Here is a 57,671-nt window from a genome sequence, read left to right as displayed (position 1 = left end):
TTGCATGTTTTGTTCAGCACAAAGTTGCAGGTAGCGCTCCAACCGCGCAGAGGAGTGCTCTGGACCTTGGCCTTCGTAGCCATGTGGCAGCAGCATGACCAGGCCACACATCCGGCCCCATTTCTGCTCACCGGAGCTGATGAACTGGTCGATAACCACCTGAGCACCGTTGGCAAAGTCACCGAACTGCGCTTCCCAGATAGTCAGGGTGCGAGGTTCTGCGGTGGCGTAGCCATATTCGAATGCCAAAACGGCTTCTTCCGACAGCACGGAGTCCCAAACCTGGAAATCACCCTGCCCGCTGTGCACATTTGACAGTGGCACATAAACTGAGCCATTTTTCTGGTTATGAATCACGGCATGGCGATGGAAGAAGGTTCCGCGCCCCGCATCTTCACCCGACAGGCGGATCGGAATCCCCTCATCAACCAGTGTGGCGTAGGCCAGTGTTTCAGCCCCACCCCAGTCGAATGGCTTTTCACCGCTTGCCATCAAAGCGCGATCGCCATAAATCTTGGCAACACGGGATTGCATTTCAATGGCTTCCGGTGCGTGGCTGATACGACGCGCCAGATCTTGCAGGCGTTTCATTTCAACTTTGCTTGGATATTCTTCATCCCAATCATGGTTCAGATACGGCGACCACGTGAAGGATTGCAGATTCATCGGACGCCACTCTTCCACCACACACTCGCCGCCGTCTAATGCGTCACGGTACAGATTAACCATTTCCGTGGCATCTTCTAAGGTCGCGATGTTTTGCTCGGTCAGCTTGTCAGCATAGATTTTGCGCGGCGTCGGGTGTTTTTTGATCTTCTGATACATCACTGGCTGGGTTGCACTTGGCTCATCAGCTTCGTTATGCCCATGGCGGCGGTAACAAACCAGATCGATCATCACGTCACGTTTAAAGGTGTTACGGAAATCCAACGCCAGACGGGTCACAAACGCCACAGCTTCAGGATCATCCGCATTCACGTGGAAAATCGGTGCCTGTACCATTTTAGCGATGTCAGTACAGTACTGGGTAGAACGTGCATCCAGCGGATTGGAGGTAGTAAACCCAATCTGGTTGTTGATAACAATGCGCACAGTCCCGCCGACTTCATAGCCGCGAGCTTGTGACATGTTCAAGGTTTCTTGCACCACACCCTGGCCGGTAATCGCCGCATCACCATGAATGGTGATTGGCAATACCATGTTGCTGCGAGCTTCATCCAGACGGTCACGACGTGCGCGCACAGAACCGATAACCACCGGACTAACAATCTCCAGATGGGATGGGTTAAAGGCCAACGCCAGGTGAACCAGACCACCTTCGGTTTCCACATCAGACGAGAAGCCCTGATGATATTTAACGTCACCCGTACCCAGATGTTCTTTATGCTTACCGGCGAACTCATCAAACAGGTCTTCCGGTTTCTTACCCAGCACGTTAATCAATACGTTCAGGCGGCCACGGTGAGCCATTCCCAGCACCACTTCGCGTGTGCCATTTTTACCGGCATGGCGGATCATCTCTTTGAGCATGGTGACCAGCGAATCGCCGCCCTCCAGCGAGAAGCGCTTAGCACCGGGGAATTTGGCACCGAGATAACGTTCCAGACCTTCAGCGGCAGTCAGTTCGCTCAGGAAACGGCGCTTCTCTTCTTCGCTGAATGTCGGTTTCCCGACCACCGATTCAATACGCTGCTGAAGCCAGCGTTTCTCTTCGGTATTGGTGATATGCATGTATTCAGCGCCGATAGGGCCGCAGTAGGTCTGCTTTAGGGCTGCATACAGGTCAGACAGCTTCATGGTCTCTTTACCGATAGCAAAAGAGCCCACATTGAAGGTGTTCTGGAAATCGGCCTCAGTCAGGTTGTGATAGGAAGGCTCGAGGTCTGGGACAGACTCCTGCTTCCACAAACCGAGTGGGTCAAGGTTGGCATGTTGATGGCCGCGGAAGCGGAAGGCGTTGATTAACTGCAACACCTTGACTTGCTTGGCATCATTTTCAGGATCGCTGATGGATGAGTTATAACGCGAGGGATCCTTCGCCAAGCGACGGAAATACTCACGCGTTTGAGAGTGGAACTGATCAGGTTTTACACCCGTCGTTGGTAGTTGTTGAAAAATTGAACGCCAACTATCATCAACGGAACCAGGATCAGTTAAAAAGTCTTCATAGAGCTGCTCTATGTAGGACTGGTTCGCGCCCGCCAGATAGGAGGAATCCAGCCAGGCCTTCATTGCGCCGTTCTGCATCATGATCCCTTAAGCTTTGAAGCTTCAGTTTTCGCCGTGGTTAACATATACACCGTAATATCAACGGTTTGCCGTAAAAACGGTTCACTCGACATGCTCAATGCACGTTCTGTTATGGACCTTGCGGTCCCGTTCAAGGAACCTCTAAAAACGGACAGCGTGCCGGCTTTTAGAGATTCCCTACCTTGAAGCTACCTGGGGAATCATTCCCCAGGTTAATAAACTCACATCACGCACTGCGTTGCAACAATCATTCGCTACGTTATAACAATCATTCGCTACACTGTAGCTGCCATTAGCAACACTTTGGCTATCATGCGCTACGCTGTAACTATCATGCGCTACGCTGTAACAACATAGATTTGATATGACCAATCGCTTGGGTCGGGTTCAGGCCCTTAGGACAAACACTGACACAATTCATGATGCTATGGCAGCGGAAAACACTAAAAGCGTCGTCCAGATCATCCAAACGTGCTGTTGTTTCGGTATCACGGCTATCTATCAGGAAGCGATAGGCGGCCAGTAACCCTGCCGGGCCGATAAACTTATCCGGATTCCACCAGAATGATGGGCAAGAGGTTGAGCAGCAAGCACACATGATGCACTCATACAGACCATCCAGCTTCTCGCGCTGTGCAGGCGACTGTAAATGCTCACGTGCTGGCGGATTTTTGCCGTCATTTAATAGGTAAGGTTTAATTTTCTCGTACTGAGTATAAAACTGCCCCATATCGACCACTAAATCCCGCACCACCGGTAACCCCGGCAATGGGCGAATCACAATCTTCTTATTGCCTTTCTGCAAAGCTGAAATTGGCGTGATGCAGGCCAAGCCGTTTTTGCCATTCATATTCAGGCCATCGGAACCGCAAACACCTTCACGGCATGAGCGACGGAACGACAGCGTCGGATCTTTCTCTTTCAGCTGGATTAGCGCATCCAGCAACATCATGTCCCGGCCTTCTTCCGCTTCCAGCGTATATTCTTGCATGTGCGGCGCGTCATCGACGTCCGGGTTGTAGCGATAAATTGAAAACTCAAGCTTCATGATCTATTCCTCCGCAACGGATTAGGGTTTAACCCTATCAACACAACACATGCATTAATAAGAACGCACTTTCGGCGGGAAGGCCGCGCGTAACTTAGGTTGCATGTTTACCTCACGGCGGGTCATGCTTTCGGTGTCAGGCAAATACAGCGAGTGACACAGCCAGTTCGCATCATCACGTTCCGGGAAGTCAAAGCGGCTATGCGCGCCACGACTTTCGGTACGGAAGTTAGCTGACACAGCGGTGGAAAACGCAGTTTCCATCAGGTTGTCCAATTCCAGACATTCAATACGCTGGGTATTGAACTCGCTAGAAGTGTCATCCAGACGGGCATTTTGCAGACGTTCGCGGATAGTTTTCAGTTCTTCCAAGCCGTTTGCCATTGCATCACCTTCACGGAAGACCGAGAAGTTATTCTGCATGCAGGCTTGTAATGCTTTGCGGATCTCAACTGGGTCTTCACCTGAGCGGGTGTTATTCCAGCGATTCATGCGATCCAACGAGGCTTCGATATCTGAATCGCTAGCATCGCGGCTTGCACCCTGCTCCATCAATGACTCTTGCAGATGCATACCGGCTGCGCGACCAAATACCACCAAGTCCAGTAATGAGTTACCGCCCAGACGGTTTGCACCATGGACAGAAACACAGGCAATTTCACCAACAGCAAACAGACCAGGGATGACAACGTCTTCGCCCTTTTCATTTACTGTAATCGCTTGACCAGTCACTTTGGTTGGGATCCCACCCATCATGTAGTGGCAGGTTGGAATCACGGGGATAGGTTCTTTGATCGGGTCAACGTGAGCAAAGGTTCGTGATAGCTCAAGAATACCCGGCAGACGGGACTCCAGCACATCTTTACCCAAGTGATCCAGTTTCAGTTTGGCATGTGGTCCCCACGGACCCTCACAGCCACGGCCTTCACGGATTTCGATCATAATGGAACGCGCCACTACGTCACGACCCGCCAAATCTTTGGCATTCGGCGCATAGCGCTCCATGAAGCGCTCACCGTGCTTGTTCAGCAGATAACCGCCTTCACCACGACACCCTTCCGTCACCAACACCCCCGCCCCGGCGATACCCGTCGGGTGGAACTGCCACATTTCCATGTCCTGCACCGGAACTCCGGCGCGCAGAGCCATGCCGACACCGTCACCAGTATTAATGTGCGCATTGGTGGTGGATTGATAAATACGGCCAGCACCGCCGGTGGCCAATATTGTTGCCCGTGCTTTGAAATAGACGACTTCACCGGTTTCAATGCAGATAGCAGTACAGCCGACAAAAGCACCGTCCTGATTCTTCACCAAATCCAGTGCATACCACTCGGAGAAAATCGTGGTGTGGTTTTTCAGGTTCTGCTGATAAAGGGTGTGCAACAGCGCATGCCCAGTACGGTCAGCCGCTGCCGCTGTACGCGCCGCTTGCCCACCGCCAAAGTTCAGTGACTGCCCACCGAATGGCCGCTGATAAATGCTGCCATCGTCTAAACGGGAGAAAGGTAACCCCATATGTTCCAGTTCCAGAACCGCTTCTGGTCCGGTTTTGCACATATATTCAATGGCATCTTGGTCACCGATATAATCGGAGCCTTTTACCGTGTCATACATATGCCATTCCCAGTTGTCTTCGTGGGTATTACCCAGTGCGACGGTGATACCGCCCTGCGCAGACACGGTATGGGAACGCGTTGGGAAAACTTTTGATATCAGGGCGCAAGAGAGCCCCATTTGTGAAATTTGCAGCGCGGCGCGCATACCTGCACCACCCGCACCGACAACAACAGCATCAAACTCTCTGACCGGCAGTTTCATTTAAGCACCCCACACCACAATTGTTCCATACAAGAGGTAGACCAGCAGCGTAATCACGACGGCCAGTTGTAACACCAGTCGTATCGCCAGCGGCTTTATATAGTCCGTTAATACCTGCCACAGACCAATCCAGGCGTGAACCAGAATCGACAGCAATGTCAGCAGGGTAAATACTTTTGTGATGTGCGAGGCGAAGAAGCCACGCCAGATTTCATAGGTGATATCTGGGACGATAACCACGAAGCCCAGAATATAAAGAATATATAGAGTGATGACGATTGCAGAAGCACGCAGTAACAGCCAGTCGTGTACTCCATTACGCCCTAACGCAGAAGCATTGCTTACCATACCAGGACTCCAGCTAAAACTGACAGCACCAGGGTTAACACCATTGCGACTTGGGCGGAGCGGGTCCCCGCAGCCAAGCTCTCTTCGATATAGCCAAAATCCATTAGCAAGTGGCGAATACCACCGCAAACGTGATAGGCCAGCGCAGTGAGTATTCCCCAGAAGATGAATTTAACAATAAAGCTATTCATGATCGCCGCAGCTTGCATGAATCCATCTTGCGAGGAAACAGACAAACCTAACAGCCAAAGGAGGATACCAACGGCAACGAAAGTCATTACGCCAGAGACGCGGTGTAAAATGGACGCTATCGCAGTAACAGGAAATCGGATCGTTTGCAGATCCAAATTGACAGGTCTTTGTTTTTTCACGTTTTTGCCCACACAGCTCTTATTAATTTCCATCCTCCGGGCCTGGGTGGGGATCAGACAGCGTTAAGGGTTTAAACCCCTCACATCGCACATTTAGACATGACATCCTGAATGCTTAAATGGCGTGCTCTTTATAACGCTGGGTGCTCCTACTTCAGGGTAATCCGGAGACCTGGCGGCAGTATAGGGGGTTCACATTCTTATTACAATTCCCACACAATCTGATTGGGAACATTTCCCCTGAACAGTGATTACGATCACGGTTTACATAATTTACATAAAATTAATTATCTGATTTGACAAAGAATAAACATTTAAATTACAACTAAAGTAGAAATATGCCATATCATTCACCAAAGGTCTGCGTATACACTTCCCCATAAGCGCGAGTTATGTAACAGTGTAATGAGTGAATATCCCCATAGAAATCGTAGGCAATGAATTATAAAAGATAAGAACCTGACAAATCGTTAACAACTTTGTAACATCACCTGTCGATCCAGCGTCTCGGATCATGGGCCGCATTGGCAAGATACTCTGTACCCTAAATCACGTTCTAGACCTAAAGAACTTGATGTAGCAGCGAGACAGCAAACGAACGAATCACGAAGCACTTACAGTGATAAGTCATTCGAGTGAAAGAGCGGCTATTTACGCAGCAACGTCAAGTCAGATGGATAAGCGATGAACAAAACAGAGCAGTGCTGCCTTACAGACATGTAAGCTATTTTAGTTGTTAGAGGTTTTAAAATAAGCGCTAAGGAGACTGTAAATGGCTAACAAAAAGGCGACGCTGAATCTGGAAGGCGAAGCTGCGATCGAACTGGGCGTGTTATCCCCAACCATCGGCACTGACGTTATTGACGTCCGCACCTTAGGTTCGAAAGGTTATTTCACCTTTGACCCCGGTTTTACCTCTACCGCATCCTGCGAATCAAAAATCACTTACATTGATGGTGATGAAGGTATTCTGCTGCACCGTGGCTTCCCGATTGCCCAACTGGCAAAAGATTCGACCTATTTGGAAGTTTGCTACATTCTGCTGTACGGCGAAACGCCAACCGCAGAGGAGTATGAAACTTTCAAAACCACAGTAACTCGCCATACCATGATTCATGAGCAGATTACTCGTCTGTTCCACGGTTTCCGCCGCGACTCGCACCCAATGGCCGTATTGTGTGGGGTCACGGGCGCACTGGCAGCTTTCTACCATGATGCGCTGGATGTGAACAACGAACGCCACCGTGAAATCACCGCCTTCCGTCTGCTGTCTAAAATGCCGACCGTGGCCGCGATGTGCTACAAATACTCACTTGGCCAGCCATTTGTTTATCCGCGCAATGACCTCTCTTACGCGGGCAACTTCCTGCACATGATGTTCTCCACACCCTGTGAGAAATATGAAGTTAACCCAGTGCTCGAGCGCGCTATGGATCGTATTTTCATCCTGCACGCTGACCATGAACAAAACGCTTCTACCTCTACTGTCCGTACCGCTGGCTCTTCTGGCGCTAACCCGTTTGCCTGTATCGCCGCAGGTATCGCCTCCCTGTGGGGACCTGCTCACGGTGGCGCGAACGAAGCTTGCCTGAAGATGCTGGAAGAGATTAAAACCGTAGAGCACATTCCTGAGTTTATCCGTCGTGCGAAAGATAAAAATGACTCGTTCCGCCTAATGGGCTTCGGCCATCGTGTGTATAAAAACCACGACCCGCGCGCCACCGTTATGCGTGAAACCTGTCATGAAGTGCTGAAAGAGCTAAATCTGAACGACAACCTGCTGGAAGTCGCGATGGAGCTGGAACGTATCGCGCTGAACGACCCGTACTTCATTGAGAAGAAACTCTATCCGAACGTGGACTTCTATTCAGGTATCATCCTGAAAGCCATGGGGATCCCCTCTTCAATGTTTACGGTGATGTTCGCCATCGCCCGTACCATCGGCTGGATTGCTCACTGGAATGAAATGCATGATGACGGCATCAAAATTGCCCGTCCGCGTCAGCTTTATACCGGTTATGCCGAGCGTGATTTTAAAAGCCAGCTGAATAAATAAGCTGACGCCTATTTCTGCTCAGTAAAAACGCCACCTTCAGGTGGCGTTTTTTATCCCCAAAGAGTGGGAGTGACGAGCAACATCAATGAATAGCACCACCGGAGATATGCAAATCGTGTTCTATCTGCAACGCGATTGAAATCGCCAACTCCAATGCGATCAACACTGATTGTGTCGACATACTCGGCGCACCAGGGTGATCGACCGCCTGCTCAGGCAGATAGGGGATATGGATAAACCCACCCTTTACCTCACTATTAAGCTGGTTTAACCGATGCAATAAGCCATACATCACATGATTGCAGACGTAGGTTCCTGCTGTCTGGGAAACTGAAGCTGGAATACCCGCATCACGTATCCCCTGTACCATCGCCTTAATCGGCAAACGAGTGAAATAAGCTGCTGGGCCATTCTCGACGATGGGCTGATCGACCGGTTGATTACCCAAATTATCGGGAATTCGTGCATCATCGACGTTAATCGCCACCCGTTCGATGGTGATATCCGCACGACCACCGGCCTGCCCAACCGCTAACACCAATACCGGCTGAATATCATCTATCGCAGCATTCAGCGCAGTGAGTGCTTCACCAAAGGCACAAGGTAACTGACGGGCCACCACTCTGACCCCACCCAGCATTAAATCATTCAGTTGTTTAACCACTTCCCACGAGGGATTGACTCGCTCCCCGCCAAAGGGTTCAAACCCGGTAATTAATACGCTTTTCATCGCCTCTCCTAGAGGAACATCAGGAAATAGAGTAAAAATACGTTAACTATCAAAAGAGTCACGCCGGTTGGAATCTGTGCTTTGATCACCGCATTTTTGTCTGGCAGCTCCAATAATGCTGCGGGAACAATATTAAAGTTAGCTGCCATTGGTGTCATCAATGTACCGCAGTAACCGGAGAACATCCCGATAGCCGCCATCACCGCCGGATTACCGCCATGTTGCAACACCAGAATCGGAATACCGATACCCGCCGTCACGATGGGGAAAGCGGCAAAGGCATTGCCCATAATCATCGTTAACACTGCCATGCCAATAGCATAGACTGCTACGGCGACAAAGCGATGATCAACCGCCAGATACTCTTGAGTCAGATGGGCAATGGCCGTGCCAACCCCTGCGGTAGTAAACAGCAAGCCCAGTGTGGCCAAAATTTGCGGCAAGATAAATGCCCAGCCAATGGAATCCAGTAAACGCCGCGCTTCCTGCACCGGTTGTGCTGCGGTTTCATGGGTCATCACCACCGCAATAATCAAACCGATGACACAGCCGACGGTCATCGAGAACAGGGTGACCAAAGTGGCGTGATTACCGGTGCCAAACAGCCATTGATCCAGTGCCGGAATATTATTGAACAGCAACACGCCAACCACCGTCACCACCGGGATCGCCAGTGCAGGAATAAACAGTCGGTTACCCAGTCGCTTAGCGCTCACTTCACGCTCTTGCGGTGTACGTTGATGATAACTGCCCAATTTTACGCCGCCGAAACCGGCAATCAGCGCCATCACTACCACCACCACGCCGACGGTAATATTCAGAATGCGCTTCTCATCCGGCCCCTCACCGCCCAGCGTATTGGCCAGTCGATAGGTCCAATCGCCCACCAGAAAAATCAGCCCGTACAGCCCCCAGAATAGGCCCGTGGTGATACGGCGCGGGTTGGCTTTATCGCGAAACGACATGATGGCGACGATCAGTAACACGACACCCGCCAGCCAGTACAAATATTGTTGTTGGAAAATCATTTGCCGTCTCCCTTGGTTGCCAGGGCAGACTGGTTCAGCGCAGTTAACTCAGCGGCGAGCTGTTTATCCAAACGTTGCAGACGGAAAGCATGGATCAAGAAAGCACAAATCGCGGTCGGAATTCCCCACAGCGCGATGTGTAGCGGCTCGGTCTGAATGCCCCCCGACTCCAGCATAAAGTTGTGCATAAAGATAATGGCACCGAAGGCGACAAAAATATCTTCACCGAAGAACAAACCGACGTTATCCGTGGCAGCAGACATCGCGCGCAGACGATAGCGCACTTTTTCTGGCAACTCACCATAACGGGTTTCCGCCGCCCCTTCCGCCATCGGTGCCAGCAATGGCCGTACCATTTGTGGGTGACCGCCAAGGCTGGTTAACCCCAAAGCTGCCGTGGCTTCGCGCACAAACAGGTAAACAATCAGTAAGCGACCCGAGGTCGCACTTTTAATTTGCGAAATCCATGCCTGCGCACGCTCTTTCAAGCCGTGACGCTCAAGCAAGCCGATAACCGCCAGTGGCAATAGTAGGATTAGCGGCAGGTTACGGGTGTTGAGAAAGCCCTCCCCCAATTTTTCCAAAATAGTGGCGATGGGCATGAATGCCGCCACACCGGTGATGATCCCTGCGGTAATCACCACTAGCACTGCGTTGATACGCAGTAAAAAACCAATTACGATCGCCGCGATACCAATCAGCGGCCAAAGATTTACCGTTTGTTCCAAGGTGACTCTCCTGTCATAAAATGCATTTAATGGGTGAATCTATTCCGCCTGGGCCAGACGGTTATGATTGTAATAGCCCAACAATGACACAGCTACGGCCCGACTACTGTGCAGTGACTGCGATATTTTCCTGCTGAAAACTGCGGCGTAAACGACGGGTAAACGCCAAGGCATGAGCGCCATCACCGTGTACGCAAACCGTGTCAGCCTGTACCGCGACCCAACTACCATCACGGGCCTGAACCTGATGACGCTGCACCATGGCTAAGGTTTGTGACAGCGCTAGCTCGTCACTTTCGATGAGAGCATCGGGTTGGCTGCGCGGCACTAAGGTGCCATCGGGTTGATAGCGGCGATCGGCGAACACCTCCTGCCGTGTGACAAGACCTACTCGCTGACCTGCACGGATCAAGTCGCTGCCCGCCAGCCCGACCAGCCGCAATGAGGGATCGACGGCCTTAACTGCCTGAGCAATAGCCTCCGCCAGTGTAGGATCAACCGCCGCTTGGTTGTACAACATGCCGTGGGGCTTCACATGCTGCATCACGCCCCCTTCCGCCTTGACGATAGCCGCCAGCGCACCCAACTGATAAACCACTTGGGCATAGACAATTTCCGGCGGGAGTTGCATTGCGGTGCGACCAAAATTCTCGCGATCAGGGAAGCTGGGATGCGCGCCGATAGCCACACCATACTCGATGGCCCAACGTACTGATTGACGCATGGTCTGCGCATCACCCGCATGAAAACCACAAGCGATATTGGCCGAACTGACCAACTGCAACAGCGCCTGATCATTGGCGCAGCCTTCACCTAAATCGGCGTTTAAATCAATGTTCATTTGGCCTCCATAGCATCGAAACCTTTCTGCAAACCCCACTCAATTTGTTGCAGGAAATGCTGCTGTTCTGATTTGGCCCGTAGCGCCTCTTCAACAGTACATTGCACAAAGTGCACTGGCTCGCCGAGTCTAATTTGCGCTAAATGGTAGAGATCGGCTTCGATCACGCAAGCAATCCGCGGGTAACCGCCGGTGGTTTGTGCATCGGCCATCAGCACAATCGGCTGGCCGTTATGCGGCACCTGTACCACTCCGGGCAATAAGCCGTGGGATAACATTTCGCGGGAGGTGGTGCGGGCTAATTCGCGGCCGGTCAGGCGATAGCCCATCCGGTTACTTTGTGGGCTGAGCTGCCAAGCTTCACGCCAAAAAGCGCCCTGTGCGATATCGTCAAATTCATGATATTCCGGTCCCGGCACCGCACGAACACGGTTACCGAACAGCAGCTGTTTGATACCCACCGATTCACGGGGTAAACGAGTGGGTTTACCCAATGGCAGAGCATCGCCCTCTTTAACTAACCGCCCTTGATAGCCGCCAAAACCTGCTTTCAGATCGGTGCTGCGCGACCCCAACATTTCCGGCACATCAATGCCGCCGGAGATCGCCAAATAACTGCGCATTCCACGGTGTGGCACACTGAGCTTAAGCTGTTGCCCCGGCTTGACCGGATAACGCCAACCGGTCCACAGCAGCTGGTCATCAAGCCGCGCATCACAACCCGCCCCAGTCACTGCAATCCAACCCGACTGAGTAAATTCAGCGGTAAATTGGCCCAGCGTGATCTCCAGTCCGGCGGCATCAGCCTCATTGCCCACCAGCATATTGGCCATTTTCAGTGCCGGTAAATCGAGCGCCCCGCCCTGACTGATGCCTAAACGGCGAAAGCCGCCACGGCCACTGTCTTGTACTGTGGTGTAGATACCTGCGCGAATAATCTTCAGCATACGCCCTCCGTTAAAGGCAGAAAGCGCACATTATCCCCTGGGCGTAGCAAGGTTGGCGGCATCTCCAGCGGGTTAAACAGCGCCAGTGAAGTGCGGCCAATCAGTTGCCAGCCGCCGGGGGTTGCCAGTGGATAGATACCAGTTTGGCTGCCACCAATCCCGACAGAACCGGGGGCGACCACCAGACGCGGTTCTGCACGCCGTGGGGTGGCAAGCTGTTCCGGCATGCCACCTAAATAGGAGAAGCCCGGCTGAAAACCGAGGAAGTAGACGATATAGCTCGCCCCCGCATGGCACTCGACCACCTGACGCTCAGTCATGCCAGTATGACGCGCCACTTCCGCCAGATCAGGGCCAGCCTCGCCACCATAAATCACCGGAATGGTGATGTCGCGGGACTCAGGGACTAATGATTCGCTCTCTTCCCACCAGCGTTGGAGCTTTTCGATGGCGTCCAGCGCCGTATTTTGCGGATCGGTTAGCAATAAGGTGAGATTATTCATGCCGGGGATCGCCTCAAGGACGTCGGGATGATGAATCAGTCGATCAGCCAAACCCCAAATTCGTTGCTGACTTGCTAATGTTACCGGCGGTTCCAGCTCCAGAACTACCGCACTTTCTCCGAGTAAATAGCATCGTGCTCGTTGCACTCACGTTCCCCTGTCAAATTTATAGTTTTCGTTTTCATTTTCGTTGGATAACTAACAGTTATAAGTACATATTTATGCGTTAGCACCTAGCCGCTGTCAATAGAGCCGAATTAACCGCTAGTGATAAATAATCACTAAACTCGTCGTAAAGAGTGAAATTAGCCGCGGAAAACGGCAAGTTTTCTGGTTATTGATCCAGTGCCAGTAGTGGAGAGAACAGGCGGACCGTAAAGACGCCGTAAATCCTTCCCTGGAGGCTCGAACCGCACCTTCCCTGGCGTGGACGCTTTACTCTTCCGTCTGTCCTCACCGTTTCCGATCGAGTCATCAAGGTTTGTCAGCGGTTGGTTTTTTTGGATACGAAGAGATCACGGAAATTTATTTTTTCTTATTTAGAATCAGCGTAAAACGAGGGAATATTATTAAAAACTGGAGACTTATTACTCAGTCTTGATGAGATGACTATTTTAAGCACACTTAAGCAGGATAAAACCTTATTTTATGAAGGGTTAAATACGCGACTAAGTGAGATAAAGGCATTAATAACAGCAATGCACCAATGAAAATCATCAGTGCATACTGCATAAGAGGGCAAAACGGGATCAGGCGGGGTTCGGGATATCGATAAAGATAACCTCAAGTTGATGCTCTGAGGCCAACCATTCACCTAGCGCCTTGATGCCATAACGCTCAGTGGCATGATGCCCTGCCGCATAGAAATTCACCCCCATCTCTCGGGCAATATGGATGGTTTGCTCAGAAACTTCGCCCGTTATAAATGCATCTACCCCAAACTCAGCGGCTTGCTGAATATATCCCTGCCCACCGCCGCTACACCAGGCGATACGGCGGATGTCTGCTGGTGCCTGATCGCCACAATGCAGCACCTCACGGCCCAATATTTTTTCCAGACGCTCACGTAAAATCACTGCATTTAGCGGTTTATCAAACTCGCCATAAGGCAACAGAGATTCAATTTCACCCAACACCCGAATACCGAACAACTTCGCCAGTTGGGCGTTATTGCCCAGTTCAGGGTGGGCATCCAGCGGTAAATGGTAGCCATACAGGTTGATGTCATGAGTGAGCAAGGTTTTCAGGCGATGACGTTTCATTCCGCGCACCACCACTGGCTCGTTCTTCCAGAAGTAACCATGGTGCACCAAAATGGCATCAGCCTGTTGTTCCACTGCCGCATCTAATAGTGCCTGACTGGCAGTAACGCCGGTCACGATGCGCTTTACCTCTGCTCTCCCTTCAACCTGCAAACCATTGGGCGCATAGTCTTGAAAAGCCGCGGTATTGAGTTGATTATTAAGTAAAGTTTCTAATTCTGTATTGCGCATTGTGTCTGTCCCATCAATCAGTGTTGTTATCAAAATCAAATACCAGAGTTTATTGGCAAAGCTGAGTGAGTGAAAGGGTGGCCGCACCTAGGGGCATTCCAACGGCTTACGCCGTGACGACCCCAGCGGCACGTTTCCCTTCATTTGACTTTGTCAGCAGCCTGATATCATCAGAATTTCTGGCTATCGCCTTGCTCCATCAGGATAAAATTCACCCCCATATCATTGCCTTGCTGCAACTCAGTGGCGATGGATTGACGTACATCCTGCCCTTGCTGGAATGAGGGCTTGATATGGCTAATCACCACCGGCAGACCTTTTAATGGCTGGCCTTCACCGCTGTATTTTTCCAGATTTTTCAACTCTTTCAGCAGCCACTTCGGGGTCATATGACCGTACAGCTTGCCGTCGCTAACCGCGTTCGGGTAGGAGACTTCAATAATCATCCCTTTCAGTTGCTGCTGCTTAACCTTTTCAGCCAGCTTGCGCCACACCGTATCCAGATTTTTTGACTTCTCTATCTCATCCGGGCCGGTATCGCCAAAATAGGCGAAGGCGGCGTTATTACTGCTAATCAGCAGCATCGACGAAGGCGACTTATCGTGGCTGAGCGGGTACATTTCGCCCGTTAAGCGCGTAAGTCCGAGGCTCAATGGCTGGGCTGGCCGCACCATCTGCATCCGGTAAGTGCCTAGACGAGTGCCACTGCCGCTGTCGGTAAAATTGGGCCAGACGCGCCAGTTAAAATAGTAGTTCCTCAGCACATCAATGGTATCAGCCGAGGCATAAATGGTTTTTTTGCTGTCTTCCGGTGAACCAATAATTAGGCCGGATACATGGTCAAGATGGGCATGGCTGATGAAATAGCTGTTAATGCGCTGACGGAAGATATAGCCCTGCCGTGTCAATGGCGCGGCCATTTCATCGGTAATCTCAGGGAAACTGCCTTTCTCCAGCGCCTTGGCAATGCCCGGTAACACTGAACCAGCATCCAGCGCCAAATAGAGGGGCTGGCTATCCTCACGAATCAGGTAGGAGGTCAGATTGCCATCGGTGACACCGCCATCGACGCCAAGTGCCACCACCTCAAAACCCGCCGCGGCCAGTGAGCTGTATAGGCTAAAGGATAAAACCAGCCCCGCGTTAAGGGCTATTTTCGTCATATTATTGGTATATTGCATAGATTTAGCCGAAGAATTTAACAAAAACATGCAGGCTCCTTGTGATTAGGGATCCTTGCTGCCATCCCGCTTAGCGGCGTCAAATGCCGCGAGTGTCGCCAATCTGGCCAGCTTATGATCCACCAGCGGTGGTGGGTAATTCAGATGTTGCTGTTGCCGTTGCGCCCAGCGCCAAGGCTGATGAATATCACTGTCTGGCACCGCCGCCAGTTCCGGCAACCAACGACGAATAAAGATGCCCTCTTTATCAAAGCGCTCTCCCTGCGTGGTGGGATTGAAAATACGAAAGTAGGGTGCTGCATCGGTACCCGTTGAGGCCGCCCACTGCCAGCCACCATTATTGGCCGCTAAATCACCATCCAACAGTTGGGACATAAAATAGCGCTCGCCGTGCCGCCAATCGATCAGCAGATCTTTGACCAAAAAACTGGCGCTGATCATACGCAGTCGGTTATGCATCCAACCGGTTTCATTCAGTTGCCGCATAGCGGCATCGACAATAGGATAGCCCGTCAGCCCCTGCTGCCAGGCGATTAATTGCTGTTCCGAGTGATTCCATCTTACTGCATCGGTCCAGCCAATAAAGGGGTGATGCTGGCATAAACGGGGATAGGCCACGAGTAAATGACGATAAAACTCACGCCAGATCAACTCATTAAGCCAAGTAAAAGCCCCGCCGTCACTGTTTTCCAACAGATCCGGACACTCGGCCCGCAGGCGGTTAAAGCATTGACGGGGTGAAAGTATTCCTAGCGCCAAATAAGGCGATAGACAGCTCGTCCCCGCAATGGCGGGCAGATCACGCTGTTGCTGGTAGTCCTCAACCTGCTCACGGCAGAAACGGCGCAGACGCTGCAATGCCGCCTCCTCACCTGCCGGGAATAACGCGTTGTCGACCGCCTGCTGCGGATAATCAAAAGGTTCGAGTGGTGATAATTCGACCACAGCTGAGTTTTTCCGCGCTTTCGGCGCGGGGACACAACGGCAATCACTCATCAGCAAGCGCTGAATAAAGGCGCGGCGAAACGGGGTAAATATTTTGTACATTTCATGGTTGCCGGTCCGAACACTTCCTGGCGGCAACAGCACACTGTCATGAAAACTATGGCAGGCAATCGACTGGCAATTAAGTTGCGCTATGAATGCTTCATCCCGTCGCTGCTCGTTCAACTCATACTGTTGATGATAAAACAGCGCATCAACCTGCTGTTGTTGGCAAAAATCATCCAGCCAGATAATGGAATCCTGAAAATCATCACACTGATGATAGTGCAGCGGGATTCCCCGAGCCGCGAGTGCGGCCTGTAACAGTTGCAAATTTTGCCGTAAAAAGGCCGCCTGTCGCGGGGCCATATCATGTGCCGCCCACTGCTTAGGCGTGGCGATAAATACCGCCATCACCGTAGCTTGTTCATCCTGACAGGCCGCATGCAGGGCCAAATTATCAGTTACCCGCAGATCATGGCGGAACCAGACCAAATGAGTCGCCATGCCTTATCCTTGCGCTGAGTAAAAGGTAAAGTAGCGCTGCCCGGACAAGTAATCATTCGGGAACTCAATCAGATAAGCCATTATCTGGGCGATAGGTGTGCTCAGGGGCAATTCACCCAGCCGATATTGGTCGATAAGTTGTGCCAGCGCCTGACGTTGGGGCGAATTGAGGTGAGGCCGAAAATAGCCCTGCACATGCATTAACACATTGGTGTGATTAGCCGTTGTGGGCTGATGAGAGAGTAAATGCAGCAATCGTTGGCGATACTCCACGCTGAAATCAATCAGTGATGGCCATTTATCCATCGCGGCAATAAAAGGGCCGATTTCTCGGTATTCAGGCTGCGAATGCGCCAATAACACCAGCTTGTAGCCGCTATGAAATGCCATCAATCCACCACGAGTGATCCCCGCCGCACACAAGGCATCGAGCTCATCACGCGCATGGCAATATTCGCTACTGTGCATCACCTGATTGCTTTCCGGCATCTTGTTCTCCTTCAGCTTTTGCTGTTTTGAGCATCACATCATGACTTTCATCATAACAGTTGTCGCCAAAGAATCTGGGGAATGGTTGATCTTGTGACTTATCAACGCCGTCATGCGGGTAATAAAAAGCCCGCAAGCGTTAACTCACGGGCTATCTGTTTTACAGTAGGTTTATGGTCACGAAGCCTGCTGGCTCAGCAATCAATAAAAATCTTGTGCCGCCATTTCGGACTGTGCCAACCAAACCGGTTTATCGCTGGTTTTCGCCCAGACACGGTGTAGGTAGCTGTAGAAACGGGCGCGATCTTTGCGGAAAAGCATCACTGGCAGCGCCAGTAAACCAGCCAGAATCACTGCGCTACGGCGCAAGAGAACCTGATGCAATGGGTATGCGTTGTACATGGACATAACGATCCTCCTTTAAAAACGCCTTCGTGCAGTGGGTGGCCCGAGTGTTCGGTGGGCCAATTTACCGCGTGGCGCTGAAAGTTAAATAAGATAATTGGTAGCTGGACAAAATTTTACCGCATTGGTTGAAACTTTACCACTCATCCGACCACTTATAATGCGTAAAAATCGATAGAAATTGTCAGTTCTGTAATTTTGTTACAACAAAGTTAACTGAAAGCCACTAACACGTTGCATTGTCGTTATGCGCTATCTGGTTATTAGTCAGTGAAATGCATTCTCCCAGTAAATACCCACTCAATGAGTCAAATTGACTACCACCTATTTCAATCTGCATAAATTACCACCGTCTTATGTACTTTTTTTGACCGTTTTTATACTTTTTTTACACCCCACCCCATTATTTTATCAAGAACTTTTCGCCCAACTTCCTAAGCTGCTGTTATCAAAAACATGCGCTGTGGAGGTGTATTGTGAGTTTCAGCATCATGGGTGGTGCACTGCTGGTTCTGCTGCTTCTGGGCTACCTGGTTTATGCCCTGTTTAACGCGGAGGACTTTTAAATGGCAGCGTCAGGATTTCTGCTTATCGCCAGTTTCATGCTGGTGTTGTTGGTGCTGTCCCGTCCGTTGGGAAGTGTTTTGGCTCGCCTGATCGAAGGCGAACCTTTTGCCCCATTACAAAAAATCGAGGCCGGTTTATGGCGCTGTAGTGGCGTAAAAAATGAGGAGATGAACGGCTGGCAATATGCGCTGGCGATCCTTAGCTTTAACGTGCTGGGCATTGTGCTGCTCTTTTCACTGCTCATGGCACAAGGCTCACTGCCGCTGAACCCGGAAAATATGCCGGGCATGTCGTGGCATCTGGCGCTGAATACCGCGGTCAGTTTCGTCACCAACACCAACTGGCAAGCCTATAGCGGCGAAAATACACTCAGTTATCTGAGCCAAATGGCGGGGCTGACGGTACAAAACTTCCTCTCTGCCGCCACCGGTATTGCTGTCGCTTTTGCGCTGATCCGGGCTTTTGCCCGCCACTCTGCGGCCACCCTCGGCAATGCCTGGGTCGATCTGGTGCGCATCACTCTATATGTCTTACTGCCGATTGCACTGATCATCGCCCTAATTTTTGTCAGTCAGGGCGTGCTGCAAAATCTGGATAGCTACCTGCACATCACCACGTTGGAGGGGGTAAAACAGACCTTGCCGATGGGACCCGTAGCCTCGCAGGAGGCGATCAAAATGCTAGGCACCAATGGCGGCGGCTTCTTTGGCGCTAACTCGGCGCATCCGTTTGAAAACCCAACCGCATTCAGCAATTTTGTGCAGATGCTGGCGATTTTCCTGATCCCTTGCGCCCTGTGCTTCGCCTTCGGCCAGGTCGTCGGTGATAGCCGTCAGGGTCATGCGCTGATCTGGGCGATGTCGCTGATCTTTGTCGTCGCCGTGGTGGTAGTGATGTACGCCGAGCTGGCCGGTAACCCGCACTTAACTCAGCTGGGTGCCGACAGCAATGTCAATATGGAAGGCAAGGAGTCCCGCTTCGGTATTCTCGCCACCAGCATGTATGCCGTGGTGACCACTGCAGCCTCATGCGGTGCGGTTAACGCCATGCACGACTCCTTTACCGCCCTCGGTGGCATGGTGCCGATGTGGCTGATGCAGATTGGCGAAGTGGTGTTCGGTGGTGTTGGCTCAGGATTGTACGGCATGCTGTTATTCGTGCTGCTGACGGTGTTTATTGCCGGCTTGATGATTGGTCGCACCCCGGAATATCTCGGCAAGAAAATTGACGTTTTTGATATGAAAATGACCGCGCTGGCGATTCTGGTCACCCCCGCAGTGGTGCTGCTGGGTACTGCACTGGCGCTCTGCACTGATGCGGGTCGCGCCGGGATCCTCAACCCCGGTGCACACGGTTTTAGCGAGGTGCTCTACGCCCTCTCCTCTGCGGCCAACAACAACGGCAGCGCCTTTGCGGGCCTGAGTGTTAACACGCCGTTTTATAACTTGCTGCTCGCAGCAGCCATGTTCTTGGGCCGATTTGGGGTGATTCTGCCAGTGTTGGCAATTGCCAGTTCGCTGGTGGCGAAGAAACGTCAGCCTGCGGGTAACGGCACATTGCCGACTGCTGGGCCACTGTTTATCGGTTTGCTGGTGGGTACGGTGCTGTTGGTCGGCGCATTGACCTTTATCCCGGCGCTGGCCTTAGGCCCAGTCGCTGAGCACCTGCAAATCTGGTTACCACATTGATTGCGTGACTCAAGCCAGTGATGGGGGTTCGCGAGCATCGCTAACCCCCAGCGGCTTCAAGTACCCAGAGTATTGCTAAGAGAGAATAATGATGACTCACAAACAACGCGCGATTTTTGAGCCAGCACTGGTTCGTACAGCGCTGCTTGACGCAATGAAGAAACTGGACCCGCGCGTCCAGTGGCGTAATCCGGTGATGTTCGTGGTGTATCTCGGCAGTTGGCTGACTACCCTGATCTGGCTGGCGATGTTGAGCGGGCAAGCCACCGGTAGCGCCAGCTTTACCGGCAGTGTCGCCCTGTGGCTGTGGTTTACCGTGCTATTTGCCAACTTTGCTGAAGCACTGGCCGAGGGACGCAGCAAAGCACAGGCTGAGAGTCTGCGCGGGGTGAAAAAAACCAGTTGGGCCAAAAAGCTCTCTGCAGCTCGCGTTGATGCCCCCCATGAGAGAGTCTCTGCCGACAGTCTGCGCAAAGGTGACTTAGTGCTGATCGAGGCGGGTGACACTGTACCTTGCGATGGCGAAGTGCTGGAGGGGGGCGCATCGGTGGATGAGAGCGCCATTACCGGCGAATCCGCGCCAGTTATCCGCGAATCCGGCGGCGACTTCTCCTCCGTCACTGGCGGTACTCGCGTGCTGTCCGACTGGCTGGTGGTCGAGTGCAGTGCCAATCCGGGGGAGACCTTCCTCGACCGCATGATCGCCATGGTCGAAGGGGCAAAACGGCGCAAGACACCAAACGAAGTGGCGCTGACCATCTTGCTGATCGCGCTGACCATCGTCTTCTTACTGGCGACGGCGACACTCTATCCGTTCTCGGTGTTCAGTGTTGAGGCGAACCATGCCGGTAATCCCGTGACCATCACGGTGCTGGTGGCACTGCTGGTTTGCCTGATCCCCACCACCATCGGCGGCTTGTTATCCGCCATTGGCGTCGCGGGGATGAGCCGCATGTTGGGGGCAAACGTGATAGCCACCAGTGGGCGCGCGGTGGAAGCGGCCGGTGACGTTGATGTGCTGCTGCTAGATAAAACCGGCACTATCACACTGGGGAATCGTCAGGCGTCAGAGTTCTTGCCCGCGCCGGGGGTCACCGAGCAACAGTTGGCGGATGCCGCGCAACTCTCTTCGCTGGCCGACGAAACGCCGGAAGGTCGCAGTATTGTGGTGCTGGCGAAACAGCGGTTTAACTTGCGTGAACGGGACTTGCACAGCCTGAATGCCACCTTTGTCCCCTTCTCGGCGCAAACCCGCATGAGCGGCGTCAACGTGCAGGATCGGATGATCCGCAAAGGCGCGGTCGATGCCATTCGTCGCCATGTGGAGTCCAATCAGGGCCACTTCCCGCGCGCCGTGGATGATGCGGTAGAGAGTGTGGCTCGTACGGGTGGCACGCCGCTGGTGGTGGCAGATGGGCCACGGGTGCTGGGGGTGGTGGCGCTGAAAGATATCGTGAAAGGCGGCATTAAAGAACGTTTTGCTGAACTGCGCAAAATGGGCATTAAAACCGTGATGATCACCGGTGATAACCGCCTGACCGCTGCGGCCATTGCCGCCGAAGCGGGCGTGGATGATTTTCTGGCGGAAGCCACGCCGGAAGCCAAGCTGGCGTTGATTCGTCAGTATCAGGCGGAAGGTCGGCTGGTGGCGATGACCGGTGACGGCACTAACGACGCGCCAGCACTAGCACAAGCAGATGTGGCAGTGGCGATGAACTCGGGGACTCAGGCGGCCAAAGAAGCGGGCAACATGGTGGATTTGGACTCCAACCCGACCAAGCTGATTGAGGTGGTGCATATCGGTAAACAGATGCTGATGACCCGTGGCTCCCTGACCACCTTCAGTATCGCCAACGACGTCGCCAAATATTTCGCCATTATTCCGGCGGCCTTTGCCGCGACCTACCCGCAGCTCAATGCCTTGAACGTGATGCAGTTGCACTCCCCCGCCTCGGCAATTCTGTCGGCGGTGATCTTTAACGCGCTGGTGATTGTGTTTCTGATCCCGCTGGCACTAAAAGGGGTCAGTTATAAGGCGATGAGTGCCGCCGCTCTGCTGCGCCGCAACCTGTGGATCTACGGTTTGGGCGGCCTGCTGGTCCCCTTTGTCGGTATCAAACTGATCGACCTGGTGCTTACAGCATTAAATCTGGGCTAGGAAAGTAACCTGTTTCGTCAAAGCCACTACCCGCGTTGGTGGTGGCCCGTTTTAAGAGCCAAATTGAGGTAATAAAATATGTCATCAACGACCCCTATGTCATCCGCCAGCCGCATCTCCTACCTACGACCGGCCTTGGTGCTGCTGATCTTACTGACCCTGATCACCGGCATCGCCTACCCGTTGCTCACTACCGGGCTGGCTAAATTGATGTTTTCCCAGCAAGCTAAGGGTTCGCTGGTTATGCTAGGTGATGAGGTGATCGGCTCCAGTTTACTCGGCCAGAACTTTACCCAGCCGGGGTATTTTACCGGTCGTCCATCGGCCACGGCAGATATGCCTTATAATCCCATGGCCTCGGGCGGCAGTAATCTGGCAATCAGCAATCCGGCGCTGGATCAGGCGATCAGTGAGCGGGTTAAATTACAGCGTCAGGCCAATCCGGCACAAACCGGCCCAGTACCGGTTGATCTGGTCACCGCATCTGGCAGTGGTCTGGACCCAAGTATTTCGCTAGATGCTGCCTATTATCAAGCGCCTCGCATCGCCAGCGTGCGCCAAATGCCACTGTCCGAGGTGAAACAATTGATTGATAGCAACATACAGAAAGCGACACCTAATTTCTTCGGTGAATCAGTCGTCAACGTACTGAATCTGAATATGGCACTGGATGCTCAAAGTCACGTGGCAGTCCCGGCTAACCCGGCCAAACCTTAAGGACCCATTATGGTGGATGCAGAACCAACCCGCCCCGACCCCGACAGCCTACTTGCGGTCGCCAATGAGAAGCCCCGTGGTCGGCTGAAAGTCTTTTTTGGTGCCTGCGCGGGGGTGGGGAAAACCTACGCCATGCTGCAAGAAGCTCAGCGCCTACGGGCGCAGGGTTTGGATGTGCTCGTTGGGGTGGTGGAAACCCATGGCCGCAGTGAAACCGCTGCGTTGCTGGACGGATTGGCTATTCTGCCGCAAAAACGCATCCCTCACCGCAATCGTCAGATCCGTGAATTTGATTTAGATGCGGCACTGGCTCGCCATCCAGCACTGATCCTGATGGATGAGCTGGCGCACAGCAACGCCCAAGGCTCTCGCCATCCGAAACGCTGGCAAGATGTCGAGGAGCTGCTGGATGCCGGTATTGATGTGCTGACCACCGTGAATGTGCAGCATCTCGAGAGCCTGAATGATGTGGTCGGCGGCGTGACGGGTATCCGCGTGCGGGAAACTGTGCCCGATCATATGTTTGATGAAGCCACAGAAGTGGTGTTAGTTGACCTCCCCCCTGATGACCTGCGTCAGCGCCTGAATGAGGGCAAAGTCTACATTTCCGGTCAGGCAGAGCGGGCCATTGAGCATTTCTTCCGCAAAGGTAATTTAATCGCCCTGCGTGAATTGGCCCTGCGCCGCACCGCCGATCGGGTGGATGACCAGATGCGCGCCTTCCGTGATACACAGGGGCGCGAGCGCGTCTGGCATACCCGCGACGCCATCTTATTATGTATCGGCCACAACAGCGGCAACGAAAAACTGGTGCGCACCGCTGCCCGACTGGCAGCCCGATTGGGCTGTATCTGGCATGCAGTGTATGTGGAAACTCCGCGCCTCCATGGCCTGCCAGAAGCCCGACGGCGGGCCATTTTGCGCGTCCTGAAACTGGCGCAAGAGTTGGGGGCGGAAACCGCCACGCTGTCCGAACCCAGCGAAGAGAAAGCGGTGCTGCGCTATGCCCGCGAACATAATCTGGGCAAAATCATTATTGGTCGCCGCGTCGAAAAACAGTGGAAATTGCGCGGCAGCTTTGCGGATCGCCTTGGTAAGCTGGGGCCAGATCTGGATCTGGTGATTATCGCACTGGAAGATGATCGGGCCGCCAGTGTCGCGAAAGAGAGCGACGCGCGCACTTTCACCGAAAAGTGGCGCATGCAGCTGCGTGGCTGTCTCGCCGCCATCGGTTTATGCGCGCTGATCACGGTATTATCACAGTGGCTAATACCCGGCTTCGATCAAGCCAATCTGGTGATGGTTTACTTGCTCGGCGTGGTAATTATTGCTCTGTTCTATGGTCGCTGGCCGTCTGTATTGGCGGCAGTGATTAATGTCGCCAGCTTCGATCTGTTTTTTGTCCAGCCACATTGGTCACTGGCGGTGACGGATGTGCAATATCTGGTGACCTTTGGGGTGATGCTGATTGTGGGGATCGTGGTGGGCAATCTGACCGCCGGGGTGCGCTATCAGGCTAGAATTGCCCGCTATCGTGAGCAACGCGCCCGCCATCTGTACGAAATGTCCCGCGGATTAAGCCGCGCCCTCACCCCAGCGGATATTGCCAAAACCAGCCGCCATTTTCTCTCCAGCAGTTTTCAGGCCAAAACAGACCTGTTGCTGCCACAGGAAGATGGCCGTTTACAGCAAATCGCCACCGATGAAGGCGGCTGCCTCTCCGTTGACGAGGCTATCGCCCGCTGGAGTTTTGACAAAGGTGCGCCCGCGGGAGCCGGTACTGATACCTTACCGGGGGTGCCTTATCAATTGCTGCCGCTGACGGCATCCCAACAAACTTATGGTGTGCTGGCAATTGAGCCAGCGAACTTGCGCCAATTGATGGTGCCGGAGCAGCAACGGTTGCTGCAAACTTTTACCAGCCTGATTGCTAACGCGCTGGAAAGGCTGCATCTGGCGCGCAGTGCCGAGCTGGCTAAGTTGGATGCGGAACGGGAGCAACTGCGTAACTCGCTGCTGGCTGCGCTGTCACATGATTTGCGCACCCCACTGACAGTGCTATTCGGGCAAGCAGAAATTCTGACGTTGGATCTGGCCGCTGAGGGGTCGCGTCATGCGCCGCAAGCTAACCAGATCCGTCAGCAAGTGCTAAGCACCACCCGACTGGTCAATAACTTGCTGGATATGGCGCGTATCCAGTCTGGCGGCTTTAATCTGCGCAAAGAGTGGCAGTCACTGGAGGAGATCGTCGGCAGCGCACTGCATATGCTGGAAACCATCCTCAGTCATCATCAGATTCGTGTCGAGTTGCCAAGTGAAATGGTGCTGATCAACTGTGACGGTAGCTTGCTGGAGCGGGTGTTTATCAACTTGCTGGAGAATGCCCATAAATATGCCGGTCATGAGGCGTTGCTGGGCATTCGGGCTGTAGTGCAAGGCGAGTGGTTGAATGTGGAAGTATGGGATAACGGCCCCGGCGTGACCAGTGGGCAAGAAAATCTGATTTTTGATAAATTCTCCCGAGGAAACAAAGAGTCAGCTATCCCAGGCGTCGGCTTAGGGTTAGCTATTTGCCGTGCCATCATTGATGTTCACGGCGGGCTTATCTGGGTGGAGAAAAGCAAAGATGGCGGCGCCAGCTTCCACTTTACTTTGCCGCTGGAAGCCGCACCGGATATTGATGCTGATAATGTTGATATCGAGTACATTGATACAATAAATGGTGACAAATAAAATAGCCTAATGATGTAGACGAAAGGAGCCTACATCAGTAGATAAAAGGAGAACTGACTATTTCCACGACTAACATTTTAATCGTTGAAGATGAAAAAGAGATCCGCCGCTTTGTTCGCATTGCGCTGGAGAGTGAAGGCTGGCGGGTATTTGAGAGTGAAACCCTGCAACGAGGTTTGATTGAGGCAGGTACCCGTAAGCCGGATCTGGTCATTTTGGATTTGGGCCTGCCTGATGGCGACGGCTTGACCTATATTCAGGATCTCCGTCAGTGGAGTGCTATCCCAATTATCGTGCTATCGGCCCGCAACAGTGAAGAAGACAAAGTGCTGGCACTGGATGCTGGCGCAGATGACTACTTGAGTAAACCATTTGGTATCAGTGAGTTGCTGGCACGAGTGCGGGTAGCATTGCGCCGCCATAGCAGTGGCAGCCAGGGAAGCCCACTGGTGAATTTTGCTGATATCAGCGTGGATTTGATCAACCGCCAAGTCACCCGCGCAGGTGAAAATTTGCACCTAACACCGATTGAGTTTCGCTTGCTCTCAGCCCTGCTGGCGAATGCCGGCAAAGTGATAACCCAGCGCCAGTTGCTCACTCAAGTCTGGGGGCCAAATTATGTCGAGCACAGCCACTACCTGCGCATTTACATGGGCCACCTACGCCAAAAATTAGAAACTGATCCCACCCGCCCCAAACACCTGCTGACTGAAACCGGTGTCGGCTATCGCTTTATTCTTTAGTTCGAAAACCATTCATTCAATATATATTATTGAATATACTTCTCGCGCGTATATATAATACGTCATAATACTATTCTTATAATTATTCATAATAAAATATTAGTTTATAAAATGACAAAGCAAAGCTATTGTTATTAGCGGAACACACTAAAGGAGACATTATGAAAACTATAGAACAGTCAAAAGTAATATATGAGAGAAGTGCAAAGCACATTAATGATAAATATAGGAAAATAACGGAAACAGTTAATAACAAGGGTGAAATCACACTGGAATTTCACAATATAGAACCAGATGAATTATTTATAATAAAAGCAAATAGTAAATATGCCATCCGCATTATAGATAGTTATAAATATAGAACACAATATTTCATAGATACATTATATTTAAATAAAATAATGACTAAGGAAAACACATCGATAGGATTAATATCATTCGTGTTTTCTGACAATAGAGGTAATAAAACAAATAATCTTAACGTAGTCATGCTTAACAAAAAATATCAAATTGCCAATTTGAGCTGTAACTCCAACAGGTTGCTGGTCTTCGGCAGCAATAAAGCAGACATAATTGCAGGGAGCAAACAAGATGACATTATTTATGGTTATGGTGGTAGTGATAATATAGATGGTGGTGATGGTCGGGATACCATTGACGGAGGTGATGGTGATGATTCCATTTTTGGTGGCAAAGGGAGTGACACAATAAACGGAGGGGAAGGTCATGATGTGATCAATGGGGGTAAGGGTGCTGACGGCATTTCCGGAGGAGAAGGCAGAGACCATTTAACCGGGGGAGATCAAATAGATTACATAGAGGGGAACGAAGATAATGATTATATATCTGGTGATGGAGGTGATGATCAGTTGTATGGTGGTGCTGGTAATGACCTAATATTTGGTGGCAATGGTAATGACCGATTAGATGGCGATACAGATCACCTTGGTCAAGGAAGGCATAACACTATCGGTAATGACCATATATTTTCAGGTAAAGGTGATGACGTTATCATCGCGGGAAAAGGTAATGACTACTTAGATGGCGGTGAAGGGAGTGACATATATCACTTCTCTATTGGTGATGGCGCAAACATAATAAATGAGACTTCAGAAAATAATAACAGACTTCATTTCGATGAACATTTTTTTTACGAATTAGACATAACACGACATGGCTCTCATATGTTAATTACCAGTAAAATAAAAGGAGATAATTTACGTGTTTTAGTCAAAGACCAACTTGGTGAAGATGGGCCAAAGATTAAGTGGTTAGTCACAAAAACACATCCGGGTAGAACAGAGCCTGTATTTAGAATAGAAATACCTGCTATTTTTGCTGGGCGCACTCCAGACCTCGGTGACATTACAGATCCAGCTATCGCCGATATGTTAAAGAATGAACGTACCTATGGTATTAATAAGGTCATTTCTGTTTTCTTCCCCGAGAAGCCAGGCATTAGCACTGAAGATGGTATTAGCACTGAAGATGGTATCAGCATGCTAACAGAAGTAATATCAATGCAAGAAAAATATGAGCTGGCTGGTTATTCCGAGTTTGAAATTCTACCAAAGAATGTAACCCATTATGTCACTTCATTGATTAACCGATAACCCCCTATTTCATTGATGAAAATAAGGTAGGAAAAGGTTCGCTCAGGGCGTAACATCGTATTTTTGTTGTAAAAATAGGTATATCCGTGATGAGTACATGGCTAATTTACGCCCTACTGTCTGCCCTCACCGCCTCCTTGGTAGCCATCTTTGGTAAAATCGGCTTGCAAAATTTAGACGCCAATACCGCAACCGCTGTCCGTGCCGTGGTGATGGCGCTGTTTTTAGTCGGTGTGGTGGTGGTTCAGGGGAAGTTTAATCTGGTCGGTGCTGTTCTGGCAGATAAAAAAGCGCTGCTGTTTGTGGTGTTAAGTGGCGTCGCCGGTGCATTGTCTTGGCTGTTCTATTTTATGGCCATTAAAAACGGCAATGTCTCGCAAGTCGCGCCTATTGATAAACTGAGTGTCGTTTTCGCCGTCATTCTGGCTTTTATTCTATTTGGCGAGAAGATTTCGCTGGTTGCAGGGCTGGGAGTTGCGCTGATTACTGCTGGAGCTTTGATGGTGGCATTGGGGTGATTGGGGTGATTGAATACAGTAAAAAGGCAGCGCTTAGACTGCCTTTTTCATCATGTTTTTACCGCTGGCTATTTCGCGCTAGCCAGCACGTCGCTGACAATACCTACCGCTTCCTGCTCTATCTTTTCTCGGTGTTCTGCGCCAAGGAAACTTTCACAGTAAATTTTGTACGCCTCTTCCGTGCCAGATGGACGGGCGGCGAACCAGCCGTTGTCAGTCATCACCTTCAGTCCACCAATTGACGCACCATTACCCGGTGCACTGGTTAAACGCGCGGTGATAGGATCGCCTGCCAACATACTTGCCTTCACCATTTCAGGTGACAGCTTAGACAGTACATTTTTCTGCGCCTGTGTGGCCGGAGCCTGAATACGGTTATAACTTGGTGCACCAAAACGTTGTGCTAACTCATCGTAGTGATGCTGTGGGTTCTTGCCGGTCACTGCCGTGATTTCCGCCGCCAGCAAGCACATGATGATGCCATCTTTGTCGGTGGACCAAGGGGTGCCATCAAAACGCAGGAAGGATGCCCCCGCACTCTCTTCGCCACCAAAACCAAAGCTGCCATCGTGCAACCCATCGACAAACCATTTAAAACCAACGGGCACTTCCACCAGGTTGCGGCCCAAATCAGCCACCACCCGGTCGATCATCGCACTGGACACCAGCGTCTTACCCACGGCCACATCAGCGCCCCATTGCGGGCGGTGCTGGAACAGGTAGTTGATCGATACAGCAAGATAGTGGTTCGGATTCATCAATCCGGCTGGCGTCACAATGCCATGGCGGTCATAGTCGGGATCGTTAGCAAAAGCTAAATCAAATTTGTCACGCAGCGCCAACAGGCCCGCCATCGCAGACTCTGATGAGCAATCCATGCGGATCACACCATCATGATCAAGATGCATAAAGCGGAAAGTCTGATCGATGGAATCATTGACCAGTGTCAGGTCCAACTTATAGTGCTCACCAATACGTTGCCAGTAGGCAATACCTGAGCCACCGAGCGGATCAACACCTAATTTCAAGCCAGCACGTTGAATAGCGGGGATATCTACCACATCGACCAAGCCTTCAACATAGGGCTGAATCAAATCTTGTTCGCGCAGATGATTGCCGCGCCAGGCTTTATCCAGTGATTGGCGTTTCACCCCTTCTAATTTCAGGCTGAGCAACTGGTTAGCGCGCTTTTCAATCACCGAGGTCAGATTGGTATCTGCCGGGCCGCCATTGGGTGGATTGTACTTGATGCCACCATCTTCAGGCGGATTGTGGGACGGCGTGATAACAATGCCGTCAGCCAAAACTTTACCCTGCACGTTATGACAAAGAATGGCATGTGAGATAGCGGGGGTCGGGGTGAAACCATTATCTTGTTGCACCACCACATCTACGCCATTCGCCGTCAGCACTTCCAATACTGAAATAAAGGCCGGTTCAGACAAGGCGTGGGTATCTTTGCCCACATAACAAGGGCCAGTAATACCGTGCTGGTGACGAACTTCCGCGATCGCCTGAGCGATAGCCAGAATGTGTGCTTCATTAAAGCTGTGACGTAATGAACTGCCACGGTGCCCAGACGTGCCAAATTTGACGGCATGGGCTGGGTTTTCTGCGTCTGGCTGCAATACATAGTATTGCGACGTCAACTGAGCAACATTAATCAAATCGCTTTGCTGAGCTGCTTGCCCAGCACGAGGGTGGTTAGCCACAATAACTACTCCCTATATACCCGTTATTTTTCAAGTTGCAGAGCTCTGGCCGCGCTTGTTCACGGCCTTGCTGCATCTTGAAATCAATGGGGCACAGTTTCAACGAAATTAGATAGTTCCACACACTTTATCAGTCAAATCCGGCGGGAACTGCATTGCTAACATGATGTGTTGCACCATGCTGCGCTTACGCTCGGTATTGGTATTGGTAATCACCCAGTATGGCGTACCGGGGACATGTTTGGGCTTGGTATGTGTCCCATTTTGCAATAGCGTCTGTTGATCGCCCGCAAAATAGACCCGAGTACGGCCATGCAATGATTCAGTCGCCTCAGTAAATGCTTGAGCATCTAGCGTGTAGAGGGTTGATAACACTAACATAAAGCGGTTAACCGCCCTATTTTGCTCCGCATACTCATCGGACAGCAGCAATTCACGCACGGCACGAACCCGATCCCGTGGTGCCGGAGCCACCGCCACTTTTGCCGCATCATGACAGGTAGCTGAACTGGCTACCGGCTGACCCGCGGTAAATTTCAACATACGCCGTAAAATATCGGATGCACTTTCACCAATGTGTTGCGTATGACTGGCAATATAGCGATAAAGCTCTTCGTCGAGTTCAATAGTTTTCATTATTATCCAGTACGGTTTTCTACTTTCTTATGCATATCTAGGGATTATAAAGTCAAAGCGCGCTAACGAGTACCTTTATCATGGCATTATTGGGATAATAACCCGCACCGCCAGCAACCACTCAACAATCCGCATTTATTTGATAAACACATGCCTGATAAACCTATGCCTAATAAAATCGTGGCGCAGCACACCTTTGCTCAGTCATGATACCCTAACCAGAATATCTCTCAGCATGAACTTCGCCATGAAATTAAACTTCCGCTTACAAAACGCACTTTCCCCCACTCCGTCACTGCCAATCATTCTGATCCATGGGCTATTTGGTAATCTTGATAACTTGGGTGTATTGGCCCGCGACCTACAAAAAGATCATAACGTCATTCAGGTTGATTTGCGCGATCATGGTCTATCGCCTCGTTCGCCACAGGTGAATTATCCCGATATGGCGCAAGATGTGCTGGAACTGATGGACCAACTTGCAATAGAGAAAGCGATAATTATCGGCCATTCGATGGGCGGAAAAGTCGCAATGGCACTGACGGCAATGGCTCCGGATCGCATTGAAAAAGTGGTCGCGATTGATGTGGCACCGGTCAATTATCAGGTACGCCGCCACGACGCCATTTTTACCGCGCTCAATGCCGTGAGTGCCGCGGGTATGACTCAGCGTCAAGAGGCTGCTCAACTGATGCGCGAGTCAATAAAGGAAGAGGGTGTTATCCAGTTCTTGCTGAAGTCATTTCAGAATGGCGAATGGCGCTTTAACGTGCCTGCGTTGTGGGACCAATACGAAAATATTGTCGGCTGGCAGCCCATCCCAGCCTGGCCTCACCCTATTTTGTTCATTCGTGGTGAGTTATCGCCCTACATCCAAGACAGCCACCGTGATGAGATTGCCCGCCAATTCCCGCAAGCCCGCGCCCATGTCGTTGCAGGAACCGGCCACTGGGTACATGCTGAGAAGCCGGATTCTGTCTTGCGAGCTATCCACCGCTTTATCGATGAAAATCCAGCGGACGAGAAAGCACACTGAATAAAACACACACAGTGCGCCACAGATGTTGATTAAAAATTATACCCTGGGGAAAAGAAATGTATTTCCTGTGGAAAAATTGTGCAAAAAAGAACGAATTAGCCCAATCTAATCACAGTAAAGCATTGTCGTTGCTCGCTTGGCTGGGGTATTATGGCGCGCTATAAATTTGCTGCGGTGTTTGGTAGCAAATGCAAATTCAGGCTGCTGGCATAGAGGTTATTCAATGCGTTCTATCTCTGTTCTAAGCTTGGAATGTGTAAACCAAATCATCGAGAAAGGCTTCGTCACGCTTTCTGATGTAACTCCCTTGTAGTACCGCTACCTATGGCAAAAGAACAAACGGATCGCACGACGCTGGATCTGTTCGCAGATGAACGCCGTCCGGGGCGCCCGAAAACAAACCCATTATCCCGTGATGAGCAGCTTAGAATTAATAAGCGAAATCAACTACGGCGCGATAAAGTACGTGGCTTACGACGCGTGGAACTGAAGATTAATGCCGATGCCGTCGATGCTCTCAACAGCCTTGCTGAGCAGCGTAACATCAGCCGCAGTGAACTGATTGAACAGATGTTGCTTGCTCAATTAGCCCACGATCAAGACGGATTTTAACCCTATCAGTTACCACGATGGCGTGGCGTAATAACTTACGCCACGCCGTTATTTCTTTACACCCTTCGTATTTGAAACTATAGGGCCGTTAGCGGCTCTCACTCACCCGAGTCACTTACCTATGTCAGCGCATTGGGACTGGCTCATTTACTGCCTACCTGTAGCTCCAACTACGTTGGGTATATGCTTTTGGCTCAGGTCTTACTAGAAGGTTTCCCAGTTAGCATTGCTGTCTACCTTGGCGGCAACAGGGGCTAGTTTTAAAGGATTTGTCCGAGATTTCACCGCCGATTTTGCCCGCGCATCATCTGACTGCAATTTAAATACCGCCACCGCCCGATTTAGCTGTGTTGCTTGCTCTTCCAACGAGGCCGCAGCGCGCGAAGCTTCCTGCACCAACGCGGCATTCTGCTGGGTCACGCTGTCCATCTCTGCCACCGCTTGCCCAACCTGACTGATGCCCTTACTTTGCTCATCAGAAGCCGAGGCGATCTCCCCCATCAAGTCCGTGACGTTAGTAATGGAGCGAACAATTTCGTCCATGGTTACGCCCGCACTTTCCACCAGCGCTGACCCGCTTTTGACACGGTTGACCGACTCGGTGATCAAACCATCAATCTCCTTCGCCGCCTGTGCACTGCGCTGTGCCAGATTACGCACTTCACTGGCGACCACCGCAAAACCACGGCCCTGTTCACCGGCTCTGGCCGCTTCAACGGCGGCATTCAGCGCCAAAATATTGGTCTGGAAAGCAATGCTGTTAATCACGGTAGTAATATCCGCGATTTTGCGCGAACTGGCGGAGATCTCATCCATAGTGTGGACAACATCAGCCACCAGTGCCCCGCCTTTTTTCGCCGTGATGGAGGCATTAGCCGCCAGTTGACTGGCGTGATGCGCATTATCCGCATTGTGTTTTACTGTGGCGGTTAGCTGCTCCATGCTGGCTGCTGTCTCTTCCAGCGCGGCGGCCTGCTGCTCGGTACGGGATGATAAATCGGTATTGCCGGCAGAAATTTCGGCCGCGCCATGATAAATCCCATCAGTACTGCTACGAATAGCCTCCACGGTATTGACCAGGCTGGTTTGCACATCGCGCAGTAGCGGGAAGAGCTGCCCGACGCAGTTACGCCCAAAATCGACGATAGGCTGCCCAAGTTGGCCGGCAGCAATAACCCGAAAATGCGCACGGATATCATCCAATGGACGCACCAGATTGGCCAACAAGTAGCGGTCAGTGGCCAGTAAAATCACCAAGCCGGCCACCAAGGCAGAGATCAGTGTCATGCTGCTCACTTTCGTCAGTTGCGAGAATTGCACTTTCGCCACGCCAATGGCCTTTGAAGCCGCCTGATTAAAACTTTCGGCAACCGAACCATATTGGCGGCTTAATGCAGGCACCGTTTTTTTCGCCAGATCCTGATAAACAGCAAGATTGTTATCCATCGCGGCTTGATAAAGCGGCGTCACTCCCTGCTCAATTAATCCACTCCATCCATCAATCACCCCAGCGACGATAGCGGGATCAATCTGTGCATGATCGATAGCTTTAAACTCCGCGAGTCTATTCTTCAGATTATCCAGCGCGGCATTAGATGATTTGAGTTCTTTGTCCGCATCCACCACGTTACCGCTCTGACGATAATCTACTGCGCGAGCCAGACGTGTCACCATACGGAAATATTGATCCGTCCCCTGATTAACTAAATTCATGTTCTCAACCAACACAGAATTTGCATTAGACGATTGTGTAAGTTGGTTCAGAGATAGCAACGTATAGGCAGATACGCCGCCCCAGAGTAGGCAAAAGGCGCCAAGCACCCAAAGTAGCGCTGCTCTAATAGTAATATTTTTTAAAAACTGCATGTTCGTTCCCCTTATATATCGGATGGTTACCGTTAGAGACCTGGTGTTATTTGATGACCGAAAAGCAATAAAGGACGTTCCATACAGCTAACGACAACTCCTTTCCGGCAAATTTTCATCTGACGGTTTCCCCCTGGCACCGCTAATTGCAACCTTGCGGTTACACAACGGTTATCGGCAATGACGTTATAAGGTTGAGCAACTCACAAAAATTTAATATCGCATAAACTTGATACCCGTCTGCCGGGGATTTCTGGCATGATGTCGCCCTATGAAATGTGTTATATTGTTGGGCTGAAAACTCAATGATTCGCATAACTATTTGAATTTATAAGGTATTAAGTTATATGGCGACTGTAGGCATTTTCTTTGGCAGCGATACTGGCAATACCGAAAACATTGCCAAGATGATCCAAAAGCAACTGGGCAAAGATGTTGCTGAGGTTCACGACATTGCCAAAAGCAGTAAAGAAGACTTAGAAGCCTTCGATATTCTGCTGATCGGTATCCCAACTTGGTATTACGGCGAAGCGCAGTGTGACTGGGATGATTTCTTCCCGACACTGGAAGAGATCGATTTCAATGGCAAGTTGGTGGCTCTATTTGGTTGCGGTGACCAGGAAGATTACGCAGAGTATTTCTGCGATGCGATGGGTACCGTGCGCGACATCATCGAACCCCGTGGGGCCGCGATTGTCGGTCACTGGCCAACTGCTGGCTACCACTTCGAAGCCTCCAAAGGCTTGGCTGATGACGATCACTTTATCGGTTTAGCCATCGATGAAGATCGCCAACCAGAACTGACCAATGAACGTGTTGACGCTTGGGTAAAACAGATCAGTGAAGAGATGAATCTGTCTGAGATCACCGGTTAATTTGTTCACCACGGAAACGCTATGGCGTATTTAGCCTCGCTGGGCGTTTCCGTTGCTTTTCATCCCTTTCACCATTCTCTGTTAAGCAGCCCACAGATCCGCATTTTCATTAGTGAAAAACAAAAATAAGTCGCTACAAATTTGTAACGTTATACGTAGCGGATATAGACTAAAATGATGCTATAACCCCACTCATCAATACACTGCATGATTAATCTAACAAAGTGTGCAATTATATCTTTGTTAACAACCCCGGTTTTCATTTGGGGCTAGCAGTTCTATAATGAGACGCAATTGTAATTATTGCGCCACGGATGTCATAGGCTGAACAGCCTTAATTTGAATCGATAGTAACAGGACTGAATCCGCATGACTGACAACAACAAAGCCTTAAAAAACGCTGGCCTTAAAGTAACACTGCCCCGGCTGAAGATTCTGGAAGTGTTGCAAGATCCGGCGTGCCACCACGTCAGCGCGGAAGATCTTTATAAAAAGCTGATCGATATCGGTGAAGAGATTGGTCTGGCGACGGTTTACCGCGTACTGAATCAATTTGACGATGCCGGTATTGTTACCCGCCACAATTTCGAAGGCGGTAAATCAGTCTTTGAGTTGACGCAGCAGCATCATCACGATCACCTGATTTGCCTGGATTGCGGTAAAGTGATCGAGTTTAGTAATGAAGCGATTGAGACTCTTCAACGTGAAATCTCTAAGCAACACGGCATCAAGCTGACCAATCACAGTCTATATCTGTACGGCCACTGTGAATCCGGCGATTGCCGTGAAAACGAGTCTGCGCACGATAAAAGATAATGCGAGGTTATCGCATTGATCTTATAAAGATTTTAAGCACTGAATCACCTTAGGTCTATTTTTCGCCTAGATAGCGCTCCATTAGTGTTTTGCCACTGTGGGCGCTATGAGGACATTCCCAATTGATAGTCATGCTAATTCTGCCCCTATCTCAGTTAGAGCATAGATCCAGAATCAGCCCAACGTCGACTGGGCCAGTTTTTATAAATGGCGAATGTTTTTAGCGACAGAACATCAACCCCGCATCACCAGATGGCTCATAGCCTTTCACCCACTGTTGCTGAATTTCCCTGTTAGGATGTCTTTCAATCGCCTTATTATAAGCTTGCGTACGACTCGATTTCATACGACACAGAGGTTTTCATTGGTAGGTTCATCTCGCTAAGGACCTTTTTTATGTTGGGTAAGCATTGAACGTATTCATCTTTGGTTATCATGCCAAAATGAGTTTTATTACAGCTATTATCCATTGCCGCTGCAATTATTTTATCATCAGCCTCATCTAGTTCGCGATCTACATCGTCTCGAACTTGGTTAACTATATTTTCTGTATACTCATTTGATGTTATCGAAGAGTTCTGTTTATCATCTGATAGTTTTTTCTTTACACTCACCTCGATTTTATCGATATCTTCCTGCGGTACGCTGTTAACCTCCTTGAATGCTGCGGCGATTCTCTCCCTAGTCATCTCTTTACGAACCCGCCCGGCCACATCATTCATATGTAACACATTAAATCGCTGCAGAAAACGTACGATAACTTTAGTCGATGCTGTCCCTGCAATAGATCCCCCTAGAATGGAGGCTACAGAAATAACAGCTATGGGTAATGCGCCTGCTGTCCCCACGGTAGCAATTAATCCGCCAGCTATGATCGCAGTAAATAAAGCTGTTGAGCTAACGCCCAGTAATACACTTAACGCCTTTGTTGAAAGTGGTGCGTATTTCCACCAGTTAGTAGTATCTTTCCATGATCGCTTAATAGCCTGAACTATTCCGACTTCTGCATTATCCCGCAGTAATGTTCCAACCTCATTAAGCGCTTCCCGTTGTGCTATCCGGTGAGCGAAATGACTTGCTATTGCTTTTATTCCCCCTTCTTGCTGTTTCATTGCATAGCTGATAGAACTTACGATAATTTCGGTTCTTTGCCGACCTGAAAGCTGGCTAATTGCCTCTTTTTTAAGCCAGCAAGTAAGCAAGCCAGCGATAACGGAGCCACCATATGGAAATAGACCAGCAATCTTATTCAAGCCTCTGTTTTCTTTATCTAATGTACTTTTTGTTATGGATATCAGATAAGGTAAATATTTTGACAGATGAAGGATGGCAATCATTTCTGGTGATAGAATAAATTGTTCTTGGTTAGGTAGATGTTCCCGATCTCCTAATAAAATACTGTGCACAATATTCTTCATCTCTGCTGACTGAATAATCGTGGTGACTGTGTCATTCAGATTATCTGAACTCTCGTTTAATAGTGAGAATGAAAGGGTAATGTTGGCTATAAATTCTTCTGACTCTATCGGATGATTCAATACCCACTGATAGGTACTTTGAAACAAAGAAGTCAGGGAGGACAAATTAAAGTCTGAAATAGAAAGACTGTCATTTGCATTCATTGACAAAATCTTAATCACTAGTTGCTTGTAGGCATCTGTAATTGATTTCATACCATTTTTAGCTAGCTGTCGGTCCAAGATAAGGTCATGAATAACTTGCTCACTGACACTTTTATCATATTTAAAAGATGAAAACATATTTCTAAATGCATTAGTCATTCTTGTCGTTAGAGTCCAAGATTTTGATGGTAGGTGAGTAAAATCAGTGGTATTTAAATTATCGCGCACGTCTATAAACTCTTTTTTTAGGCCAAGAAGTTTTTTGTTATACTCTCCATCACTAATTATAATACGTGCTTTTTTATCATCTATTGATTTTTGGATGTTTCTTATTTCTTCATCTAACTTATTCCTAGCTACACCTGAAGACATGGCATCTCTACGTTCTTTTATTATAGTGAGCGCAGCGTTTTTTTTATTACATTCGTTAACGAAATCTATAGTTTTTTTGTTGGCTTCCGTTAAAGTTTTCACGGTATTTTCACACAGAGACTTATACACTCTAATGCTTAAAGAATTTAAGTCATTAAGTAAATCACATAACCGCCCCTGAAGTGATAGATAGTTTTTACTAGTGTTTTCCAACTGACGATTATTGATGGAGATTTTTTCAAGAAGTGGCAAGATATGTTCAATAGCGTTAATTTTATTTTCTGTCCACACGACTTCACTTACTGCAATGCCTATTTCTTTAGGTTCTGTCAGAGCATTTTTCAGATCATCTAATAAAATCTTATGAGCCAATAACAACTCAAGCTTGATGCCAAAATATTCAAGTGAAGCCAGAGGATTGTTAATAAAATTCATAATCGTTAACTCAGATTCGAGTATCATCTTGATTATATTGCCATGCTCTTCAGCACCACTAAAAATATCATTTCCCATTACATTACCATAGCTCATGGTATAAGTATTCTGAGCGTTTTGCTTAATAAAATGACCTAAACTTTCTTTGACTTTATTAGCTAAATTATAGAGTTTAGTCCTTTTATATTCTTCATCTGAAGTTAGATGGTAGATAAGTTGATCAAACGATTCTGGTTCTAAAGACCCTATACTTTCCTCTTCATAATTTTCACTTTCAGAAATACTCATTCTCCCTGAAGAGATATTACTGTTCAAAGTGGCAGTATTTATCGGGGAATAATTAGGTTCTAACTCCATCATATATTCAACATATTTTGTAATATGTTCTTTTAATGACGCATTCAAATGCCTATTTTTAGTATTATATGTAGAGTCTGCTGACTCCAATTTATCATTAACTATTATTAGGTATTCATTGATATACCCTATAGCTAATTCCCTGCGTTCACTTGAGGGTAAATTATTATCAATTTCCGCCAGTGCCTGCTCCGCACTCACGATTTCTCCAGATAACACACCGCATCTTAAAATATATTCAGGTTTATCATCAGGCTCCCATTTATTTCTTTTAAGTTGTGACTCTATAATATACTCAATGGCTTGTTCTATGCAATCAAGCTGTCGCCTAAAGATAGTCTTAAATCCCTCCACCTCTTTATAGTTTAATCCTACTAACTCACTCATTATTTCTTTTAATTCTTTAAGATCATTCAAAATGGCAAACAGTTTTTCATAATAAAAAATTTTGCTCACACCTGATTCGTTGGCTATTATAATTGATGTTATTATATTATCTAGACGATTTTCTTTAAAAATTTCATTATCATTATATCGTTGAATCAAGCTTCTTAATTGTGAAACAACGTCAACATCGGGAGAACCGATTGGTAAATATAAATAATCTGAAAAAAAACCTGAAACAGCTGATGTAACTGAAGTCACTACTGAAGTCACTAAAGTAGCTGAATCAGCAAATTGCAGATCTTTATGATCCAATGGCCGTATTAACTGTGTAATATCAAATTTACTAAAATCTTCATTCACTGTATTCTCTGGCAGAATAGAATCACGACGATTTGTGTATCGTATATTGGATAAAGAAACACGCTGTTGCCGTGATGCATGTGTGGGGGCCTGAGATCCTTCTCCATCTATTTTATCGCAATTTACTACTCTACTAATACTTCTTTTATAAACTGGAACCATGCCATAAAATTTATCAGTCCCCTCGTGCGCCAATATATCATTATTCATTTCAATTAACATTTCACGAACTGTGAGTTCTCTCAGACGATATGTTTCTAAAGAGAAAGTATCGTTATTGTGATTATTTAAATTAAACTTATTTAATCCTTCAGTAAATCTAGTTATTATTTCACTATCATCATCATCATCTAACGTGGAAACTCTTTTATCCATTATTAGATGATTAGACTCCTCTATGGAACAACAGATCACCTGAATTTCTTTTCCTTCATATATTGTCTCCAACACCCTAATATGAGGCAGAGTCACGTCATCGTCGTAAATATAAAACTCAGCAATACTCTCAACACTCGTAATTTCGCTCATTGCTTTCACCCTCTAAATTTAACTACTTAAATACTCGAGGAAAGGGAAGTGTTTTTTTAACTCTGCGATAATGTACTCGCCAGTTGATATTATTTTTTCAAGTAGATGTTCTATCTCCCCTCCTGAACCTGGGATTTGTGTGGAGATAACATATATAAACTGCCTTGCATCAGGAAGATAGGCAATGGAACCAGAACCACGCTCTGCTAGAATAACATTTAGTTTTAAGCAAAGTGGGAATACGTCATTATTAAGACTCTGAGTGTTTTTAGTTAGCAGATAATGAAATATCCAACGTTCTTCATTAGCGCGTATAGATATAATTATTTTTCTTTCAATGATTAAGATGCATTGAGAGTTTTTATCAAAAGATAGTGGTAAGCCTAATATTTGACCAAACTCTTGTAAAATTAGATTATTCGCGTCCATATCTATGCTCTGATATTTTTTAATAAAAATAGAGTTTAGACCCTATTTCCCCTACAAAAATAGGGTGAAATACTGATAAGTAGCCACCTTTTTCGTGCTGTAATCCGCGCTAAACTTAGTCGGGAGCAGCTGGTCATTCTTATTAATATCCTGTAACGCCTCTCTTCTTGGTAATATACAGACGGGTTCCCCCACTCAGATATTGACTGCCTGCGTAAATTTGAGGCAAAAAAAACCCCGGCAAGCCGGGGGAAAACCATCAACTCAACTTCACTTGATTTTGTTGATCGCAAAAATAAAGACAACAGCAGATAACATCAGACACAGCGTTTTGAAACCCATCATCAGACTTTAACTGGCTCGGCCCGGCTATGACGTTTACCATCCGGGCTGGTTGAGCGGATCATCACATCACCACTGACTTTGGGTTGCACTTTGGCATCATACTGCAGCCATTGCTTACCACCATCAGTGGAATACTGGATAATCAGGCCCGGTAAGGAGATATTGGCCTCCAATTGACCCGCGACCACACGTGCTCCAGGGACGGGTAGGCGGTAAGCAATGCCTGCTTTATCCAGTTTCGCCAGTTCACGTTGGCCCAGAATGTTGGCAAAACGCTGCCAATCGCTGTCCAACGCCTTGGTATCAACCCTATGTGTCTCACCACCTTTGTACTCACGGCCCGCTTTATAATCTTGCTCCCATGACGCACGGTGCCAGGCGCGTTCCGCCAGCGGTAATACCCGTGGGAAGATCATGTATTCCATCTGCTCATCGGTGCGGACAGTTTCATTCCATGACTGGCCAGAAATACCGTGCACACCAGGCCATGGCTTATCACTCTTCGCACTGAAGTGATTACCGTCGCGATCAACAGAAGTTTCGGCGTTTTGCGGCATGTTATCTGGAGCGAAGCTGAACACTTTAGCCTCGTCGTTAAAGCGGGTTGCCCAGTAGTAGCCACGTTCGTTAGGGTTAACTTCATAAGGCATGTCGAAGTAGACGTAATCCGGGTTGGACGCCACCACTTCGTAACCTTTATTGGCCCAATCATTGATTGAATCGGCACCGCCCCAGAACAGAGTATCCCAGAAGTTAACGCCAACACGTTTGGTCGCAAAGTCCTTCGCGTCTTTGGCATCTTTCAAGCCATCCTGCCAGGCTTGCATTTTCTCAATGCCATGGGCATTAACCAACTTGCTCACTTCAATGGCGAAGTAACTGGAAAGATGCTCCACATCCTGAACTTTGCCTTGCTTGACCATGTCCTGACAGACCTGCGACTTGGCCCATGGCTTATCTTCAACACTCTTATCAATGATGCCTTTACCCGGCTCAATTGGGCCGTTTTTGTCTTGGAAACCGGCACCCAGACGGATATTTTTTGCTTCATCACCACCAAAGTGCCAAGTGGTCAGTGGCATACCCGCCTCTTTGTGCATCTGAGCCATTTCACCGATCACTTTATCGACAAAACGCTTAGAGGAATCCAGACATGGGTTCAGGTAACTTTTACGCTCATAGAACTGCACCGACGTGGTGTTGGAGTCATCTGTAGGGTCAAGCAGGCGGAATTCATTGGCCTCTTTCTCTTTCCCCTGCTTCATCAGATTGTTGTAGCGTGCCTCCATGGAAACCACCGCTGCACGGGCATGAGCTGGCATGTCGATTTCAGGAATGACATCAATCTGGCGCGCTTTAGCGTATTTCAAGATCTCGATGTAATCATCGCGGGTGAAATGGCCGCTCCCCAGATTACTGCTATCCGGGCCAGACCCCAGTTGCGGCAACAAGCAGCTGTTTTCAGTCAAATCGTGGCAACGTTTGCTGCCCACCTCGGTTAACTCTGGCAAGCCGGGGATCTCAATACGCCAGCCTTCATCGTCACTTAGATGGAAGTGGAATTTGTTCAGCTTGTAAGCGGCCATCTGATCCAGTAAGCGCAGTACCGCGTCTTTGGTCTTAAAGTTACGACCGACATCAAGGAACACACCACGGTATTCAAAGCGCGGCGCATCTTTTGCGTCCAGTGTGGCAATTTTTTGGCTGCCGTCAGCTGGCACTAAAGAGAGGATAGATTGCAAGCCATAGAACACACCGGTGGGATCAAAGCCAATGACCTGTGCGCCCTTCTCGCCAACTTTCAACTCATATGCGCCGGAAACCGCTAAATCACTTTTAAATACAGTGGGTTGAATCGCTGTTTTTATCGGGAAACCCGCAGAGTTCAGTTTCAAGCCGAGTAATTCGAAACGCTGCTGTACCACCTCGGCAGCCGGTTGAGGTAAGGCGCTCAGATCCAGTGCCACACCTTGGCTCAAATTCACATCTTGCGGGTGGATTTTGACTTCCATTGGCGTTGGAATAATCTGCCCACGTAGGTTCGCCGCCGTTAACGTTTTCACCGCTTCGTTTTTGGTGAAACGCGATTCCGGCGTCATCAATACGTTATTGTCGTCTTTGGTGCGTTTCCACTGATCACCCGTGAATTGGGTGAGATATTCGTTGATATCCTCAGTGTCGGTGCTTTTCAGCACTTTGGGTTGTGCATCGCCGGAAGTGGCATACCAGCGCGGCATAAAGTCAGTAGCAAATAGTTGCCAATATTCACCCGTTATCGGGATTTCAACCGCCTGATTGGCAGGGAACCCAGTGAATTTAGCCGTAGGTTCAATTTTATGCAGGTCACCGGTCAGGTGTGTGATTTTGAACTGGTCGTTATCTACCGTCAAAATTTGGCGAATGCTGTGGAAATAAATGGCCCAATCCTGGCCTTTGATCTCATCCCCCGTGTTGGTCAAAGTCATCATGACTTGGTTGCAAGATGCCCAGTCAGCCCCCAACTTGGCGCAATCCACACCATGCTCACCAGCACGGTTATCCAACACTTTATAGTTAACTTTCAAGGTACTGAGCTGGTCAACAATCTGTTGATTAGTGGTGTCCGCATTCGCGGCCCCCATCAGGCCAAAGGTCGCGGTTATTGCCGCTAACGTATTTAATTTGAATTTGTTCATCACTAACCTCATCCGTAATTAATAATTGCAGCCAGAGTCAATACTGGAAGTATTGCTGCTGGCTGAATTATTGTTAGCTTAATTGCTACTATCAGAATGGCTTTCAGCTTAGTTATTGGCGCGAATTTCTTGCCACAGCTTTCCGCACTGCGCGTCATAAGCCTGACCATTACCGGTATGCGCCGCGTCAATACAGCGTTGATAATCCAATACCCGAACAGTCTCTTTCTCAGTAAAAGCTTGATGCGCTTTCTCTTGCTTCAAGACATTCAACACCGCTTTGCAGGGGATCAATCGCTCCGGCGAGCCTTCACTGGCATTGATACAAGCGCTATAAGCTTGCTTCAGCTTAGTGTCTTCCGGCTGAACAGGGGCTTGTGGTGCACAGGCACTCAGCCCCAATACGGCGGCAATAATAAAAAGCATTTTCTTCATGGTAGGTGCTCCATTATGACCCCGGAGTGGTTACCGGGGATGGCAATCAGAAGATGGTAAATGGTGCAATTACGATGAATTTAACGTCTTTCTCATCCTGGAATACGTTGCCGAAACCACCGCCATAGCTTGGGATATTGGTATGGTTGTCGTACATGGTGTAATGCAGTTTGAATAAGGTGCCTTTCGCCCGGCCCTCTTGCAGGGTGTAGAGCACGTCAAAGTTCCATGCAGACTCTTTCAGGCGTGTATTTTGGTCATAGATTGGGTTAGAACTTGGTTTTGCATCCCATCCATACGCATAGGAAGTCCCCACTGACCAGCCGGCTAAGTTCCAGTTTTTCAGGTCATACATCACACCACCAAACAGCGCTTTTTCGCCGTTGGCGTTGAAGTCAGAGCGAGAATCCCACCAAACGTCCAAGCGGCCGTTGGAGGTCGCATAACCTGGGGTCATACGTTGCAGGAAGTAACCTTGGTTACCCTCAGCTTTGGCCCAAGTCCCTTCCAAACGCAGGTCAAATGGCCCTGTGGTGTAACCCAGAGTCAATGCTTGCAACCAAGCTAAACCGTCATAGACGTCATTCACATTGCTGGCACCGCCATCAACTTTGTCTTTCGCGCCGTAGAATTGGTAGGAGGTACGCAGATCATTGCCCGCAACCGGGAAGGCGTAAGACGCTTTGGCAAAATACTGATCCATGTAGTCTTTGGCTTGGCCGAATGCGGCTTCCATCACTAATTTGTTTTTGAAGTCGTATTTGGCACCGATTGAGTGCAAGTAGCTCACGCCGGTCAAACCATCGGCCTGACGGAAGTTGTACATATTCTGATACCACGGCGCTTTGTATTCATCAGTCCACATATAAGACATGGACAATGCACCCGCCGTATCAAAATCGAATTTCGCGCCGCCTTCAGCACCGCGATAAGTCCCTGGCATGAAGCTCCAGTGTGGCGCTAATAACGTCTGGCCTGTGGGTTGGATATAACCGCCACGCGCCCAGAAATCACCAAATTTGAATTTGGCTGCCGCTTTGTAGACGCTGACGCCGCTCTTATCGCCAGTCCATTTTTCATCCCAGCGCGTTTTCGCATCACTGAAACCAATTTCGTTTGGTGCTGCCGGGCCGCTGTTGGTCATTTCAACTGCGCCGAAAGCAGCTAAGTCGATACCAAACATGTCTGCCGCGTAGCCAGATGAGAAGTCCAGATTGGCGTTAAAGGTGGAGTGATGCAGGTTCGCGACATATTTGCCGTACTCTGCGCTGCCCGGCGTTAAATCCTTACGGTCACGCTGACGCTGCCAATAATAAATACCGCCGGTCAGTGACGAATCATCAACAAAGCCTTCAGCCTTGGCCTCTGGGGTTGCCATAAACCCCGTTCCTAACAATGCACCCGCGACGGCGAGCACTAACGTTTTACGTTTAGCATCGTGCGTAACCATAAGAAAAAATTCCTCTTTGACATCACATTTAAAGTGCCTTGCCTGCGTTCACCACTGCTCACAGGTTCAGCCTCAAAAACACCCTTAAGTGGGTAAAATTTGGCTGGGGAAAATCTCCACCAGCTGTTACTCATTTTAAAAAACGCCTCTTTCGATAAACGCTCTGAAGATTGCTGCTGGAATACAGACTATTTTTCGCGACGCGAATTATCAATTAAAAAAGTCGATAATTATTCAAAGTATGACAATGAGCACATAACTGTGAAAAAATATTACAGAGCTCACAAAAGCTTTAAAAACAATGCATAAGACTATCTGTGAACTCAAAAATAGTCTCTCATTGACATCTTGAATGGTTTCAGCAAATACAATAAAACGTGGAATATTCCCGAGGGGAATGGTGATACTCACTCAGTTAATTCGTAAAGCGAATATTTAAGAAAGACTTACAGATAGCCGTGTCGTCGTACGAATAAAAGGTAATAGGTCGATATTGACCAAAAGAAAAAGCAGAAAGGAGATCATTGAAGGGACGGAAGTTAATGTTTAACAAATAAAACAAAGTGCATTTATAGGCAGAAAAAAGGCGTGGACTCAGCCACGCCAATTAAGTTAAATCTGAGTGCTAAAGCTTAGTTTGTCGCTTTTGCAGCCCAGGTATCACGCAAGCCAACTGTGCGGTTAAAGACCAACGCATCAGGGCGAGAATAGCGGCTATCAGCACAGAAATAACCTTCACGTTCAAACTGATAGGTTCTATCTGGCACAGCATCAACCAAGCTCGGCTCAACGAAGCCCTGACGGATAACCAGAGACTCTGGGTTAATCGTCGACAGGAAATCTTCTGCTGCCGCTGGGTTTGGTACACTAAACAAACGATCGTATAAACGAATTTCCGCAGGCAAAGCATGCTTCACCGAAACCCAGTGAATAACGCCTTTCACTTTACGGCCATCAGCGGGATCTTTGTTTAATGTTTCGGCGTCATAGCTGCAATAAAGCGTCGTAACATTACCTTCAGCATCCTTCTCGACACGTTCAGCTTTAATCACATAAGCATTGCGCAGGCGCACTTCTTTGCCCAATACCAAACGCTTGTATTGCTTATTCGCTTCTTCACGGAAGTCAGCGCGATCGATGTAAATTTCGCTATCAAATGGAACCTGACGGGTGCCCATCTCCGGATTGTTCGGATGATTTGGCATCGTCAACCACTCTTCACCAGCCGCGCGGTTTTCGATAATCACCTTGATCGGATCAAGAACAGCCATGGCCCGTGGGGCATTTTCGTTCAGATCATCACGGATACATGACTCCAGTGACATCATTTCAACGTTGTTATCCTGCTTGGTCACGCCAATACGGCGGCAGAATTCACGGATAGAGGCGGCAGTGTAGCCACGGCGACGCAAGCCAGAGATAGTTGGCATACGCGGATCATCCCAGCCTTCCACGACCTTCTCAGTCACCAGTTGGTTCAGCTTGCGCTTAGACATAATGGCGTATTCGAGATTCAGGCGGGAGAACTCATATTGGCGCGGATGACATTCAATGGAGATATTATCCAGCACCCAATCATACAAGCGACGGTTGTCCTGGAACTCCAGCGTACAGAGTGAATGGGTGATCCCTTCAATCGCATCAGAAATGCAATGGGTAAAGTCATACATCGGGTAGATGCACCACTTGTTACCAGACTGATGATGTTCAGCAAACTTAATGCGGTACAGCACCGGATCACGCATCACAATAAAAGGTGATGCCATGTCGATTTTGGCACGCAAGCACGCGGTGCCTTCAGCAAAGCCCCCGGCACGCATTTTTTCAAACAGCGCCAAGTTCTCTTCTACACTGCGGTCGCGATACGGGCTGTTTTTACCCGGTGCAGTCAGTGTGCCGCGATATTCGCGCATCTGCTCAGCCGTTAACTCATCCACATACGCCAGGCCCTTGTTAATCAGCTCTATCGCGTACTGGTACAGTTGATCAAAATAGTCGGAGGAGTAACGTACATCACCGCTCCAACTGAAGCCTAGCCACTCTACGTCATGCTTAATGGACTCAACGAACTCAACGTCTTCTTTCACCGGGTTGGTGTCGTCAAAACGCAGATTGCATTGGCCGTTATAATCTTGTGCGATGCCAAAATTCAGGCAAATGGATTTCGCATGGCCAATATGCAGGTAGCCATTTGGCTCCGGCGGAAAGCGGGTATGAACCGACGTGTGTTTGCCGCTGGCTAAATCTTCGTCAATGATCTGACGGATAAAATTACTTGGGCGGGCTTCTGCCTCACTCATTGTTCTATTCCTCAATGCAAACGCAACAAATATAACCGCATATAATCCAACAAGCCCGGCCCGGAAACAACCGTTTGTTACAGTAAACAAAACAAAAAAACGGGAAGAGATTGCTCTCTTCCCGCTGCTTTGGTGAAAATTCAGCTCAGGTGCTTAGGCGTTCCGCACCTATCTGAACTGATTATTTACCACGAATCTCAAACAATTGGCTTTGACCCGCGACCACAGTGTCACCCGCCAGAAGCGAGATACCGGCGTAATCATCAATATTACTAACCACAACTGGGCTAATCATTGAGCGCGCATTGGCATTCAGGTAAGCCAGATCCAGCTCCAGCACTGGCTGACCGGCAACCACAGTGGCACCCTCTTCAACCAAGCGGGTAAAGCCCTGACCATTTAGTTTCACCGTATCAATCCCGATATGAACCACAATTTCAGCGCCGGTTTCAGTTTCCAGACAGAATGCATGGTCAGTATTGAAGATTTTAACGATAGTGCCGTTCGCTGGAGAAACCACCATTTTATCGGTAGGACGGATGGCGACACCCTCACCCACCGCTTTGCTGGCAAAGGCTTCATCAGGAACCTGCTCCAGAGCCACAACATCACCGGTAATGGGTGAAACCAAGACTAATGAAGCTGTTTTTGTGCTGTTAATCACGGCCTGAGGCTGAGCCGCAGCAGGGGTAGCAGTGCTGCTTGCCGCTGGAACTGGGCCACCCGCCAACACAGCACGCATTGCCGAAGCAATCAGTTCTGCACGCGTACCGACAATCACTTGCACACTTTGTTTATTCAGGCGAATCACGCCCGACGCCCCTAAACGCTTCGCCACATTGTCATTAACCAATGCAGAGTCTTTCACGTTCAAACGCAGACGAGTAATACAGGCGTCGATGCCAGTCAGGTTATCTGAACCACCGATAGCACCGATGTAACGACGAGCCAAGCCATTGATTTCACTTTCGTTGACAGCTGGCGCGTTATTCACGTTCACGTCGTAGCCATCTTCTTCGCTGCCCTCAACCGCCAGTTCACGGCCAGGCGTCAGCAAGTTGAATTTCTGGATAGTGAAACGGAACACCACGTAGTAAATGGCGAAGAACACCAAACCTTGTGGGATCAACATGTACCAGTGTGTTGCCAGCGGGTTACGGGATGAGAGCACCATATCCACCAGACCCGCACTGAAACCAAAGCCCGCGATCCAATGCATGCTCGCAGCGATGAACACGGAAATACCGGTCAGCACGGCGTGGATGAAGTACAGCACTGGTGCGACGAACATGAAGGAGAACTCAAGCGGTTCAGTGATACCGGTGAAGAAGGCTGCAAACGCACCCGCCAACATGATACCTGCCACTTTCGCTCTATTTTCCGGACGTGCGCAGTGATAAATCGCCAATGCCGCACCCGGTAAACCGAACATCATGATTGGGAAGAAACCTGCCTGATAACGGCCAGTAATACCCACAATGGCTTTACCAGAGTCGATAGACTGTTGGCCACCCAGGAAGTTAGGAATATCGTTAATACCGGCCACGTCAAACCAGAACACGGAGTTCAAGGCGTGATGCAGGCCGACTGGGATCAGTAAACGGTTGAAGAAGGCATAAATACCCGCGCCAACAGAACCCATATCCTTGATGTATTCGCCGAAGGTCACTAATGCGTTATAAATCAATGGCCAAATGTACATCAGGATGAAAGCGACAACGATCATCAGGAAAGACGTCAGAATCGGAACCAGACGGCGACCACTGAAGAAGGAGAGTGCTTTTGGCAATTCAACGCCGCTAAAGCGGTTGTACAACTCAGCGGAGATGATACCCACCAGGATACCCACAAACTGGTTGTTGATTTTGCCGAAGGCGGCTGGGACCTGATCAATCGGAATCTTCTGAATCATCGAAACCGCAGCAGGCGAACACAGCGTGGTTAATACCAAGAAGCCCACAAAGCCGGTCAGTGCAGCAGCACCGTCTTTGTCTTTTGACATACCGTAAGCCACACCAATGGCGAACAGCACGGACATGTTGTCGATAATCGCGGCACCGGATTTGATAAATAACGCCGCTAGCGCATTATCACCACCCCAGCTAACGGGGTCGATCCAATAACCAACACCCATCAATATCGCGGCAGCAGGCAGTGTGGCCACAGGGACCATCAAAGCCCGACCCACTTTTTGCAAGTAACTAAGAATATTCACCTTTCCCCCTATTCGTCCGATATCGGACCCTTTAAGTAGTTTATTTATTTTTACTCACTACCTTTTAGAAAAACGCATTGCACACTTTTATTTACTCACGGCACGAATAACTCATTATGGAGTGTAAAAAAATTATTTCGTAACGCAAATTAAAACCCCCTATTTTGTGATAAATATCACCAAAAACTATCGAAAAAGCACCAATTCACTAGCCATGATACAAAACTTATTTTATCATTCGAAAAATGAACACAGCATTGTACCAGCGCATGAGTCAAAATCTGAGTTACGCTTAGCTGAATGATTCAAACCGCGTAGAGTATAGCCATTATTCCCAATCCCAAGAGGTGCAAGATGAGACTTATCCCACTGAAAAACACCACAGAAGTTGGTAAATGGGCAGCACGTCATATCGTTAACCGCATTAATGCGTTCAAACCGACCGCTGAGCGCCCATTTGTTCTGGGCCTGCCAACCGGTGGAACACCGATGGAAGCTTACAAACACTTGGTTGCGATGCATAAAGCCGGTGAAATTAGCTTCAAAAATGTTGTCACTTTCAACATGGATGAGTACGTCGGCTTGCCGCAAGAGCATCCGGAAAGCTACTACACCTTCATGCACACTAACTTCTTCGATCATGTAGATATCCCTGCCGAGAACATTAACCTGTTGAATGGTAACGCGCCGGATATCGATGAAGAGTGCCGTCGCTACGAAGCGAAAATTAAGTCTTACGGTAAAATTAACCTGTTCATGGGTGGCGTTGGCGTTGACGGCCATATCGCATTTAATGAACCAGCCTCCTCTTTGGCTTCCCGTACCCGTATCAAAACCCTGACCCAAGAAACCCGTATCGCTAACTCACGCTTCTTTGGTGGTGATGCAAATCTCGTGCCTAAATATGCACTTACAGTGGGTGTGGGTACATTGCTGGATGCGGAAGAAGTGATGATTCTGGTGACCGGCCACGGTAAAGCTCAAGCCTTACAAGCCGCTGTTGAAGGTAGCATCAACCACATGTGGACCATCAGTTGCCTGCAACTGCATGCCAAGGCCATCATGGTGTGTGACGAACCTTCCACTATGGAATTGAAAGTCAAAACTGTAAAATACTTCCACGAATTGGAAGCTGAAAACATCAAAGATCTTTAATTGATATCAGGGGGCTAAGATGTACGCTTTAACTCACGGCCGTATTTATACCAGCCATGAAGTACTGGATAATCATGCTGTTGTCGTGGCTGATGGATTGATCGAACGTATCTGTCCTGTCGATGAACTTCCGGCTGGTATTGAGATACGCGATTTGGGTGGTGCCATTCTGGCCCCCGGTTTTATTGATGTTCAGTTAAATGGTTGCGGTGGTGTGCAGTTCAATGATTCTCTTGAGGCTATCTCAGAAGAGACATTGGATATCATGCAGCGCGCTAATGAAAAATCAGGTTGCACCAGCTTCCTGCCAACACTGATTACCAGCAGTGATGAATTCATGAAACATGCCGTTGATGTCATGCGTTCATATCTACAAAAAAACCAGCATCAGGCGCTGGGGCTGCATCTGGAGGGGCCGTATCTTAACCCGTTGAAGAAAGGCACCCATAATCCGGCGTTTATCCGTAAGCCTACCGCTGAAATGGTGGATTACCTGTGTGCCAATGCGGATGTGATTACCAAATTCACTCTGGCACCAGAAATGGTTGATGCGAAATATATTCAACAACTGACAGAAGCGGGTATTTTGGTTTCTGCTGGTCACTCAAATGCAACTTATAAGCAAGCTCGTAAAGGATTTGCTGCTGGCATTCGCTTTGCGACGCACCTTTATAATGCAATGCCGTACATTTCGGGGCGCGAGCCAGGTTTGATCGGGGCTATTTTTGATACGCCTGAGGTCTATACCGGCGTTATAGCAGATGGTTTACATGTTGATTGGGCTAATATCCGTACCGCAAAACACCTGAAAGGTGACAAGCTGGTACTGGTCACCGATGCCACCGCACCAGCGGGTGCTGAAATTGATCAATTTATTTTTGCTGGTAAAACAATATACTATCGCGATGGTTTATGTGTGGATGAAAATGGCACACTAAGCGGTTCAGCACTGACGATGATCGAAGCGGTCAAAAACAGTGTGGAACATGTTGGCATCGCGCTAGATGAAGTATTGCGGATGGCGACACTGTATGCGGCCCGCGCTATTGGCGTGGATAAGCAGTTAGGGAGTATTGAAGTCGGCAAAGTAGCCAACCTGACTGCCTTTACCCGCGATTATAAAATCACTAAAACCATCGTTAATGGTAACGAGGTTTTAAAATAAGCGAGTAATTTTATTGATGAGCACCGGCGGACAGTCACAAATTGGTAATGTGGATCTTGTGAAGCAACTCAATGGTGCCGTAGTTTACCGGCTTATTGATCAGCAAGGCCCGATTTCGCGTATTCAGATTGCCGATCTCAGCCAGCTAGCCCCCGCCAGTGTCACGAAAATCACCCGCCAACTGTTGGAGCGCGGGCTGATCAAAGAAGTCGATCAGCAAGCCTCCACCGGTGGCCGCCGCGCAATTTCCATCGTCACAGAAAACCGCCAGTTCCACACCATCGCTGTCCGTCTTGGCCGCCACGATGCCACCATTACCCTGTTTGACATGGGCGGCAAATCGCTGGGTGAAGAGCACTATTCACTGCCCGAACGTACGCAAGAAACACTGGAACATGCACTATTCAATATCATCAGCCAATTTATTGAAGCTTATCAGCGCAAATTGCGTGAACTGATCGCCATTGCCGTCATCCTCCCGGGGCTAGTTGAGCCAAGCAAAGGTATCGTGCGCTATATGCCACATATCAGTGTCAGCAACTGGCCGTTAGTCGAAAATCTGCAAAATCGGTTCAATGTCACCAGCTTTGTTGGTCACGATATTCGTAGTCTGGCGCTGGCCGAGCACTATTTTGGTGCGACGCGTGATTGCGAAGACTCCATATTGGTTCGCCTGCACCGAGGCACCGGGGCCGGTATCATCGTCAACAGCCAGATATTTTTAGGCAGTAACGGCAACGTAGGGGAGATCGGCCATATCCAGATTGACCCTTTAGGTGAGCGCTGTTATTGCGGCAACTTTGGTTGTCTGGAAACCGTCGCCTCCAATGCGGCGATTGAAAACCGTGTGCGCCACCTGCTCGCGCAGGGCTACCCAAGTAAGTTAACACTCGATGATTGTCATATTGGTGCTATCTGCAAAGCGGCTAATCGGGGTGATTTACTGGCAGGCGAAGTGATTGAGCATGTGGGCCGCTATCTGGGCAAAGCCATCTCTATCGCCATCAACTTATTTAATCCACAAAAAGTCGTGATTGCCGGTGAAATCATCGAAGCCGACAAAATCCTGCTGCCCGCCATCCAAAGCTGTATTAACACGCAAGTACTGAAAAACTTCCGCCAGAATCTGCCGATAGTCACCTCGCAGCTTGACCATCAATCCGCAATTGGTGCTTTTGCCTTGGCGAAACGCGCCATGTTGAATGGTGTTTTGTTGCAACGCTTGTTAGAAAACTAACCTGCCGATAAGGAAGTTACATGGTCTATCCCCTAATCGACCATGTTATAGTGACTCATTACCGCGCTAAAAGAGTAATTTAAACAATGACAATTAAAAGCGTTATATGTGATATCGATGGTGTGTTGTTGCATGACAATAAAGCGATACCGGGTGCCAATGATTTCTTGGCTCGCGTACAAAATGCCGGAATGCCACTGGTTATCCTGACCAACTACCCGTCACAAACCGCGCAAGATCTGGCTAACCGTTTTATCACGGCAGGGCTTGATGTGCCGGAAAGTGCATTTTACACCTCAGCCATGGCCACTGCTGATTTCCTGCGTCGTCAGGATGGTAAAAAAGCCTATGTGGTGGGTGAAGGGGCATTAGTTCACGAATTGTATAAAGCAGGCTTTACTATCACTGACATCAATCCTGATTTTGTGATTGTCGGTGAAACTCGCTCTTATAACTGGGACATGATGCATAAAGCCGCCTATTTTGTCGCCAATGGCGCACGTTTTATTGCCACCAACCCTGATAGCCACGGCCACGGCTTCGCGCCAGCCTGTGGTGCACTCTGCGCCCCGATTGAGAAAATTTCAGGTCGCAAGCCATTTTATGTCGGCAAACCTAGCCCGTGGATCATCCGTGCCGCGCTGAACAAGATGCAGGCGCATTCAGAAAGCACCGTCATTGTGGGTGATAACTTGCGCACCGATATTCTGGCTGGTTTCCAGGCGGGCCTTGAAACGATTTTGGTCCTGTCAGGTGTTTCAACGCTGCCAGATATCGAAGCCATGCCATTCCGCCCGAGTTACGTTTACCCCTCTGTTGCCGAAATCGATATTATCTAATCCCTGCTGGCGGCGATGGCCGCCACGCCTTTTCTCGTCTCACTCCCTTTTTTAGTGCAATGCACCAAAGTTTCTTGCCATTCCTCCCTATTTTGGCGCATTTTCTCTTTATACCCTTCGTCCTTGACGCCACAGGGTTGTTAGCTTAGCGCTTACCACCGCGCCAGCTATAGCGCTAAGGCATCAGAACGGTAAATTGGCGTGTTTTTTGCATCTATTTCTGACATACAGCTTAATATTATTCGGATGACTGCATCGTCATGGGGCATAGCTTGCATCAATCACAAGCAAGAGTGCGAAAAACAGTTCCAGCGATGAACGACTCAAATTCAACATCATCACCGCCAAAGCAGAGAAGTTAGGGAGATTATTATGTGTTCTATTTTCGGGGTCCTCGACCTTAAAACCGACCCCATTGAACTGCGCAAAAAAGCGCTGGAAATGTCACGTTTAATGCGCCACCGCGGACCGGATTGGTCTGGTGTGTGGGCAAATGATAAAGCCATTCTCGCCCATGAACGTTTATCCATTGTTGACGTCAATACTGGTGCCCAACCTCTGCTTAATGAGGCTCGCACCCATATTCTGGCGGTCAACGGTGAGATCTATAACCATCAGGCATTGCGTCAGCAATATGGTGACCGCTACGCGTTCCAAACGGGCTCAGACTGTGAAGTTATTTTGGCGTTGTATCAGGAGAAAGGGCCTGAATTCCTTGATGATCTGCAAGGCATGTTCGCTTTCGTCTTATACGATACCGAGAAAGATGCCTACCTGATTGGCCGTGACCATCTGGGAATTATCCCGCTGTATATGGGCCACGACGAACACGGCAACATGTATGTCGCCTCTGAAATGAAAGCACTGGTCCCCGTTTGCCGCACCATCAAAGAATTCCCAGCGGGCAGCTACCTGTGGAGCCAAGATGGCGAAATTCGTGAGTATTATCATCGCGATTGGTTTGATTTCGATAATGTCAAAGACAATGTTACCGATAAAGTACAACTTGCTAATGCATTAGAAGAAGCGGTAAAAAGTCACCTGATGTCTGACGTCCCTTACGGCGTATTGCTGTCTGGTGGTTTGGACTCCTCCGTCATCTCTGCCATCACCAAAAAATTTGCTGCCCGTCGAGTTGAAGACGATGAGCGCAGTGAGGCTTGGTGGCCACAGTTGCACTCCTTCGCCGTGGGTTTAATTGGCTCACCGGACTTACGTGCTGCGAAAGAAGTGGCTAACCATTTAGGCACTGTGCACCATGAAATTCATTTCACCGTGCAAGAAGGTCTGGATGCGATCCGCGATGTGATTTATCACATTGAAACCTATGATGTCACCACGATCCGCGCCTCGACACCAATGTATTTGATGTCGCGTAAAATCAAGGCGATGGGCATTAAAATGGTGCTGTCTGGCGAAGGTTCTGACGAAGTATTCGGTGGTTACCTCTACTTCCACAAAGCGCCAAACGCCAAAGAATTGCATGAAGAAACTGTGCGTAAATTGCTGGCCCTGCATATGTTTGACTGCGCCCGCGCCAACAAAGCGATGTCCGCCTGGGGTGTTGAAGCCCGCGTACCCTTCCTGGATAAGAACTTCCTTGATGTCGCGATGCGAATCAACCCGCAGGACAAGATGTGCGGCAATGGTAAAATGGAAAAACATGTCCTGCGTGAATGTTTCGAATCCTACTTGCCACACAGCGTTGCATGGCGTCAGAAAGAGCAGTTCTCCGATGGTGTGGGTTATAGCTGGATTGATACATTAAAAGAGAAAGCGGCCGAGCAAGTCACTGACCAACAAATGGAAACTGCCCACTTCCGTTTCCCGTACAACACGCCATCGTCAAAAGAGGGCTATTTGTATCGCGAAATCTTTGAAGAGCTGTTCCCGCTGCCAAGTGCGGCTGAATGTGTCCCTGGCGGCCCATCTGTTGCTTGTTCATCAGCTAAAGCTATCGAATGGGATGAATCATTCAAAAATATGGATGACCCATCAGGTCGCGCGGTAGGCGTTCATCAGGACGCATATAAATAACTGAATTCGATTACAGATAATCAATCTATTCGTATTCAATATTCTGCTATCAAGGTCGCCTTTGGCGGCCTTGTTTTTTATGTGGAATAACCCTCCCCGGTCAGGGACTCAGGATATCGCCAACGATTCCTTTTGCTGGCAAATTCAATAATTAATTACCATTATCGTTCATTTAATCGCCAGACTGTTCACAAGCCAAACAAACGAACCCTTTCAGCGCTTTTTCGGGAAAAAACTAGTTGACGCAATTCGGCCATATACGCATAATGCGCCCCGCAACGCCGATGAAGGTAATGCGAAAAAAGATGGCTACGTAGCTCAGCTGGTTAGAGCACAGCACTCATAATGCTGGGGTCACAGGTTCGATTCCCGTCGTAGCCACCATCTTTTTGCGGGAGTGGCGAAATTGGTAGACGCACTAGATTTAGGTTCTAGCGCCGCAAGGTGTGCGAGTTCAAGTCTCGCCTCCCGCACCATTATTTGTTCATCGGTTTGTCACAGCAGATGGGATATCGCCAAGCGGTAAGGCACCAGGTTTTGATCCTGGCATTCCCAGGTTCGAATCCTGGTATCCCAGCCATCTTTTTTTGATGGTGAGTTGTAAGACAGCAAAGTTGTGATGTAACAAAAAGAATTGTATTTCAGTTGGGATATCGCCAAGCGGTAAGGCACCAGGTTTTGATCCTGGCATTCCCAGGTTCGAATCCTGGTATCCCAGCCATACAATTCCTTAAGAATAAAGATTTCAGGATGGCTACGTAGCTCAGCTGGTTAGAGCACAGCACTCATAATGCTGGGGTCACAGGTTCGATTCCCGTCGTAGCCACCATCTTTTGGGGTATCGCCAAGCGGTAAGGCACTGGATTCTGATTCCAGCATTCCGAGGTTCGAATCCTCGTACCCCAGCCAAATTTAGAAAAGCTCGCTTCGGCGGGCTTTTTGCATTCTTGAGTTATAGGTCCAAGAAGAGTTATTACCTGTAAGCAGAGCCAAATTTGCTTACAGGTAATAACTGCACATAAAACACCCCTACAACCCCAACGCATACCTCAATGCCTGCTCTTTAAGCTTACCGGCCCTCTGCGCAGCCATCAGTGCTAAATTACGCACAAATTTTACTGGTGGTAGGTCATTACTGAAGGCGGTGTAAAACAGATCCATGCCGCTTTGCATAATCAGATTATCAGTACGTCGGCGGCGCTGGTAACGCAGTAATACCTGTTCACTCTGCCAAGGTTCTGCCAGTTCACGGGCCTGATTCAACACATTAAGCAGCGCGTCAACATCTCGATACCCCAGATTAAC

Annotated in this window: 45 protein-coding genes and 6 tRNA genes (2 of these 51 running past the window's edge); 24 read left to right on the top strand and 27 right to left on the bottom strand. The window is 49.1% G+C overall.

Annotation, left to right across the window (positions count from 1 at the left end; all coding sequences use genetic code 11):
- The 5 genes from sucA to sdhC form a co-directional block, all read right to left on the bottom strand.
- Positions 1–2,247 carry the 5' portion of a 2-oxoglutarate dehydrogenase E1 component gene (gene sucA / locus ACZ76_RS15245; RefSeq protein WP_048619687.1) on the bottom strand. Its footprint begins 561 nt before the window's first position, so 2,247 of the gene's 2,808 nt are visible here — the first part of the coding sequence; the start codon lies at positions 2,245–2,247; its stop codon lies beyond the left edge, outside the window.
- Positions 2,248–2,581: 334 nt separating this feature from the next.
- Positions 2,582–3,298 (bottom strand): succinate dehydrogenase iron-sulfur subunit, encoded by a 717-nt coding sequence (locus tag ACZ76_RS15240; protein WP_048619686.1) that lies wholly within the window; start codon positions 3,296–3,298, stop codon positions 2,582–2,584.
- Between the two features lie 54 nt (positions 3,299–3,352).
- Positions 3,353–5,119, bottom strand: coding sequence for a succinate dehydrogenase flavoprotein subunit (sdhA, locus tag ACZ76_RS15235; RefSeq protein ID WP_048619685.1), 1,767 nt, complete (start codon positions 5,117–5,119; stop codon positions 3,353–3,355).
- Complete coding sequence (gene sdhD / locus ACZ76_RS15230) at positions 5,120–5,467, bottom strand: succinate dehydrogenase membrane anchor subunit (protein ID WP_032814733.1); 348 nt, start codon at positions 5,465–5,467, stop codon at positions 5,120–5,122.
- Entirely contained in the window at positions 5,461–5,871 is a 411-nt protein-coding gene (sdhC, locus tag ACZ76_RS15225; protein ID WP_172666803.1) for a succinate dehydrogenase cytochrome b556 subunit, read from the bottom strand. The genes sdhD and sdhC overlap by 7 nt, the downstream gene beginning before the upstream one ends.
- A gap of 739 nt (positions 5,872–6,610) precedes the next feature.
- Here sdhC and ACZ76_RS15220 point away from each other — a divergent pair.
- Complete coding sequence (locus tag ACZ76_RS15220) at positions 6,611–7,894, top strand: citrate synthase (protein WP_048619684.1); 1,284 nt, start codon at positions 6,611–6,613, stop codon at positions 7,892–7,894.
- Positions 7,895–7,976: 82 nt separating this feature from the next.
- Here the strand turns inward: ACZ76_RS15220 and pcp are convergent, their stop codons facing one another.
- From pcp to ACZ76_RS15165, 11 genes are all read right to left on the bottom strand, one after another.
- Complete coding sequence (gene pcp, locus ACZ76_RS15215; RefSeq protein WP_048619683.1) at positions 7,977–8,624, bottom strand: pyroglutamyl-peptidase I; 648 nt, start codon at positions 8,622–8,624, stop codon at positions 7,977–7,979.
- Positions 8,625–8,632: 8 nt separating this feature from the next.
- Entirely contained in the window at positions 8,633–9,652 is a 1,020-nt protein-coding gene (locus tag ACZ76_RS15210; RefSeq protein ID WP_048619682.1) for a DUF979 domain-containing protein, read from the bottom strand.
- Complete coding sequence (locus ACZ76_RS15205; RefSeq protein WP_048619681.1) at positions 9,649–10,380, bottom strand: DUF969 domain-containing protein; 732 nt, start codon at positions 10,378–10,380, stop codon at positions 9,649–9,651. Before ACZ76_RS15205 ends, ACZ76_RS15210 begins: the two co-directional genes overlap by 4 nt.
- A gap of 103 nt (positions 10,381–10,483) precedes the next feature.
- Positions 10,484–11,221 (bottom strand): 5-oxoprolinase subunit PxpA, encoded by a 738-nt coding sequence (gene pxpA, locus ACZ76_RS15200; protein WP_048619680.1) that lies wholly within the window; start codon positions 11,219–11,221, stop codon positions 10,484–10,486.
- Entirely contained in the window at positions 11,218–12,168 is a 951-nt protein-coding gene (pxpC, locus tag ACZ76_RS15195; protein ID WP_048619679.1) for a 5-oxoprolinase subunit PxpC, read from the bottom strand. The genes pxpA and pxpC overlap by 4 nt, the downstream gene beginning before the upstream one ends.
- Positions 12,162–12,818, bottom strand: coding sequence for a 5-oxoprolinase subunit PxpB (gene pxpB / locus ACZ76_RS15190; protein WP_048619678.1), 657 nt, complete (start codon positions 12,816–12,818; stop codon positions 12,162–12,164). The genes pxpC and pxpB overlap by 7 nt, the downstream gene beginning before the upstream one ends.
- 602 nt (positions 12,819–13,420) lie before the next feature.
- Positions 13,421–14,164, bottom strand: coding sequence for a type 2 GTP cyclohydrolase I (locus ACZ76_RS15185; RefSeq protein ID WP_048619677.1), 744 nt, complete (start codon positions 14,162–14,164; stop codon positions 13,421–13,423).
- 170 nt (positions 14,165–14,334) lie between these two features.
- Complete coding sequence (locus ACZ76_RS15180; protein ID WP_048619676.1) at positions 14,335–15,375, bottom strand: MBL fold metallo-hydrolase; 1,041 nt, start codon at positions 15,373–15,375, stop codon at positions 14,335–14,337.
- A gap of 15 nt (positions 15,376–15,390) precedes the next feature.
- Positions 15,391–16,836 (bottom strand): deoxyribodipyrimidine photo-lyase, encoded by a 1,446-nt coding sequence (phrB, locus tag ACZ76_RS15175; RefSeq protein ID WP_048619675.1) that lies wholly within the window; start codon positions 16,834–16,836, stop codon positions 15,391–15,393.
- A 3-nt stretch (positions 16,837–16,839) separates the two neighbouring features.
- Positions 16,840–17,325, bottom strand: coding sequence for a YbgA family protein (locus tag ACZ76_RS15170; protein ID WP_048619673.1), 486 nt, complete (start codon positions 17,323–17,325; stop codon positions 16,840–16,842).
- A 201-nt stretch (positions 17,326–17,526) separates the two neighbouring features.
- The gene (locus ACZ76_RS15165; RefSeq protein ID WP_032898490.1) at positions 17,527–17,733 is read right to left on the bottom strand and encodes a YbfA family protein; all 207 of its coding nucleotides are present in this window, start codon (positions 17,731–17,733) and stop codon (positions 17,527–17,529) included.
- Between the two features lie 473 nt (positions 17,734–18,206).
- Here ACZ76_RS15165 and ACZ76_RS15160 point away from each other — a divergent pair, with 473 nt between their 5' ends.
- From ACZ76_RS15160 to ACZ76_RS15125, 8 genes are all read left to right on the top strand, one after another.
- A complete protein-coding gene (locus ACZ76_RS15160) occupies positions 18,207–18,296 on the top strand; it encodes a K(+)-transporting ATPase subunit F (protein ID WP_032898491.1) in 90 nt (29 codons plus the stop codon).
- Positions 18,297–19,985: a potassium-transporting ATPase subunit KdpA gene (gene kdpA, locus ACZ76_RS15155; RefSeq protein WP_048619672.1), complete on the top strand. Its 1,689-nt coding sequence runs from the start codon at positions 18,297–18,299 to the stop codon at positions 19,983–19,985.
- A 91-nt stretch (positions 19,986–20,076) separates the two neighbouring features.
- Positions 20,077–22,143, top strand: a complete 2,067-nt coding sequence (kdpB, locus tag ACZ76_RS15150) for a potassium-transporting ATPase subunit KdpB (protein WP_048620326.1) — start codon at positions 20,077–20,079, stop codon at positions 22,141–22,143.
- A gap of 78 nt (positions 22,144–22,221) precedes the next feature.
- Positions 22,222–22,860 (top strand): potassium-transporting ATPase subunit KdpC, encoded by a 639-nt coding sequence (gene kdpC / locus ACZ76_RS15145; RefSeq protein ID WP_048619671.1) that lies wholly within the window; start codon positions 22,222–22,224, stop codon positions 22,858–22,860.
- A gap of 9 nt (positions 22,861–22,869) precedes the next feature.
- Positions 22,870–25,593 (top strand): two-component system sensor histidine kinase KdpD, encoded by a 2,724-nt coding sequence (kdpD, locus tag ACZ76_RS15140; RefSeq protein WP_048619670.1) that lies wholly within the window; start codon positions 22,870–22,872, stop codon positions 25,591–25,593.
- 53 nt (positions 25,594–25,646) lie between these two features.
- Positions 25,647–26,336 carry a two-component system response regulator KdpE gene (gene kdpE / locus ACZ76_RS15135; RefSeq protein ID WP_048619668.1) on the top strand — a complete coding sequence of 230 codons (690 nt, stop codon included), beginning with the start codon at positions 25,647–25,649 and terminating at the stop codon, positions 26,334–26,336.
- 161 nt (positions 26,337–26,497) lie between these two features.
- Positions 26,498–27,949 carry a calcium-binding protein gene (locus tag ACZ76_RS15130; RefSeq protein WP_048619666.1) on the top strand — a complete coding sequence of 484 codons (1,452 nt, stop codon included), beginning with the start codon at positions 26,498–26,500 and terminating at the stop codon, positions 27,947–27,949.
- 89 nt (positions 27,950–28,038) lie between these two features.
- The gene (locus ACZ76_RS15125; protein WP_048619665.1) at positions 28,039–28,467 is read left to right on the top strand and encodes an EamA family transporter; all 429 of its coding nucleotides are present in this window, start codon (positions 28,039–28,041) and stop codon (positions 28,465–28,467) included.
- A 68-nt stretch (positions 28,468–28,535) separates the two neighbouring features.
- On the opposite strand, the gene pgm is transcribed toward ACZ76_RS15125, so the two are convergent.
- Both pgm and seqA read right to left on the bottom strand, forming a co-directional pair.
- The gene (gene pgm / locus ACZ76_RS15120; RefSeq protein WP_048619664.1) at positions 28,536–30,179 is read right to left on the bottom strand and encodes a phosphoglucomutase (alpha-D-glucose-1,6-bisphosphate-dependent); all 1,644 of its coding nucleotides are present in this window, start codon (positions 30,177–30,179) and stop codon (positions 28,536–28,538) included.
- Between the two features lie 108 nt (positions 30,180–30,287).
- A complete protein-coding gene (gene seqA, locus ACZ76_RS15115; RefSeq protein WP_048619663.1) occupies positions 30,288–30,815 on the bottom strand; it encodes a replication initiation negative regulator SeqA in 528 nt (175 codons plus the stop codon).
- Between the two features lie 247 nt (positions 30,816–31,062).
- Between seqA and ybfF the strand changes: the two genes are divergently transcribed.
- Together ybfF and ybfE are read left to right on the top strand one after the other, a co-directional pair.
- A complete protein-coding gene (gene ybfF / locus ACZ76_RS15110; protein ID WP_048619662.1) occupies positions 31,063–31,851 on the top strand; it encodes an esterase in 789 nt (262 codons plus the stop codon).
- A 327-nt stretch (positions 31,852–32,178) separates the two neighbouring features.
- Positions 32,179–32,466: a LexA regulated protein gene (gene ybfE / locus ACZ76_RS15105; protein ID WP_004875618.1), complete on the top strand. Its 288-nt coding sequence runs from the start codon at positions 32,179–32,181 to the stop codon at positions 32,464–32,466.
- Between the two features lie 204 nt (positions 32,467–32,670).
- Here ybfE and ACZ76_RS15100 read toward each other — a convergent pair whose 3' ends face one another.
- Complete coding sequence (locus ACZ76_RS15100; protein ID WP_048619661.1) at positions 32,671–34,332, bottom strand: methyl-accepting chemotaxis protein; 1,662 nt, start codon at positions 34,330–34,332, stop codon at positions 32,671–32,673.
- Between the two features lie 347 nt (positions 34,333–34,679).
- Between ACZ76_RS15100 and fldA the strand changes: the two genes are divergently transcribed.
- Positions 34,680–35,207, top strand: a complete 528-nt coding sequence (gene fldA, locus ACZ76_RS15095; RefSeq protein WP_005277133.1) for a flavodoxin FldA — start codon at positions 34,680–34,682, stop codon at positions 35,205–35,207.
- A 369-nt stretch (positions 35,208–35,576) separates the two neighbouring features.
- The gene (gene fur / locus ACZ76_RS15090; RefSeq protein WP_004875622.1) at positions 35,577–36,023 is read left to right on the top strand and encodes a ferric iron uptake transcriptional regulator; all 447 of its coding nucleotides are present in this window, start codon (positions 35,577–35,579) and stop codon (positions 36,021–36,023) included.
- Positions 36,024–36,340: 317 nt separating this feature from the next.
- Here fur and ACZ76_RS15085 read toward each other — a convergent pair whose 3' ends face one another.
- The 7 genes from ACZ76_RS15085 to nagE all read right to left on the bottom strand — a co-directional run bounded on the left by ACZ76_RS15085 (position 36,341) and on the right by nagE (position 49,933).
- Entirely contained in the window at positions 36,341–40,084 is a 3,744-nt protein-coding gene (locus tag ACZ76_RS15085; protein ID WP_048619660.1) for a DUF4126 domain-containing protein, read from the bottom strand.
- An 18-nt stretch (positions 40,085–40,102) separates the two neighbouring features.
- The gene (locus ACZ76_RS15080; RefSeq protein ID WP_048619659.1) at positions 40,103–40,513 is read right to left on the bottom strand and encodes a CesT family type III secretion system chaperone; all 411 of its coding nucleotides are present in this window, start codon (positions 40,511–40,513) and stop codon (positions 40,103–40,105) included.
- Between the two features lie 344 nt (positions 40,514–40,857).
- Positions 40,858–43,533: a family 20 glycosylhydrolase gene (locus ACZ76_RS15075; RefSeq protein WP_048619658.1), complete on the bottom strand. Its 2,676-nt coding sequence runs from the start codon at positions 43,531–43,533 to the stop codon at positions 40,858–40,860.
- Between the two features lie 108 nt (positions 43,534–43,641).
- Positions 43,642–43,968, bottom strand: coding sequence for a ChiQ/YbfN family lipoprotein (gene chiQ, locus ACZ76_RS15070; protein WP_048619657.1), 327 nt, complete (start codon positions 43,966–43,968; stop codon positions 43,642–43,644).
- A 46-nt stretch (positions 43,969–44,014) separates the two neighbouring features.
- The gene (gene chiP / locus ACZ76_RS15065; protein WP_048619656.1) at positions 44,015–45,418 is read right to left on the bottom strand and encodes a chitoporin ChiP; all 1,404 of its coding nucleotides are present in this window, start codon (positions 45,416–45,418) and stop codon (positions 44,015–44,017) included.
- A 632-nt stretch (positions 45,419–46,050) separates the two neighbouring features.
- Positions 46,051–47,718: a glutamine--tRNA ligase gene (gene glnS / locus ACZ76_RS15060; RefSeq protein ID WP_048619655.1), complete on the bottom strand. Its 1,668-nt coding sequence runs from the start codon at positions 47,716–47,718 to the stop codon at positions 46,051–46,053.
- 181 nt (positions 47,719–47,899) lie between these two features.
- Positions 47,900–49,933, bottom strand: a complete 2,034-nt coding sequence (nagE, locus tag ACZ76_RS15055; RefSeq protein ID WP_048619654.1) for an N-acetylglucosamine-specific PTS transporter subunit IIBC — start codon at positions 49,931–49,933, stop codon at positions 47,900–47,902.
- Between the two features lie 354 nt (positions 49,934–50,287).
- Between nagE and nagB the strand changes: the two genes are divergently transcribed.
- The 11 genes from nagB to ACZ76_RS15000 all read left to right on the top strand — a co-directional run bounded on the left by nagB (position 50,288) and on the right by ACZ76_RS15000 (position 57,275).
- On the top strand, positions 50,288–51,088 hold the full coding sequence (gene nagB / locus ACZ76_RS15050; RefSeq protein ID WP_048619653.1) for a glucosamine-6-phosphate deaminase: 801 nt from the start codon (positions 50,288–50,290) through the stop codon (positions 51,086–51,088).
- Between the two features lie 19 nt (positions 51,089–51,107).
- Entirely contained in the window at positions 51,108–52,253 is a 1,146-nt protein-coding gene (nagA, locus tag ACZ76_RS15045) for an N-acetylglucosamine-6-phosphate deacetylase (protein WP_048619652.1), read from the top strand.
- 16 nt (positions 52,254–52,269) lie between these two features.
- Positions 52,270–53,490: a DNA-binding transcriptional regulator NagC gene (nagC, locus tag ACZ76_RS15040; RefSeq protein ID WP_048619651.1), complete on the top strand. Its 1,221-nt coding sequence runs from the start codon at positions 52,270–52,272 to the stop codon at positions 53,488–53,490.
- Between the two features lie 86 nt (positions 53,491–53,576).
- Positions 53,577–54,329, top strand: coding sequence for an HAD-IIA family hydrolase (locus tag ACZ76_RS15035; protein WP_048619650.1), 753 nt, complete (start codon positions 53,577–53,579; stop codon positions 54,327–54,329).
- A gap of 372 nt (positions 54,330–54,701) precedes the next feature.
- Positions 54,702–56,366, top strand: a complete 1,665-nt coding sequence (gene asnB / locus ACZ76_RS15030; RefSeq protein ID WP_048619649.1) for an asparagine synthase B — start codon at positions 54,702–54,704, stop codon at positions 56,364–56,366.
- Positions 56,367–56,673: 307 nt separating this feature from the next.
- Positions 56,674–56,750 (top strand) — tRNA-Met (locus tag ACZ76_RS15025).
- A gap of 7 nt (positions 56,751–56,757) precedes the next feature.
- Positions 56,758–56,842 (top strand) — tRNA-Leu (locus ACZ76_RS15020).
- Between the two features lie 29 nt (positions 56,843–56,871).
- A tRNA-Gln gene (locus tag ACZ76_RS15015) sits at positions 56,872–56,946 on the top strand.
- Positions 56,947–57,012: 66 nt separating this feature from the next.
- A tRNA-Gln gene (locus ACZ76_RS15010) sits at positions 57,013–57,087 on the top strand.
- A 31-nt stretch (positions 57,088–57,118) separates the two neighbouring features.
- Positions 57,119–57,195: transfer RNA gene (locus ACZ76_RS15005), tRNA-Met, on the top strand.
- Positions 57,196–57,200: 5 nt separating this feature from the next.
- Positions 57,201–57,275, top strand: a tRNA-Gln gene (locus tag ACZ76_RS15000).
- Between the two features lie 120 nt (positions 57,276–57,395).
- Here ACZ76_RS15000 and ubiF read toward each other — a convergent pair.
- A protein-coding gene (gene ubiF / locus ACZ76_RS14995) for a 3-demethoxyubiquinol 3-hydroxylase (protein ID WP_048619648.1) crosses the window boundary here: on the bottom strand, positions 57,396–57,671 show its end. 906 nt of this gene lie beyond the right edge of the window; 276 of the gene's 1,182 nt are visible here — the last part of the coding sequence; its start codon lies beyond the right edge, outside the window — the gene reads right to left on this strand; the stop codon is at positions 57,396–57,398.

Origin of the sequence: Yersinia aleksiciae, from assembly GCF_001047675.1 — a bacterium.
Taxonomy (GTDB): Bacteria; Pseudomonadota; Gammaproteobacteria; order Enterobacterales; family Enterobacteriaceae; genus Yersinia; species Yersinia aleksiciae.
Note: the sequence above shows the minus strand (reverse complement) of the source record. Positions and strands in the feature narration are given on the sequence as shown.

Coding starts and splice junctions, on each gene's coding strand:
- nagA (WP_048619652.1), top strand. CDS start 51,108: ATGTACGCTTTAACTCACGGCCGTATTTATACCAGCCATGAAGTACTG.
- ybfF (WP_048619662.1), top strand. CDS start 31,063: ATGAAATTAAACTTCCGCTTACAAAACGCACTTTCCCCCACTCCGTCA.
- ACZ76_RS15100 (WP_048619661.1), bottom strand. CDS start 34,332: ATGCAGTTTTTAAAAAATATTACTATTAGAGCAGCGCTACTTTGGGTG.
- sdhD (WP_032814733.1), bottom strand. CDS start 5,467: ATGGTAAGCAATGCTTCTGCGTTAGGGCGTAATGGAGTACACGACTGG.
- sdhC (WP_172666803.1), bottom strand. CDS start 5,871: ATGGAAATTAATAAGAGCTGTGTGGGCAAAAACGTGAAAAAACAAAGA.
- glnS (WP_048619655.1), bottom strand. CDS start 47,718: ATGAGTGAGGCAGAAGCCCGCCCAAGTAATTTTATCCGTCAGATCATT.
- kdpD (WP_048619670.1), top strand. CDS start 22,870: ATGGTGGATGCAGAACCAACCCGCCCCGACCCCGACAGCCTACTTGCG.
- nagB (WP_048619653.1), top strand. CDS start 50,288: ATGAGACTTATCCCACTGAAAAACACCACAGAAGTTGGTAAATGGGCA.
- ACZ76_RS15180 (WP_048619676.1), bottom strand. CDS start 15,375: ATGTTTTTGTTAAATTCTTCGGCTAAATCTATGCAATATACCAATAAT.
- kdpC (WP_048619671.1), top strand. CDS start 22,222: ATGTCATCAACGACCCCTATGTCATCCGCCAGCCGCATCTCCTACCTA.
- ACZ76_RS15220 (WP_048619684.1), top strand. CDS start 6,611: ATGGCTAACAAAAAGGCGACGCTGAATCTGGAAGGCGAAGCTGCGATC.
- chiP (WP_048619656.1), bottom strand. CDS start 45,418: ATGGTTACGCACGATGCTAAACGTAAAACGTTAGTGCTCGCCGTCGCG.
- chiQ (WP_048619657.1), bottom strand. CDS start 43,968: ATGAAGAAAATGCTTTTTATTATTGCCGCCGTATTGGGGCTGAGTGCC.
- ACZ76_RS15185 (WP_048619677.1), bottom strand. CDS start 14,164: ATGCGCAATACAGAATTAGAAACTTTACTTAATAATCAACTCAATACC.
- phrB (WP_048619675.1), bottom strand. CDS start 16,836: ATGGCGACTCATTTGGTCTGGTTCCGCCATGATCTGCGGGTAACTGAT.
- ACZ76_RS15085 (WP_048619660.1), bottom strand. CDS start 40,084: ATGAGCGAAATTACGAGTGTTGAGAGTATTGCTGAGTTTTATATTTAC.
- ACZ76_RS15035 (WP_048619650.1), top strand. CDS start 53,577: ATGACAATTAAAAGCGTTATATGTGATATCGATGGTGTGTTGTTGCAT.
- fur (WP_004875622.1), top strand. CDS start 35,577: ATGACTGACAACAACAAAGCCTTAAAAAACGCTGGCCTTAAAGTAACA.
- pxpC (WP_048619679.1), bottom strand. CDS start 12,168: ATGCTGAAGATTATTCGCGCAGGTATCTACACCACAGTACAAGACAGT.
- kdpA (WP_048619672.1), top strand. CDS start 18,297: ATGGCAGCGTCAGGATTTCTGCTTATCGCCAGTTTCATGCTGGTGTTG.
- sdhA (WP_048619685.1), bottom strand. CDS start 5,119: ATGAAACTGCCGGTCAGAGAGTTTGATGCTGTTGTTGTCGGTGCGGGT.
- seqA (WP_048619663.1), bottom strand. CDS start 30,815: ATGAAAACTATTGAACTCGACGAAGAGCTTTATCGCTATATTGCCAGT.
- ACZ76_RS15125 (WP_048619665.1), top strand. CDS start 28,039: ATGAGTACATGGCTAATTTACGCCCTACTGTCTGCCCTCACCGCCTCC.
- ACZ76_RS15165 (WP_032898490.1), bottom strand. CDS start 17,733: ATGTCCATGTACAACGCATACCCATTGCATCAGGTTCTCTTGCGCCGT.
- ACZ76_RS15170 (WP_048619673.1), bottom strand. CDS start 17,325: ATGCCGGAAAGCAATCAGGTGATGCACAGTAGCGAATATTGCCATGCG.
- ACZ76_RS15130 (WP_048619666.1), top strand. CDS start 26,498: ATGAAAACTATAGAACAGTCAAAAGTAATATATGAGAGAAGTGCAAAG.
- asnB (WP_048619649.1), top strand. CDS start 54,702: ATGTGTTCTATTTTCGGGGTCCTCGACCTTAAAACCGACCCCATTGAA.
- nagC (WP_048619651.1), top strand. CDS start 52,270: ATGAGCACCGGCGGACAGTCACAAATTGGTAATGTGGATCTTGTGAAG.
- fldA (WP_005277133.1), top strand. CDS start 34,680: ATGGCGACTGTAGGCATTTTCTTTGGCAGCGATACTGGCAATACCGAA.
- pxpA (WP_048619680.1), bottom strand. CDS start 11,221: ATGAACATTGATTTAAACGCCGATTTAGGTGAAGGCTGCGCCAATGAT.
- ACZ76_RS15210 (WP_048619682.1), bottom strand. CDS start 9,652: ATGATTTTCCAACAACAATATTTGTACTGGCTGGCGGGTGTCGTGTTA.
- ybfE (WP_004875618.1), top strand. CDS start 32,179: ATGGCAAAAGAACAAACGGATCGCACGACGCTGGATCTGTTCGCAGAT.
- ACZ76_RS15080 (WP_048619659.1), bottom strand. CDS start 40,513: ATGGACGCGAATAATCTAATTTTACAAGAGTTTGGTCAAATATTAGGC.
- kdpB (WP_048620326.1), top strand. CDS start 20,077: ATGACTCACAAACAACGCGCGATTTTTGAGCCAGCACTGGTTCGTACA.
- ACZ76_RS15075 (WP_048619658.1), bottom strand. CDS start 43,533: ATGAACAAATTCAAATTAAATACGTTAGCGGCAATAACCGCGACCTTT.
- ACZ76_RS15240 (WP_048619686.1), bottom strand. CDS start 3,298: ATGAAGCTTGAGTTTTCAATTTATCGCTACAACCCGGACGTCGATGAC.
- pcp (WP_048619683.1), bottom strand. CDS start 8,624: ATGAAAAGCGTATTAATTACCGGGTTTGAACCCTTTGGCGGGGAGCGA.